Origin of the sequence: Pararhizobium sp., from assembly GCF_035497515.1 — a bacterium.
GTDB lineage: Bacteria > Pseudomonadota > Alphaproteobacteria > Rhizobiales > Rhizobiaceae > Pararhizobium.
This window is the reverse complement of sequence record NZ_DATJDJ010000057.1, coordinates 1-56356: the sequence shown is the minus strand read 5'-3', so window position 1 is coordinate 56356 and position 56356 is coordinate 1. Positions and strand designations below refer to the sequence as shown.

At 62.4% G+C, this 56356-nt stretch carries 56 protein-coding genes, 1 tRNA gene and 1 pseudogene (1 of these 58 cut by a window edge); 37 read left to right on the top strand and 21 right to left on the bottom strand.

The features are described from left to right. On the bottom strand, positions 1-117 hold the 5' portion of the coding sequence (locus VL202_RS06650) for a hypothetical protein (protein ID WP_325463344.1). 33 nt of this gene lie to the left of the window's left edge; 117 of the gene's 150 nt are visible here — the first part of the coding sequence; it begins with the start codon at positions 115-117; its stop codon lies off the left edge, out of view. Positions 118-282: 165 nt separating this feature from the next. Here VL202_RS06650 and VL202_RS06645 point away from each other — a divergent pair, with 165 nt between their 5' ends. The 25 genes and pseudogenes from VL202_RS06645 (at position 283) to VL202_RS06525 (ending at position 21615) form a co-directional block, all read left to right on the top strand. Next, complete coding sequence (locus VL202_RS06645) at positions 283-915, top strand: hypothetical protein (protein WP_325463343.1); 633 nt, start codon at positions 283-285, stop codon at positions 913-915. 209 nt (positions 916-1124) lie between these two features. Beyond that, positions 1125-2276 (top strand): phage portal protein, encoded by a 1152-nt coding sequence (locus VL202_RS06640; RefSeq protein ID WP_325463342.1) that lies wholly within the window; start codon positions 1125-1127, stop codon positions 2274-2276. Between the two features lie 245 nt (positions 2277-2521). Continuing rightward, entirely contained in the window at positions 2522-2791 is a 270-nt protein-coding gene (locus VL202_RS06635) for a DUF6107 family protein (protein WP_325463341.1), read from the top strand. Between the two features lie 125 nt (positions 2792-2916). Continuing rightward, positions 2917-3477: an HK97 family phage prohead protease gene (locus tag VL202_RS06630; RefSeq protein ID WP_325463340.1), complete on the top strand. Its 561-nt coding sequence runs from the start codon at positions 2917-2919 to the stop codon at positions 3475-3477. Between the two features lie 15 nt (positions 3478-3492). Continuing rightward, entirely contained in the window at positions 3493-4761 is a 1269-nt protein-coding gene (locus VL202_RS06625; protein ID WP_325463339.1) for a phage major capsid protein, read from the top strand. Between the two features lie 135 nt (positions 4762-4896). Next, positions 4897-5466: a head-tail connector protein gene (locus VL202_RS06620; RefSeq protein ID WP_325463338.1), complete on the top strand. Its 570-nt coding sequence runs from the start codon at positions 4897-4899 to the stop codon at positions 5464-5466. A gap of 2 nt (positions 5467-5468) precedes the next feature. Next, complete coding sequence (locus VL202_RS06615; protein ID WP_325463337.1) at positions 5469-5804, top strand: phage head closure protein; 336 nt, start codon at positions 5469-5471, stop codon at positions 5802-5804. Beyond that, a complete protein-coding gene (locus VL202_RS06610) occupies positions 5801-6199 on the top strand; it encodes a DUF3168 domain-containing protein (protein WP_325463336.1) in 399 nt (132 codons plus the stop codon). The genes VL202_RS06615 and VL202_RS06610 overlap by 4 nt, the downstream gene beginning before the upstream one ends. 71 nt (positions 6200-6270) lie before the next feature. Next, entirely contained in the window at positions 6271-6678 is a 408-nt protein-coding gene (locus tag VL202_RS06605; protein ID WP_325463335.1) for a phage major tail protein, TP901-1 family, read from the top strand. Positions 6679-6680: 2 nt separating this feature from the next. Next, the gene (locus VL202_RS06600; RefSeq protein ID WP_414692813.1) at positions 6681-7037 is read left to right on the top strand and encodes a gene transfer agent family protein; all 357 of its coding nucleotides are present in this window, start codon (positions 6681-6683) and stop codon (positions 7035-7037) included. Further along, entirely contained in the window at positions 7034-7255 is a 222-nt protein-coding gene (locus VL202_RS06595; RefSeq protein WP_325463334.1) for a rcc01693 family protein, read from the top strand. Before VL202_RS06600 ends, VL202_RS06595 begins: the two co-directional genes overlap by 4 nt. A 63-nt stretch (positions 7256-7318) precedes the next feature. Beyond that, positions 7319-7897, top strand: coding sequence for a phage tail tape measure protein (locus tag VL202_RS06590; protein ID WP_325463333.1), 579 nt, complete (start codon positions 7319-7321; stop codon positions 7895-7897). 81 nt (positions 7898-7978) lie between these two features. After that, on the top strand, positions 7979-8620 hold the full coding sequence (locus VL202_RS06585) for a DUF2460 domain-containing protein (protein WP_325463332.1): 642 nt from the start codon (positions 7979-7981) through the stop codon (positions 8618-8620). After that, the gene (locus tag VL202_RS06580; protein WP_325463331.1) at positions 8617-9510 is read left to right on the top strand and encodes a DUF2163 domain-containing protein; all 894 of its coding nucleotides are present in this window, start codon (positions 8617-8619) and stop codon (positions 9508-9510) included. The genes VL202_RS06585 and VL202_RS06580 overlap by 4 nt, the downstream gene beginning before the upstream one ends. Further along, positions 9503-9952 (top strand): NlpC/P60 family protein, encoded by a 450-nt coding sequence (locus VL202_RS06575; protein ID WP_325463330.1) that lies wholly within the window; start codon positions 9503-9505, stop codon positions 9950-9952. Before VL202_RS06580 ends, VL202_RS06575 begins: the two co-directional genes overlap by 8 nt. A 5-nt stretch (positions 9953-9957) precedes the next feature. Beyond that, positions 9958-13799 (top strand): annotated as a pseudogene (locus VL202_RS06570) (baseplate multidomain protein megatron). 31 nt (positions 13800-13830) lie between these two features. Beyond that, positions 13831-14037, top strand: a complete 207-nt coding sequence (locus VL202_RS06565; protein ID WP_325463329.1) for a hypothetical protein — start codon at positions 13831-13833, stop codon at positions 14035-14037. A 125-nt stretch (positions 14038-14162) separates the two neighbouring features. Then, entirely contained in the window at positions 14163-14414 is a 252-nt protein-coding gene (locus VL202_RS06560) for a hypothetical protein (RefSeq protein ID WP_060503652.1), read from the top strand. A 229-nt stretch (positions 14415-14643) separates the two neighbouring features. Continuing rightward, entirely contained in the window at positions 14644-15330 is a 687-nt protein-coding gene (feuP, locus tag VL202_RS06555; RefSeq protein ID WP_325463328.1) for a two-component system response regulator FeuP, read from the top strand. A 103-nt stretch (positions 15331-15433) separates the two neighbouring features. After that, a complete protein-coding gene (locus VL202_RS06550; RefSeq protein WP_325463378.1) occupies positions 15434-16822 on the top strand; it encodes an ATP-binding protein in 1389 nt (462 codons plus the stop codon). Between the two features lie 190 nt (positions 16823-17012). Further along, positions 17013-17462: a hypothetical protein gene (locus VL202_RS06545; protein ID WP_325463327.1), complete on the top strand. Its 450-nt coding sequence runs from the start codon at positions 17013-17015 to the stop codon at positions 17460-17462. A 91-nt stretch (positions 17463-17553) separates the two neighbouring features. After that, entirely contained in the window at positions 17554-18708 is a 1155-nt protein-coding gene (gene ccmI / locus VL202_RS06540; RefSeq protein WP_325463326.1) for a c-type cytochrome biogenesis protein CcmI, read from the top strand. Beyond that, a complete protein-coding gene (gene ccmE / locus VL202_RS06535; protein WP_325463325.1) occupies positions 18705-19157 on the top strand; it encodes a cytochrome c maturation protein CcmE in 453 nt (150 codons plus the stop codon). Before ccmI ends, ccmE begins: the two co-directional genes overlap by 4 nt. Then, positions 19154-21142 (top strand): heme lyase CcmF/NrfE family subunit, encoded by a 1989-nt coding sequence (locus VL202_RS06530; protein ID WP_325463324.1) that lies wholly within the window; start codon positions 19154-19156, stop codon positions 21140-21142. Before ccmE ends, VL202_RS06530 begins: the two co-directional genes overlap by 4 nt. Continuing rightward, a complete protein-coding gene (locus VL202_RS06525; RefSeq protein WP_325463323.1) occupies positions 21139-21615 on the top strand; it encodes a cytochrome c-type biogenesis protein in 477 nt (158 codons plus the stop codon). The genes VL202_RS06530 and VL202_RS06525 overlap by 4 nt, the downstream gene beginning before the upstream one ends. A gap of 158 nt (positions 21616-21773) precedes the next feature. Here the strand turns inward: VL202_RS06525 and VL202_RS06520 are convergent, their stop codons facing one another. Beyond that, entirely contained in the window at positions 21774-21917 is a 144-nt protein-coding gene (locus VL202_RS06520; RefSeq protein ID WP_325463322.1) for a type II toxin-antitoxin system VapB family antitoxin, read from the bottom strand. A gap of 176 nt (positions 21918-22093) precedes the next feature. Between VL202_RS06520 and VL202_RS06515 the strand changes: the two genes are divergently transcribed. The 4 genes from VL202_RS06515 to VL202_RS06500 all read left to right on the top strand — a co-directional run bounded on the left by VL202_RS06515 (position 22094) and on the right by VL202_RS06500 (position 28951). After that, a complete protein-coding gene (locus tag VL202_RS06515; protein WP_325463321.1) occupies positions 22094-23665 on the top strand; it encodes a Do family serine endopeptidase in 1572 nt (523 codons plus the stop codon). Positions 23666-23831: 166 nt separating this feature from the next. Beyond that, on the top strand, positions 23832-24548 hold the full coding sequence (locus VL202_RS06510; protein ID WP_325463320.1) for a response regulator transcription factor: 717 nt from the start codon (positions 23832-23834) through the stop codon (positions 24546-24548). Continuing rightward, positions 24545-25954, top strand: coding sequence for a sensor histidine kinase (locus VL202_RS06505; protein ID WP_325463319.1), 1410 nt, complete (start codon positions 24545-24547; stop codon positions 25952-25954). The genes VL202_RS06510 and VL202_RS06505 overlap by 4 nt, the downstream gene beginning before the upstream one ends. A gap of 42 nt (positions 25955-25996) precedes the next feature. Next, positions 25997-28951, top strand: coding sequence for a bifunctional [glutamine synthetase] adenylyltransferase/[glutamine synthetase]-adenylyl-L-tyrosine phosphorylase (locus tag VL202_RS06500; RefSeq protein WP_325463318.1), 2955 nt, complete (start codon positions 25997-25999; stop codon positions 28949-28951). A 13-nt stretch (positions 28952-28964) separates the two neighbouring features. Here VL202_RS06500 and VL202_RS06495 read toward each other — a convergent pair whose 3' ends face one another. Together VL202_RS06495 and pepN are read right to left on the bottom strand one after the other, a co-directional pair. Continuing rightward, a complete protein-coding gene (locus tag VL202_RS06495; RefSeq protein WP_325463317.1) occupies positions 28965-31337 on the bottom strand; it encodes a PAS domain-containing sensor histidine kinase in 2373 nt (790 codons plus the stop codon). Between the two features lie 207 nt (positions 31338-31544). Beyond that, positions 31545-34193 carry an aminopeptidase N gene (pepN, locus tag VL202_RS06490; protein WP_325463316.1) on the bottom strand — a complete coding sequence of 883 codons (2649 nt, stop codon included), beginning with the start codon at positions 34191-34193 and terminating at the stop codon, positions 31545-31547. Between the two features lie 472 nt (positions 34194-34665). Here pepN and VL202_RS06485 point away from each other — a divergent pair, with 472 nt between their 5' ends. Continuing rightward, positions 34666-35604: a DMT family transporter gene (locus VL202_RS06485; protein WP_325463315.1), complete on the top strand. Its 939-nt coding sequence runs from the start codon at positions 34666-34668 to the stop codon at positions 35602-35604. Between the two features lie 10 nt (positions 35605-35614). Here VL202_RS06485 and VL202_RS06480 read toward each other — a convergent pair whose 3' ends face one another. The 5 genes from VL202_RS06480 to VL202_RS06460 all read right to left on the bottom strand — a co-directional run bounded on the left by VL202_RS06480 (position 35615) and on the right by VL202_RS06460 (position 39923). Then, on the bottom strand, positions 35615-36895 hold the full coding sequence (locus tag VL202_RS06480) for an MFS transporter (protein ID WP_325463314.1): 1281 nt from the start codon (positions 36893-36895) through the stop codon (positions 35615-35617). Positions 36896-37110: 215 nt separating this feature from the next. Further along, positions 37111-37257 carry a hypothetical protein gene (locus tag VL202_RS06475; protein ID WP_325463313.1) on the bottom strand — a complete coding sequence of 49 codons (147 nt, stop codon included), beginning with the start codon at positions 37255-37257 and terminating at the stop codon, positions 37111-37113. Between the two features lie 63 nt (positions 37258-37320). Beyond that, on the bottom strand, positions 37321-37497 hold the full coding sequence (locus tag VL202_RS06470) for a hypothetical protein (protein WP_112405756.1): 177 nt from the start codon (positions 37495-37497) through the stop codon (positions 37321-37323). A gap of 152 nt (positions 37498-37649) precedes the next feature. Then, positions 37650-38546, bottom strand: a complete 897-nt coding sequence (locus VL202_RS06465) for a uracil-DNA glycosylase (RefSeq protein ID WP_325463312.1) — start codon at positions 38544-38546, stop codon at positions 37650-37652. A gap of 78 nt (positions 38547-38624) precedes the next feature. Then, the gene (locus VL202_RS06460; protein ID WP_325463311.1) at positions 38625-39923 is read right to left on the bottom strand and encodes an Hsp70 family protein; all 1299 of its coding nucleotides are present in this window, start codon (positions 39921-39923) and stop codon (positions 38625-38627) included. A gap of 409 nt (positions 39924-40332) precedes the next feature. On the opposite strand from VL202_RS06460, the gene VL202_RS06455 reads away from it, so the two are divergent. Then, positions 40333-41997, top strand: coding sequence for an electron transfer flavoprotein-ubiquinone oxidoreductase (locus VL202_RS06455; RefSeq protein WP_325463310.1), 1665 nt, complete (start codon positions 40333-40335; stop codon positions 41995-41997). A gap of 102 nt (positions 41998-42099) precedes the next feature. Next, positions 42100-42717: a L,D-transpeptidase gene (locus tag VL202_RS06450; protein WP_325463309.1), complete on the top strand. Its 618-nt coding sequence runs from the start codon at positions 42100-42102 to the stop codon at positions 42715-42717. 15 nt (positions 42718-42732) lie between these two features. Here the strand turns inward: VL202_RS06450 and VL202_RS06445 are convergent, their stop codons facing one another. Then, on the bottom strand, positions 42733-43638 hold the full coding sequence (locus VL202_RS06445; protein ID WP_325463308.1) for a DMT family transporter: 906 nt from the start codon (positions 43636-43638) through the stop codon (positions 42733-42735). A 136-nt stretch (positions 43639-43774) separates the two neighbouring features. Here VL202_RS06445 and VL202_RS06440 point away from each other — a divergent pair, with 136 nt between their 5' ends. After that, a complete protein-coding gene (locus VL202_RS06440; RefSeq protein ID WP_056332206.1) occupies positions 43775-44248 on the top strand; it encodes an Lrp/AsnC family transcriptional regulator in 474 nt (157 codons plus the stop codon). A 12-nt stretch (positions 44249-44260) separates the two neighbouring features. On the opposite strand, the gene VL202_RS06435 is transcribed toward VL202_RS06440, so the two are convergent. Continuing rightward, complete coding sequence (locus tag VL202_RS06435) at positions 44261-45763, bottom strand: glycosyltransferase family 39 protein (RefSeq protein ID WP_325463307.1); 1503 nt, start codon at positions 45761-45763, stop codon at positions 44261-44263. 238 nt (positions 45764-46001) lie between these two features. Between VL202_RS06435 and VL202_RS06430 the strand changes: the two genes are divergently transcribed. Then, complete coding sequence (locus VL202_RS06430; RefSeq protein WP_325463377.1) at positions 46002-46925, top strand: diacylglycerol kinase family protein; 924 nt, start codon at positions 46002-46004, stop codon at positions 46923-46925. On the opposite strand, the gene VL202_RS06425 is transcribed toward VL202_RS06430, so the two are convergent. Next, positions 46926-47945: a glycosyltransferase family 2 protein gene (locus VL202_RS06425; RefSeq protein ID WP_325463306.1), complete on the bottom strand. Its 1020-nt coding sequence runs from the start codon at positions 47943-47945 to the stop codon at positions 46926-46928. A gap of 93 nt (positions 47946-48038) precedes the next feature. On the opposite strand from VL202_RS06425, the gene VL202_RS06420 reads away from it, so the two are divergent. Further along, positions 48039-48995, top strand: a complete 957-nt coding sequence (locus VL202_RS06420; RefSeq protein WP_325463305.1) for a lysylphosphatidylglycerol synthase domain-containing protein — start codon at positions 48039-48041, stop codon at positions 48993-48995. Positions 48996-48998: 3 nt separating this feature from the next. Here the strand turns inward: VL202_RS06420 and VL202_RS06415 are convergent, their stop codons facing one another. From VL202_RS06415 to VL202_RS06395, 5 genes are all read right to left on the bottom strand, one after another. Beyond that, positions 48999-50501, bottom strand: coding sequence for an AMP nucleosidase (locus tag VL202_RS06415; protein WP_325463304.1), 1503 nt, complete (start codon positions 50499-50501; stop codon positions 48999-49001). 75 nt (positions 50502-50576) lie between these two features. Then, the gene (locus VL202_RS06410; protein ID WP_325463376.1) at positions 50577-50897 is read right to left on the bottom strand and encodes a YnfA family protein; all 321 of its coding nucleotides are present in this window, start codon (positions 50895-50897) and stop codon (positions 50577-50579) included. Between the two features lie 91 nt (positions 50898-50988). Then, entirely contained in the window at positions 50989-51162 is a 174-nt protein-coding gene (locus VL202_RS06405; RefSeq protein WP_200952153.1) for a hypothetical protein, read from the bottom strand. Between the two features lie 10 nt (positions 51163-51172). Next, positions 51173-51343, bottom strand: coding sequence for a hypothetical protein (locus tag VL202_RS06400; protein WP_156392574.1), 171 nt, complete (start codon positions 51341-51343; stop codon positions 51173-51175). A 484-nt stretch (positions 51344-51827) separates the two neighbouring features. Next, positions 51828-52169: a DUF2147 domain-containing protein gene (locus VL202_RS06395; RefSeq protein ID WP_325463303.1), complete on the bottom strand. Its 342-nt coding sequence runs from the start codon at positions 52167-52169 to the stop codon at positions 51828-51830. A 541-nt stretch (positions 52170-52710) separates the two neighbouring features. Between VL202_RS06395 and VL202_RS06390 the strand changes: the two genes are divergently transcribed. Further along, positions 52711-52977 carry an SEL1-like repeat protein gene (locus VL202_RS06390; RefSeq protein WP_037107012.1) on the top strand — a complete coding sequence of 89 codons (267 nt, stop codon included), beginning with the start codon at positions 52711-52713 and terminating at the stop codon, positions 52975-52977. An 88-nt stretch (positions 52978-53065) separates the two neighbouring features. Here VL202_RS06390 and VL202_RS06385 read toward each other — a convergent pair whose 3' ends face one another. The 4 genes from VL202_RS06385 to VL202_RS06370 all read right to left on the bottom strand — a co-directional run bounded on the left by VL202_RS06385 (position 53066) and on the right by VL202_RS06370 (position 55650). Then, on the bottom strand, positions 53066-54190 hold the full coding sequence (locus VL202_RS06385; RefSeq protein WP_325463302.1) for a pyridoxal phosphate-dependent aminotransferase: 1125 nt from the start codon (positions 54188-54190) through the stop codon (positions 53066-53068). Between the two features lie 120 nt (positions 54191-54310). Then, positions 54311-54679 (bottom strand): hypothetical protein, encoded by a 369-nt coding sequence (locus tag VL202_RS06380; protein ID WP_056332192.1) that lies wholly within the window; start codon positions 54677-54679, stop codon positions 54311-54313. Between the two features lie 185 nt (positions 54680-54864). Then, the gene (locus tag VL202_RS06375; RefSeq protein ID WP_056332191.1) at positions 54865-55221 is read right to left on the bottom strand and encodes a PilZ domain-containing protein; all 357 of its coding nucleotides are present in this window, start codon (positions 55219-55221) and stop codon (positions 54865-54867) included. Positions 55222-55470: 249 nt separating this feature from the next. Continuing rightward, entirely contained in the window at positions 55471-55650 is a 180-nt protein-coding gene (locus VL202_RS06370; RefSeq protein ID WP_056332189.1) for a hypothetical protein, read from the bottom strand. A gap of 308 nt (positions 55651-55958) precedes the next feature. Between VL202_RS06370 and VL202_RS06365 the strand changes: the two genes are divergently transcribed. Next, a tRNA-Ser gene (locus VL202_RS06365) sits at positions 55959-56048 on the top strand. Positions 56049-56356: the final 308 nt, after the last annotated feature.

Genomic DNA, 56356 nt, shown 5'->3' with positions numbered 1-56356 from the left:
GGGAGCGGCGGCGGCGCTGGAGCGCATCTGGTGCCATTCGCTCTCGAAACGATCGAGGATGTGCTGGGGGATGGTCGAGCGGGTGGCTTCGGACGGGTTCTTGCTATCGACGTTCATGCGATCCTCCTCGATCTCAGGCAATATCATAGTGCCGGAATTTCGATCTCACATCCCAAACATAAAGTAAATCAGGCAATTAAACTGTTTAAACGATTTAAATTCGTTAAATCGATTTAGATTGACAGGTTTTTTTGAAGCGTGATTGACAAAAGAGGATGAGCGATGGCGATCCGGCGTCCGGCTTTCTTTCAAGCGGTACGTACATCACTGTTCGACGGGCGTTTGAGCCAGTCGCAGGTCGATGGGCTGACGGTTATACTTGACCATTGGGAGGGCGAACCGACTGGCGCGGACGACCGCTTTCTCGCCTATATGCTGGCAACCGCGCATCACGAGACGGGCCGTGCGATGCAGCCTGTGCGCGAAACGCTGGCTGCAAGCGACGAGCGGGCGATCTCGCTGCTGGACGCTGCCTGGCGGCGCGGTAAGCTGCCCTCCGTCTCCGTGCCCTACTGGCGGCGGGACGAGGAAGGGCGCAGCTGGCTGGGGCGCGGGCTGGTGCAACTGACGCATCGCGCCAACTATGAACGCATGAGCCGGATGACCGGGATCGATCTCGTCGCCCATCCCGAACGGGCGATGGAGCCGCAGATCGCCGTCGACATCCTGTTTCGGGGGATGGAGACCGGCGCCTTTACCGGCCGCAAGCTCGGAGACTATTTCTCGGCCGTCCGGCAGGACTGGACCGGCGCGCGGCGGATCATCAATGGCCGCGACCGGGCGGCCCTGGTGGCGGGGTATGGGCGGCAGTATTGGGCGGCGATCCGGGCGGGTTTGGGCGGGTCGAGGCATTGAGCTACTGCATAATTCCTCAAATCGGAATCTATTAAGGAGAAAATGCAGCATATTCAAAATGTTACACCGACATTTGCACGTCGTATTCGACGCGCGGCGCTGTCGTGGCCTTCGGCCCCCCTCATCCGGCGCTTTGCGCCACCTTCTCCCCGGCGGGGAAAAGAGGAAGGGCGGCGCTCGTTTAATATGAAATCAAGGAAACCGATCTGATGAAAAATCCATTTCGCCTGCCGTGGCGTCGCCCGGTGGAGAGCGAGCCCCTGCGTGAAACCAAGTCCGCCTCCGGCTTCATCGCGATCGCGCAGGAGGGGCGGGCGCATTGGACCGGGCGCTCCTACGCGGCGCTGGCGCGCGAAGGCTTCATGCGCAATCCGGTGGCGCATCGCGCCGTGCGGTTGATCTCGGAGACGGCAGCCAGCGTGCCGCTGCTACTCTACGAGGGCGTGGAGGAGAGAACCGAACACCCGCTGCTGGCGCTGATCGCGCGGCCGAACGGGCGAATGGCGGGCGTCGATTTCCTCGAGACGCTCTATGGCCATCTGCTGCTCTCCGGTAACGCGTATGTCGACAGCGCCGAAATCGGCGGGGAAGTGCGGGAACTGCATCTGCTGCGGCCGGACCGGGTGCGCATTCTGGAAGGCCGGGACGGCTGGCCGGAGGCCTATGAATATCGGGTCGGGACTATGGTGCGGCGGATTTCGGCCGACGGGGACGGATTGCTGCACCTGCGCCTGTTTCATCCGCTCGACGACCATCTGGGCTTTCCGCCGCTGGCAGCCGCGCAGATGGCGCTCGATCTTTCCAATGCGGCGGCGACCTGGAACAAGGCGTTGCTCGACAATTCGGCCCGGCCGTCAGGCGCGCTGGTCTACCAGCCGAAGGAGGGTGGCAATCTCTCGGCCGACCAGTATGACCGGCTGAAGAGCGAACTCGACGAGGGTTATTCCGGTCCGATACGGGCGGGGCGGCCGCTGCTGCTGGAGGGCGGGCTCGACTGGAAGGCGATGGGGCTTTCGCCGAAGGACATGGATTTCGTCGAGGCGAAGAATGGGGCCGCGCGCGACATTGCCCTTGCATTCGGCGTGCCGCCCATGCTGCTCGGCATTCCCGGCGACAACACCTATGCGAACTACCAGGAGGCCAACCGCGCCTTCTATCGTCTGACCGTATTGCCGCTGATCTTTCGCAGCCTCGGGGCGCTTTCGGGCTGGCTTGCGGGGCGGTTCGGCGAGGGCCTGAAGCTGATGCCGGATCTCGACCAGGTGACCGGGCTGACCGGGGAACGCAGCGAGGTCTGGGCGCGAATGAAGGATGCGGACTTCCTGAGCGACGAGGAGAAGCGGCAGGCTGTCGGGTTTTGAGTCGAGCCGCCGGCTTCCGGTTTGAAAACAGGTCTTATGCCAATGAATAGATTCACTTTCAGCGTCGGCTGAATCGATATCTCAATGGCTTGAATCAATTTCTCCGCGTTGAAGCTCAACCGATTCAAAAGACTCGGAAATTTGCCCTTCCTGACGTTGCGTCAAGCGGAGCCTTTCGTTGCGGCAGGAGACTGCCGTTCCGTTATACATCGTCAATTCTCATAATAGCATCAAGGACTTAACAAGTGGCTGATTTTGGCAATGACCCGGGTCTCTGGGCGGCCAAGGGCATTGGCTCGGTTGCCGGTGCCGCGGTATCGCTCGTCTACATGCTGCCCAAGGGCCGACGCGAAGCGGGGTCGCGGTTTTTCACCGGGCTGATCTGCGGGCTGATCTTCGGCGGGCCAGTCGGGCTTTGGCTGGTTTCGAGGCTCGGGATAGCCGCCAGCCTTTCGGCCTGGTGGGTGCTGGGAGCGGTGGCGCGGCTCGCGGATCGGTACGGACGGGGGAAATAGCGAATAATGAGGACTGAGCGGGTGGATCCGGGCGTAGCAGCGGCGCACTGGTGATCGCTCCTGTTGCTCGCCACTCCCTGTTCGCTACTCGCCCTGACACAATTCATCAAACTCTGGAGAGACCCATGACGACCGACAGGATGCCTGTCTGGCGAACGCAGAAGTTTGCCAATCTGACACTTTCCGGCGTGACCGGGGAGGGACGGTTTTCCGGCTATGCCAGCATCTTTGGCGAGGTCGATCTCGGCAAGGATGCGATCGAGCCGGGTGCCTTTGCACAGTCGCTGGCGCGGCGTGGGGCGGCTGGCGTGCGCATGCTGTTCCAGCATGATCCCGGTGAACCCCTGGGGGCCTGGAAGACGATCCGCGAGGATGCGCGCGGGCTTTATGTCGAGGGCATGCTGTCGCCCGGCGTCGCCCGCGCAAAGGAGGTCCACATGCTGATGAAGGCGGGTGCGCTCGATGGGCTGTCGATCGGCTTCCAGACCGTGAAGGCGAGGACCGACGGCAAGACCGGGGTGCGCCGCATCCTTGAAGCCGATCTCTGGGAAATCTCGATCGTGACCTTTCCGATGCTGCCCTCGGCGCGTGTGTCGAACGTCAAGAATGCGCGGTTCTTCCGCGACAAGGAAACGGAGCTCGTGCGCACCATGCGGCGGGCGGCCCGGATGATGATGAAGCTCTGACAGGAAGGAAAGCTGATGAGCGATTTGAGCAGCGTGGCGCCCGATATGACGGTGGCGCCGGAGATCAAGACGGCGCCGGAGACGATGACCGCCGCTTTCGAGGATTTCATGGGGGCTTTTGAAGCCTTCAAGGAAACCAATGACCGCCGGCTGGGCGAGCTGGAAAGCAAGCTGACGGCCGACGTCGTCACCCGCGACAAGATGGACCGCATCTCGCGCACCATGGACGAGCAGAAGCGGCTGATCGACCAGATGGTGCTGAAGAAGGCGCGCCCGGCGCTCGGCCGTAGCGGCGAGGCAAGCCTGGAGGCGACGGAGCACAAGGCGGCGTTCGAAAGCTATATCCGCAAGGGCGACGAGCAGGCGCTGCGCGAGCTGGAGGCCAAGGCGTTTTCGATCGGCTCTTCCAGCGACGGCGGTTATCTGGTGCCGAACGAGACGGATACGGAAATCGGCCGCCGGCTGTCGGTGGTCTCGCCGATCCGGGCACTGGCGACAGTACGCCAGGTGTCCGGCGCGGTGCTGAAGAAGCCGTTTGCGCTCGCCGGCATGGCGACCGGCTGGGTGGCGGAGACGGCGGCACGGCCGCAGACGACGACACCGCAACTGGCCGAGCTGTCGTTTCCGACGATGGAGCTCTATGCGATGCCGGCGGCGACGGCGGCGCTGCTCGACGATGCCGCGGTCGATATCGAGAACTGGATCGCCTCCGAGGTCGACATCGCCTTTGGCGAGCAGGAAGGCACGGCCTTCGTCTCCGGCGACGGCACCAACAAGCCGAAGGGGTTCCTGAGCTATACCAATGTTGCCGAGGCGAGCTGGAGCTGGGGCAATATCGGCTATATCGCGACGGGTGCCGCCGGCGCCTTCAAGGCGAGCGGTCCTTCCGACACGCTGATCGACACGATCTATGCGCTGAAGGCCGGCCACCGGCAGAATGCCTCCTTCGTGATGAACCGAAAGGCGCAGGCCGAAATCCGCAAGTTCAAGGATGCCGACGGCAACTATTTGTGGCGTCCGCCGGCTGTTGCCGGGCAGCAGGCCTCGCTGATGGGCTTTCCGATCGCGGAAGCCGAGGACATGCCTGATATTGCCGCGGGCAGCACGTCGATCGCCTTCGGCAATTTCGCCGCCGGCTACCTCGTCGTCGATCGCACCGGGGTTCGGGTGCTGCGCGATCCCTATTCCGCCAAGCCCTATGTGCTGTTCTACACCACCAAGCGGGTCGGCGGCGGTGTGCAAAATTTCGAGGCTATCAAGCTTATTAAATTCGCGGCATCTTGACTAAACGTAAGGTTGCCCTTTCTCAAGGGTAACGACCATTCGCGCCGGCGGTCTTCCCTGCCGCATGTGCGCGAGGGTGGACGCAGCTCCCCTCCCGCTGCGTCCACCCATTTCATCCCCATGACGGAGATTTCCATGACCATCACCGAACTGGCGCCGCCGGTCGGCGAGCCGCTGACGCTTGCCGAGACGAAGGCGCATCTGCGTGTCGATTTGAGCGCAGACGATGCGCTGATCACCGGGCTGATCCGCACCGTGCGCGAGCATCTGGAACGGGCGACCGGGCTCGCTCTGCTGATCCGCACATTCCGGATATATCTCGACACCTGGCCTTCGTCCGGTGTGATTCAGATTGGCAGGGGGCCGATACAAACGATTGAGAACGTTACGGTTTACGATGCAGCCGGGCTGCCGCAGGAGATCGATGCATCCGGCTTCTTGCTTGATGGGCAGGCGCGGCCGGCGCGGCTGGTGCTGCCGAAACAGCCGGCACCGGGGCAGGCGATCAATGGCATCGAGATCGATTTTTCCGCCGGATTTGGTGCGACGGGGACGGATGTTCCCGACACGCTGAAACGGGCGATGCTGCTGCATGCGGCCCTGCTTTACGAGTTTCGCGGCGCGGTTTCCCCGGACCGGCAGCCGGTCGCCATACCCGCTGGTTACGACCGGCTGATCGCGCCTTTCCGGCGCCGGGGGCTTTGACCATGGGAGCGATGACGCTGGATCCGGGGCAATTGTCGGTCCGGCTGGACCTGGAGATGGGCGACGACACGAGCGACGGGCAAGGTGGTATCCAGACGGACTATACGACGATCGGGGCGCTGTGGGCGCGGATCGAGCCGGTTGCCGTGCGCGCCGAGGAGCGGGCGGACGAGGCGGTCTTTAGCGTGACGCATCGCATCTGGCTCCGCTTTCGTGAGGACATCGCGGCGGGTATGCGGTTTCGAAAAGGCGGTCGTGTTTTCACCATTCGCGCTTTTTCCGATCCGGACGAGACGCGGTGCTATCTCGTCTGTCGCTGCACGGAGGAGGGGCGATGAGCGCGGCGGCAGCCTTGCAGAAGGCGATCTTCCTGGCGCTTTCGAATGACGCCGTGCTGACCGGGCTGATCGGCAGCGATGGCGTGCGGGACCATCTGCAGGCGCGGATGGATCGGCCCTGTGTCTTCATCGCGACGATCGAAAGCCGCGACGCCTCGACGGCGAGCGAGCCGGGCGAGGAACATCTGGTGATGCTCGAGGTGCGGACAGGCGAAGGCGGCAATCTCGCGGTCCAGGCGATCGCGGCGCGGGTGCGCGCGTTGCTCGACGACGCCGATCTCGACCTGGACGGGTTTGTACTGGTCAGCCTGTTTCACCGGCGCACGCGCACGGGGCGGGAGGCCAGGGCGAAGGGGCATGTGGCGGCGATGGTGTTTCGTGCCGTGACCGAATGACGTTTCACAAGTTCTACAATGATTTTACAGGCGTCCCTCACGGGCGCCTTTGTTTCTGAAAGGATCAGGACATGGTGGCCCAGAAGGGGAAGGATCTTCTGTTGAAGATCGACAACGGCGGCAGTTACGTGACCGTGGCGGGGCTGCGTTCCAAGCGGCTGGCCTTCAACGCCGAGACGGTCGATGCGACCGACGCGGAATCGACCGGGCGATGGCGCGAACTGCTCGGCGGGGCAGGCGTGCAGCGGGCCTCGGTTTCCGGCTCCGGCATTTTCAAGGACCAGAGCTCGGACGGGCTGGTGCGCGCCGCCTTCTTCAACGGATCGATCCTCAACTGGCAAATCGTCATCCCCGATTTCGGCACTCTCACCGGCGCCTTTCAACTGACGGCGCTGGAATATTCCGGGCAGCACAATGGCGAGATCCTGTTCGAGGCGGCGCTGGAATCGGCAGGCGCCCTGACCTTTACGGCGCTGTGACGATGATGCGGCCCATTGTGACTACAGTCCGCGCCAACCGGCATCGGGGCGAAGTGGAGGCGGTGATCGACGGCGAACGGCGGATCCTCTGCCTGACGCTCGGCAGTCTGGCCGAATTGGAAACCGCCTTCGCGTCGGACAACCTGATGGCGCTGGCGGCGCGGTTTTCCTCCGGGCGGCTGAAGGCGGAGGACATGATCCGCATCCTCGGCGCCGGTCTACGCGGCGGTGGCAATCTCGTCTCGGACGAGGATGTCGCCGGTATGGGCGTCGAGGGCGGCATAGCCGGTCTGGCGCGGCTGACCGGCGACTTGCTGGTGGCGACCTTCGGGAATGCGGAGGCACCGCCGGACCCTTGAGCGCCGCAACGGGCGCCGGCTCGCCGCCGGCCTTTCCCTGGGGACCGGTGATGCATGCCGGGCTCTGCCTGTTGCGGTTGCCGGCAAGGGATTTCTGGATGATGACACCGCGTGAGATGCAGGCGGCCATGGGCGGCTTGCGGCCGCGTGCAGCGGGACCGGGACGGCGAGGGCTGGAGGCGCTGATGCGGGCGTTTCCGGATGGGGAGAGGCGGTAGGCAGCAGGTGATGCTGTTCCCCCGGCTGTGGCTGCTTGGTGGATTGGACACAAGGAGACGGGCGTGACGGATGATCAATTGGATTTCGCCGGGGCGACGGATGATGCGGTTGCCTTGCGGGATGTGCTCGACGACCTGGAACATCGGTCGCGATCCTTCGGTTCGGCGCTGACCGGCGCGCTGGCATCAGCGGCGCGGGGCGGCAAGGGGCTGGAGGATGTGCTGCGGGGAGCAGGCCTGAGGCTGACGGAGATCGCGCTTTCGGCGGGATTGAAGCCACTGGAGGGGGCGATCGGATCGCTATTTGCCGGGCTGACCGGGGGCTTGGGCAATGTGACCGCCTTTGCCGACGGTGGTGTGCCGGGGCGAGTGACGCCGTTTGCCGCCGGGGGCGTCGTTTCCGCTCCGACCTATTTTCCGATGGACGGGCAGACCGGGCTGATGGGCGAGGCGGGCTCGGAGGCGATCCTGCCGCTGAAGCGCGGCGCCGACGGCGCGCTCGGCGTGGCCTCGACCGGCGGCGGGGCGATGAACGTCGTCTTCAACGTGACGGCCCCCGACGTCCAGAGCTTTCGCAAGTCCGAGGGCCAGATCGCGGCCATGCTGACGCGAACGGTCGGACGCGGGCGGCGAGGGCTTTGAGGGGCCGAACGAGAGCGGGCGGAGAATGAGGCCTGGCTTGTCGCGTTTCCAATCACACAACTCCACACACGGAACATCACCATGTCGGCAGGCTTCCATGAAGTCCGGTTTCCACTGCGTCTTGCCTTGGGCACGAGTGGCGGGCCGGTCAGGCGGACGGATATTGTCAGTCTGTCCAACGGTCGCGAAAATCGCAACCGGCGCTGGCGCGATGCGCGGCGGCACTATGATGCGGGGTCGGGCATCAAGTCGATCGATGATCTCTACGCGGTGCTCGCGTTCTTCGAGGCGCGGGCGGGGCAGGTTTACGGGTTTCGGTTTCGCGATCCGCTGGATTTCAAATCCTGCGCGCCGGGTGGCACGGTCGGTGCCGGAGACCAGGTGCTGGGAACGGGGGACGGGGCGACGGCCGTCTTCCAACTGGTCAAGACCTATGGCGATGCCGGTGGGGCAAGCGTGCGCGCGATCGCCAAGCCGGTCGCAGGCACGCTTCTGGTGTCAGTCGGCGGTGTTGTGGCTGCGCCGGCGGATTTCAGCCTTGATGCTGCGAGCGGACGGGTGACCTTCGTGCCGGGGAAAATTCCGGCAAGTGACGCTGTGGTGCGGGCGGGCTATGAATTCGACGTGCCGGTGCGGTTCGACACGGACCGGATCGACGTCGATCTGGCGCAATTCCAGGCGGGGCGGATTCCGTCGATACCGCTGGTGGAGATCAAGCCATGAGAACACTTCCGACCGCGCTCTCCGACCACCTGGCCGGTGATGCCACGACGATATGCCATTGCTGGCGGGTGACGCGCCGGGACGGGATCGTGCTGGGATTTACCGAGCACGATCACGATCTTGCGTTCGACGGGATCGATTTCCTGGCCGCGAGCGGCTTCCGGGCCGCCGACAGCGAGGAGACAAACGGGCTTTCCGTCGAGGCCGGCGAGGTGAGCGGCGGGCTTTCCAGTGCCGCGATCAGCGAGGCGGATGTGATCGCGGGACGTTACGACGGTGCGAAGGTCGAGGTGTTCCAGGTGAACTGGCAGGCGCCGCAGGAGCAGCACGTTCTTCTGCGGGTGCAGGAGATCGGCGAGGTGGTGCGGGCGGACGGTGCCTTTCGCGCCGAGTTGCGGCGGCTGACGCATCGGCTCGATCAGGTGCAGGGGCGGATCTATGGGCGGCGCTGTGACGCGGTGCTGGGTGACGGGCGGTGCGGGGTCGATCTCACCAATCCGGTCTATCGGGGAAGCGGTGCCATTGTCGCTGTTCTCAGCGAGACTCATGCGCGGGTGTCAGGGCTCGATGCGGCGCTGGCCGGATTTTATCGTCAGGGAATGTGTCGATTTACCGGCGGCGCCAATGCCGGCCATGCCGGCGATATCGAGGATCACCGGGTTGACGGGGACGGGGTGACGCTGTCGCTGTGGTTGCCGCCGCCCTTGCCGTTGGCTATCGGCGACACGTTCACGCTGACGGCGGGATGCGATCAAAATTTTGCCGTCTGTGGCGCGAAGTTCTCCAACGTCCTGAACTTTCGGGGATTTCCGCATCTGCCGGGTTCGGATTTCGCGTTTGGCTATGCCGATGGCGATACCGTGCATGACGGGCGGCCGCTCTATGAGTGAGGACGATCTCGAATTTTCTCTGCGGGTTGTCATGCTCGCGGAGACCTGGATCGGGACGCCGTATCGGCATCAGGCGAGCCTCAAGGGCGTGGGCTGCGATTGCCTGGGACTGGTGCGCGGTGTCTGGCGCGAAATCTATGGCCAAGAACCGGAACTGCCGCCGGCCTACCAGCCGGACTGGGCGGAGCGCGGGGTCGAGGACCGGTTGTTTGACGCGGCGCGGCGGCATTTTGGCGAGCCGTTGCCGAGGACCGAGATGCGACCGGGCGATCTCCTGCTGTTTCGCTGGCGGCCGGACATGCCGGCCAAGCATGCCGGGATCGCCTGCGACGACGCTCGGTTCATCCATGCCTATGAACAGGCGGCGGTGATCCGGTCGCCGTTCGTTCCCTCCTGGCGCCGGCGGATCGCCGGTATTTTCCGTTTTCCCGAAAAGGTCTGATCTCCATGGCGACCATTCTTCTGCAGGCGGCCGGTGCGGCGCTCGGTGGCGTGTTCGGCCCGGTCGGGGCGATGCTGGGCCGTGCAGCGGGCGCCCTGGCGGGATCCGTCATCGACCGCTCGATCGTCAACGGCATGACGACGGTCTCCGGCGCCCGGCTTGGGAATGCGCGCATTCCGGGCGCGGACGAGGGCACGGCGATCACGCGGGCTTACGGAACGGTGCGGATCGGCGGCACGCTGATCTGGGCGACGCGCTTCGAGGAGGAGGTCCGCGTCGAGCGGCAGGGCGGCAAGGCGAGCGGCCCGAGGGTGGAGACGTTTCGCTACCACGCCAATTTCGCGCTCGGCATCTGTGAAGGCGAAATCGCCCATGTGCGGCGCGTCTGGGCGGACGGACGCGAACTGGATCTCGCCGGCATCGAGATGCGGATCCATCGCGGCACGCCGGACCAGTTACCCGATCCTCTGATCGAGGCCAAGCAGGGGGCGGGCAGGGCGCCGGCCTATCGCGGACTTGCCTACGCCGTGTTCGAGCGCTTTCCGCTCGATGGCTACGGCAACCGTATTCCAATGATCCAATTTGAAGTGTTGCGGCCAGTGGGGAACCTCGAAAAGGCGATCCGCGCCGTGACGATCATTCCGGGATCGAGCGAGCATGGTTACGATCCGCGCGTGGTCAAGGAAAAGACCGGCGCGGGCGCGGGCCGGCTGATCAACCGCAATGTCTTCCATGCCGGTTCGGACTGGCAGGCCTCTCTCGACGAACTGCAGGCGCTTTGCCCCAATCTCGAGCGGGTGGCGCTGGTGGTCTCCTGGTTCGGGACCGATCTTCGGGCCGGGCATTGCCGGATCGTTCCGGGCGTCGAGACGGCCGTTCGCGAGGACGAAAGCCGGGCCTGGTCGGTTTCAGGGATTGGTCGCGGCGGTGCGTCCGTGGTCAGCCAAAATGGTGGCGGACCGGCCTATGGCGGCACGCCGAGCGATGTCAGTGTCGCGGCCGCGATCACCGACCTCAAAGCGCGGGGGCTGAAGGTCTATCTCTATCCCTTCGTGATGATAGATATTCCGGCCGAAAACACGTTGCCCAATCCCTATGGGGGCACGGGGCAGCCGGCCTATCCCTGGCGCGGGCGCATCACCGCGCATCCGGCGCCGGGAGTTATTGGAAGCGCGGACAAGACAGGCGCCGCGCGCAGCCAGATCGAGGCCTTCTGCGGAACCGCGACCGTGACGGATTTCGATGTTTCCGGCACCTCGGTTGTCACGACAGGAACCGACGAGGGATACCGCCGACTCATCCTGCACTACGCGCTGCTGTCGCAGGCTGCGGGCGGGGTCGACGGGTTCATCATCGGCTCGGAACTGCGCGGGCTGACGCAATTGCGCGACGGCACGGGCGCGTTTCCGTTTGTCGAGCAACTGGTAACGATCGGTGCCGATGTCCGGGCGGTGCTGGGACCGGCGACAAAGCTGACCTATGGCGCCGACTGGAGCGAGTATTTCGGCTATCACCCGGCGGATGGATCCGGGGAGGTGCATTACAATCTCGATCCACTCTGGGCCTCGCCGGCGATCGATGCCGTGGGGATCGACAACTACATGCCGCTTGCCGACTGGCGCGACGGCGATCTGACCGAGGGCAATCCGGATGGTTTCCGGGTGGCGGACGATGCGTCTGCGATGCGGGCGATGGTGGCGTCGGGCGAGGGTTTCGACTGGTATTATGCAGGCGAGGCTGATCGGCGCGAGCGGGTGCGGACGCCGATCAGCGACGGGCTTGCGGGGAAGCATTGGGTCTATCGGTACAAGGATATCGCCAGCTGGTGGGGGCAGGCGCATCACGCCCGGATTGGCGGCGTCGAGCAGGCGCTGCCGACGGCCTGGGTTCCCAGCAGCAAGCCGGTCTGGTTCACGGAACTGGGTTGCCCCGCGATCGACAAGGGGGCGAACCAGCCGAATGTCTTCACCGACCCGAAATCCTCGGAGACGGCGGTGCCGTATTTTTCCAATGGTGCACGCCGGGATGCGATGCAACGCCGGTTCCTGGAGGCGCAATATGACTTCTGGGCCGGAGTAGATGCACCGGAATGCATCGACCGGATCATATCTTCGTCTGGACCTGGGATGCGCGGCCATTGCCGGCCTTCCCGGAAAACACGAAGCTCTGGTCGGATGGCGCCAACTGGCAGACCGGACATTGGCTGAACGGTCGGCTCGGCGCGTCAACTGCGGCCGATGTAATCGCCGCCGTGCTTGCCGAACATGGTTTCGAGCATGGAAATACCGATCTGGTGAGTGGCGATCTCGGCGGTTACGTGCAATCGGAACAGGCGTCGGCGCGCGATGTGCTGGAACCGCTGATGGCGGCGGTGCAGATCGATGCCGTCGAGGCGGGAGGGGTTCTGCAGTTCCGCTCGCGGATGAAACAGGCGGCCGTGCCGGCCATTGTTTCCGTGCTGGCGGATCTGGACGATCAGCCGCTTTACGAGGAAGCGCGCGGCCACGACAGCGATTTCGGCAGCGAGGCCATTCTCGATCATTTCGATCCCGCCAATGCCTATGGGCAGACCACGGCGCGGTCGCGGCGGGTGTCTCCGGCCAATGACCGGGTGTTGCGGCTGTCGATGCCGGGCACCCTGCATGAGGGAGCGGCGGCCTCGGCGGTCGAGGATGCGCTCCGGGATCATCAGGTGTCGCGGCGCAGTGTCCGGTTTTCCCTGTCACCGGCGGCCATCGAACTCGAGCCGGGCGATGTCATCGCTTTCGACGACGGACCGGCAGGGAATTTTATCGTCGGGCGGATCGAGGACGGGGCGGTGCGGGCAGTCGAGGCGCGGGCCTATGTGCCGTCGAGCGGCGGCGGGCAGAGTGTGCCGCCACGTCATGCCGGCCAGCCGCGCACGCCGTCCGACGGATTTTCGCCGATCGTGCATTTGATCGACCTGCCGCAATACGAGGCCGGGGAGACGGCGAGCTTTGCACGCGGGGCGGTGTTTGCGCGTCCCTGGCATTCGGTGATGCTATCCTCGTCGGCGACGACGGAAGGATACAGGGCGCGGGTGCGGCTGGATCAGCCGGCGCAGACGGGCGTGCTCACCGAAGCGCTCGGCGGCGGCGTGCTCGGGCGGTTCGACAGCGCACGGAGCTTGACGCTCGATCTTCATTTCGGCGGCCTGTCATCGGCTGGCAGGGCTGCGGTGTTGAACGGGCAGAACCGGATTGCGGTGCTTGCCGCCAACTGCGTCTGGGAGATCATCGGGTTTCGGGCAGCGGCGGAAATCGCCGCCAACCGCTGGCGGCTTTCGGGCCTGCTGCGCGGACTGCATGGCACCACGGACGCGATGCTCGCCGGAGCAGTGGCCGGCACGTCCGTCATCGTGCTGAACGGTGCGGTCAGGCCACTCGGCCTGAGCGCCGACGAGGCAGGGCGGACTATGAACTGGATCGCCGAGGCCGGTGGACAGGCCGTCGCAGCCGAAGGGCCGTTTGCCTTTGCCGGAGGATTGAGGGCGGAGACGCCGATCGCGCCGGTGCATCTGCGGGCGCGGCGGCTGGAAACGGGTGCGATCCGCATCCACTGGACCCGCTGCGCCCGGCGGGATGCCGACCACTGGCTCGACGGCGATATCGCGCTCGACGAGCCGCAGGAGCGCTACCGCGTCGAAATCCTCGATGGCGGGGCGGTCAAGCGCCGGGTCGACGTGTTGGAGCCGGTCTTCGACTATGCCGACGCTTTAGAGCTTGCAGATTTCGGAACGGTGCAGACGAACCTTTCGGTCCGGGTGCGCCAACGGGGCGAGAAGGTTGCGCTCGGCGTGCTGGCGCAAGCGGTGCTGGCGCTGTGAAATTCACCAATATTTTTCAAAGGAGCGTCAAATGAACGAATTGAAAAACTGGTATCTGTCGAAAACCGTATGGGGCGGCCTTGTCGCCATCCTTGCGTCCTGCGGCAATCTGTTCGGACTGGACATCGCGCCGGAAGATCAAAGCGGGGTTGTGGACGGGCTGACCACGCTTGCCGCCGCTGTTGGTGGCCTGGTTGCGATCTGGGGCCGGATTTCGGCGCGGACGCGATTGCGATAACGCGATCCATATGGATCAAAACAGGGCGTTATCCGCACATTCATTTGCCATTCAGACTGTATCGTTTATTGAATTTACAGTGATGCTTCTCAAATCGCCCATGTTTTCGAGCCGAAAGTGCGTTCATGTCTTCACCTTTGATCATAGCAACGCTTGCAGCGGGTCTTTCCGGATTCGCACCGCCGGCGATTGATGTGCCATCGATGGTTGTCGCGGTGGACGGCGATTGTGGCCAGGCGGCGGCGGAAGTCGTGGCCAAAACCGGGGGCGAGCTTTTGTCCGCCCAGCCCACCGGCGACGGCAAATGCGTGGTCACCGTGCTGATCCCCGGCAATGGCGGACGCCCCAAGAAAGTGACGATGCGCGTTCCCATGTAAGGGAAGATCTCCCCGGCCTGCTTCGCAATATTTTCGGACAGTTGAGAATGAGGTATGCAGTGAGTCTGATGTTACGGCGCGCGGCCTGTCCGGATCGACCGCGCTACTGCATAATTCCTTAAATCGGAATCGATCTAAGGATAAAATCATGCGGCATATTTAAAGTGTTACAGCGACCTTTGCGCGTCATATTTGACGCGCGGCGCTGTAGAGGGAAGAAAGTCAGTTCATGCGCATTCTCGTGGTCGAAGACGACGTCAATCTCAATCGCCAGCTGACGGATACGCTGAAAGAAGCGGGATATGTCGTCGATCAGGCGTTCGACGGCGAGGAAGGCCACTATCTCGGCGACGGCGAACCCTATGACGCCGTCATCCTCGATATCGGCCTGCCGGAAATGGACGGCATCACCGTTCTGGAAAAATGGCGCGGCGCCGGCAAGACGATGCCGGTCCTCATTCTCACCGCACGCGACCGCTGGAGCGACAAGGTGGCCGGCATCGACGCAGGCGCCGACGACTATGTGACCAAGCCGTTCCATGTCGAGGAGGTGCTGGCACGCATCCGCGCCCTGATCCGCCGCGCGGCGGGGCATGCGAGTTCCGAAATCGTCTGCGGGCCGGTGCGGCTCGATACCAAGGGCTCCAAGGCGCTGGTCAACGGCGTGACGCTGAAGCTGACCTCGCACGAATTCCGGCTTCTCTCCTACCTGATGCATCATATGGGCCAGGTGGTATCGCGCACCGAACTGGTCGAGCACATGTACGATCAGGATTTCGATCGTGATTCCAATACGATCGAGGTTTTCGTCGGCCGGTTGCGCAAGAAGATCGGCAACGACCTGATCGAGACCGTGCGTGGGCTCGGCTACCGGATGCAGGCGCCGGGCCTCGTCAACAAGGACGCCAAGACCTGAGCGCGGAGGCGGACATGATCTCTTCCGCAATCCAGTCGATGTCGGCCGCTGGTCGCGGGCTTGTCGCGCGTCCGTTTCTCCTCTCCTTGCGGTGCTGCTGATGTTGCGGCCGCAATCCCTGACCGCACGCGTGCTTCTGGTGTCCACCATCTGGGCGGTGGCGGCGCTGGTGGTGATCGGCGTGGTGATCTCGGCTCTCTATCGTCAGGGGTCCGAGCGCGGCTTCCAGGACCTGTTGCGCGCGCAGCTCTACAACGTCATCAACTCGATCGTCGTCAACGACAAGCAGGTGCTGGCCGGAAGCCCGCAACTGGGTGACCTCAGGTTCTCGCAGCCGCAGACCGGCTGGTACTGGATCGTCGAGCCGATCGGCGAGTTCGCGACGCCACCGCTGATCTCGACATCGCTCGGTTCCGGCAAACTGCCGATCGCCAGCATCGACGAGGTTCCGTTCGATATTCGCTACGAGCGCTTCTATACGACCGTCGATTCCTTCAACAACGACGTCGAAGTGGCGGAGACGGAAGTCGTGCTCGACATCCAGGGGCACACCGCCCGGTTTCGGGTGGCCGGCAACCGCGATGTGCTGGAAGCCGATATCGACGATTTCAATCGCAATCTCTATCTGGCGCTGGCGATCTTCGGTTTCGGCGGGCTTGGCATGAACGCGCTGGCGATCCTGTTCGGCCTGCGGCCGCTCGACCAGGCGCGGCGCTCGCTCGAAAAAATCCGGGCGGGCGAGAGCGAACGGCTGGACGGCGAATTTCCCCGTGAAATCCAGCCCTTGGCGAGTGAGGTCAATGCGCTGATCGACAGCAATCGCCGCATCATCGAGCGCGCCCGCATGCAGGTCGGCAATCTCGCCCATTCGCTGAAGACACCGCTGGCCGTGCTGATCAACGAGGCGCGGGTGCTGGAAGCGCCACATGGCGAACTCGTCAAGGCGCAGGCCGACGCCATGCAGATGCAGGTGCAATCCTATCTCAACCGCGCCCGGATCGCCGCGCAGCGCGAATCCGTTTTGGCGCGCACGGAGGTCGAGCCCGTGCTCGAACGGCTGGTGCGGGTGATGCGGCGACTGCATCCGGAAAAGATCTTCCTGCTGACGGTCTCGCCGCCCGGGCTGATCCTGGCGATGGAGCAGCAGGACGTCGAGGAAACCGTCGGGAACCTTCTGGACAATGCGGCGCGCTACGCCACCGACCAGGTCCGCGTCACCGCGCAGATCGCACCGGAAGGCGTGCAGGGCAAGGATCCCGGGCGACGAAACTGGATCACCGTCGAGGTGGACGATGACGGGCCGGGCCTGGAGCCGGACCAGATCGCGGTTGCGGTCAAGCGCGGCAAGCGTCTGGACGAAACCAAGCCGGGCACGGGGCTGGGGCTTTCAATCGTCAGCGAGATCGCCGGCGAATATCAGGGCACGCTCTCGCTGTCGCGCGGCGAGCGTGGGGGCCTGAGCGCGGTGCTCGTGCTGCCGGCTGTGTCATAAAGAGGCGGATTTCGGTTCGCCGTGACTTTTTTGACGGAATGGCAGGCAAAATGTCCAGATTGCGCGGCTTTCTGCACTGCGATATTGCCTGCCCAAGCGGGGAATGTAACAAGATACTCAGCCATGGAATCGGTTGAATCGCCGTCCATGACCTGCCGATGCAACGGAATCGCGAAAGCTGCCCCGCACGATGAAAAACCTGGCCTGTTTTCCGACCATCTTTTCAGCGCCGCCGGCCGCGTGCCTGATCGCCTCTTCGCTGCTTCTGAGCGGCTGTGGCACGACCTCGGCGAACGGCGCCAAGGCCGGCACCCTGACGACATCCAGTATGTCGGCATCCTACATTGCTGCCCTAGACGGTGGTATCATCGGCCGCGAAGCTGATCTTTCGATCAGCAAGGCCAACCGCCAGCGGGCGCTCGAAGCCGAATATCGGGCGCTCGAAGCCGCACGCGGCGGACAGCCGGTGGTCTGGCAGGGGGCCGGCATCAGCGGCTCGGTCGTGGCGGCGGCGCCCTATCAGGTCGGATCGCAGAATTGCCGGCAATACAGCCACACGGTAACCGTCAGGGGACAGGACAGCGTGGCTCGCGGCGCCGCCTGCCGCAATGCGAATGGAACCTGGACGCCCCTGACCTGACGCACCCACCCTTGCGGCGAAACGCCTCAAATTTCCGCCATTTACGGTTTAATGGTTGGAATGGCGCCGTCCGCATAGTAATTGAGCGGACATGCTGTTCTGGATTCTCGTTGCCACCCTGACGGCGGCCGTCGCTGCCGTTCTGCTGCTTCCTCTGCTGCGCGCTGGCGCTCGCGTTGAAGCCCCCCAATCGCATGACGTCGAGGTCTATCGGGACCAGATGAAAGAGCTGGAGCGCGATCAGGCCGGCGGACTGATTTCCGGCGAGAACGCGGAGCTTGCGCGCGCCGAGGTTGCCCGCCGCCTGCTGGCTGCATCCGATGCCGTCAAGGCGGCGGGAGCCGTGACACCGCCGCGCCGGAGCAACCGGCTGGCGCAGCTTGCCATCGTCCTCGTCCTGCCGGCCGTCGGTCTCTGTCTTTACTTGCGGACCGGACATCCGGACCTGCCGGATGCGCCGCTCGCCGCCCGGCTTGCCAATCCCGGCAACGACATGAACATCCTGATTGCGCGGGCCGAACGCCAGCTGGTGGTCAATCCGGAGGACGGTGCCGGCTGGGATGTTCTGGCGCCGATCTATTATCGCACTGGCCGGATCGAGGATGCGGCGAACGCGTTTCGCAATGCGCTGCGAGTTCTCGGGTCGACGCCGGCGCGGCTTGGCGGCTACGCCGAAAGCCTGATCGCCCTGTCGGGCGGGCTGGTGACGAGCGAGGCGCAGGAAGCGTTGGAGAAGTCGCTGGCGATCCAGCCGGACGATCCACGCGCGAAATTCTACCTGGCGCTGGCGCTGAAGCAGGAAGGCAAGTCGGCCGATGCGCTGACCGCCTTCCAAAAGATCGTCGCATCGTCGCCGGCGGATGCGCCCTGGTTGCCGCTGGTCAACGATCACATCGCAAGCCTTCAAGGTGGTGGCCAGCCGGCACAGAGCGCCGGGGCCGGCTCCAAGCCTGGCAACCCGACGGCGGACGATATCGCCGCGACGCAGGACATGAGTACCGGCGACCGGACCGCGATGATCGAAGGCATGGTCGGCAGCCTTGCGGAGAAGCTGAAGGCCGATCCGAAGAATTTCGAAGGATGGATGCGGATCATCCGCTCCTATGCCGTGCTCGGCCAGAAGGACAAGGCGGTCGATGCCCTGAAACAGGGGATGGCCGTCTTTCCGGCCGATGGCAGCGAGGGTAAACAATTGCTGGCGTTGGCCAGCGAGCTTGGTCTTAAAGCTGACGGAGGCGCGCAATGACCCGCAAGCAGAAGCGCCTGACGATCATTGGCGGCGGCGTCAGTTTCATCGTCGCCGCCGTGCTCTTGGTCATGTTCGCCTTCAGCCAGTCGGTCGCGTATTTCTACGTTCCCGGCGATCTCGCCAAGGCGAACCTGGCGCCAGGCACCCGTATCCGGCTGGGCGGACTGGTCGAGACCGGTTCGGTGAAGCGCGGCGAGGGAGCGACGATCACCTTCAGCGTCACCGATACATTGGGCAACGTCCCGGTCAGCTATACCGGCATTCTCCCGGATCTTTTCCGCGAGGGGCAGGGCGTCGTCGCAGAAGGCAGTTTCAAGGACGGCAACCGGCTTTTCGTTGCCGATACCGTGCTTGCCAAGCATGATGAGACGTATATGCCGAAGGATGTCGCGGACCGGCTGAAGGCACAGGGTGTCTCGCTCGGGGGCAAGGAGAATATCCAATGATCATCGAGCTTGGCCATTACGCGCTGGTGCTGGCGCTGGCGACATCGCTCATCCAGGCGGTGCTGCCGATTATCGGCGCGCTGCGCAACGATGGTCCGCTGATGGAGATCGGCACGGTCGCGGCCAAGGCGACCTTCCTGTTGGTGGCGCTGTCATTCTGCGTTTTGACCTATGCCCATGTCACGTCGGACTTCTCCGTCCAGAACGTCTGGGAGAACTCGCATTCGCAGATCCCGCTGATCTACAAATTCTCCGGCGTCTGGGGCAATCACGAAGGCTCGATGCTGCTGTGGATGCTGATCCTGGCCTTCTTCTCCGCGCTGGTTGCCGTTTTCGGCAACAACCTGCCCGATACGCTGAAGGCCAATGTGCTGGCGGTTCAAGCGACGATCTGCACCGCTTTCACGCTGTTCATTCTGCTGACCTCCAATCCCTTCAACAGGCTGCTCGAGGCGCCGGGCGAGGGCCGAGATCTGAACCCGGTGCTACAGGATGTCGGCCTCGCCATCCATCCGCCGCTGCTTTATCTCGGTTATGTCGGCTTCTCCGTCTGCTTTTCCTTTGCCGTAGCGGCGCTGATCGAGGGCCGTATCGATGCGGCCTGGGCGCGCTGGGTTCGGCCCTGGACACTGGCCGCATGGATTTGCCTGACCGCCGGCATCGCCATGGGCTCCTATTGGGCCTATTACGAACTCGGCTGGGGCGGCTGGTGGTTCTGGGACCCGGTCGAGAACGCCTCCTTCATTCCCTGGCTTGCCGGTACGGCGCTGCTTCATTCGGCACTGGTCATGGAGAAGCGCGAGGCGCTGAAAATCTGGACGGTGCTCCTGGCGCTGATGACCTTTTCGATGTCGCTGCTGGGGACATTTCTCGTCCGCTCCGGCGTACTCACCTCCGTTCACGCCTTTGCCACCGATCCGACGCGCGGCGTCTTCATCCTGTTCATTCTCATCCTGTTCATCGGCGGTTCGCTGTCGCTGTTTGCCTTCCGTGCCTCGCGGCTGAAGGCCGGGGGGCTGTTCGCGCCGATTTCGCGCGAGGGCGCGCTGGTGTTCAACAATCTGATCCTGACCACCGCAGCCGCTACGGTTCTGACCGGTACGCTCTATCCGCTGGTGTTGGAGGCGCTGACCGGTTCGAAGATTTCCGTCGGGCCGCCCTTCTTCAACATGACATTCGGCCTGCTGATGCTGCCGCTCTTGCTGGCGGTTCCCTTCGGGCCGCTGCTGGCCTGGAAACGCGGTGATCTCCTGGGTGCCGGCCAGCGGCTGTTTGCGGCGGTTGCGGTCGGTCTGGTCGCGGGTAGCGCCATCTACTATGCGCAGAACGGGGGACCGATCATGGCCCTGTTCGGCCTTGCACTCGGGGCCTACCTGATCGTCGGTTCGCTGACGGAGGTTTATCTCCGTTCCGGCTTCGGCAAGGTTGCCGGCCCGGTCGCCGTGCGACGGCTGATCGGCCTGCCACGGTCCGTGTTCGGCGCGGCGCTGGCGCATGTCGGGCTTGGCGTGACGTTGATCGGCATCGTCGCGGTCACGGCTTTCGCGACCGAACATATCGCCGAAATGAAGCCGGGCATGACGACGGAAGCGGGTGGTTATACGCTGCGCTTTGACGGTTTGCGCAACGGTAACGGCCCGAACTACAGCGAGGAAAGCGGGCATTTCAGCATCAGTCGCGCGGGTGCGTCGCTGGGAGACGTCTGGTCTTCCAAGCGGTTCTACACGGCACGGCAGATGCCGACCACGGAGGCTGGCATCCGCACATTCGGCGTCAGCCAGCTCTATGTATCGCTGGGCGACGACATGGCCGATGGCGGGATCGTGGTGCGGGTCTGGTGGAAGCCGATGATCCTGTGCATCTGGGGCGGCGCGCTGTTCATGATGGCCGGCGGTGCGGTGTCGCTGAGTGACCGGCGCCTGCGCGTCGGCGCTCCGTCACTGGCGAAAAAACAGAAGAAGCAGGTTCTGGAGCCGGCGCGATGATCCGTCGGCTGGTCTTCGTCCTGTTCCTGATGATCTCCGCCTGGCCGGCCTTTGCCGTCAATCCGGACGAGGTGCTGGCCGATCCTGCACTGGAGGCGCGTGCGCGAGCGCTGTCGGCGCAATTGCGCTGCATGGTCTGCCAGAACCAGTCGATCGACGATTCCAACGCGGAACTGGCCAAGGACTTGCGGCTTTTGGTGCGCGAGCGGATTACCGACGGCGACAGCGACGCGGCCGTGATCGACTACGTGGTGTCACGCTACGGCGAGTTCGTCCTGCTCAAGCCTCGCTTCGAGACGAAGACTTTCATCCTCTGGGGCGCGCCCATTATCCTGCTGCTGGCGGGAGCCGCCGCGATGCTGACTGCTGTTCGGCGACGGTCCGGAGGGGCCACGGGGACGCCTCTGACGGAGGAGGAAAAGGTGAGGCTGGCGGCAACCCTCTCCGAAACGGAGCAGGATTCCAGCCGCTAAAGGGTTTGCAGGCCAAGAATTCTCGTCAGGGGTTCGAAGTCGCGATCATCGTGCAGAAGACGATGTCCCCTCCCGATACAAAATGTTCCGATGATCATGTCGATCGTTTTGCGCGGCGTGTGCCCGACTTCTCTCAAAACCATCTCCATCCCACCCGCTCATTTCATTGATGGCTTGCGTTGCAAATCACGGCGGAGAAGAAGCTTGAGTGCGTGTTCAACTGTGGCTTTCTTCGTCGGAAGGCCGGTTGCCGCCATGGCTTGGGACAGGAGGGCATCGTCGAGATCGATATTGGCGCGCACAGCTAATTCCGTGTGTATGGCGTGGAATGATTGTACGCATTGGGTCTCTTGGCAAGACATTCAACATTACCAAAAATTCACGTCTCGGACACGCGCCAGTAAGGTGCATTCGACTATTCCTTTCTCATCGGCTGTTCCTCCAGTCAGCCAGACTTTGAAGAGAAAAGGCAAATCGGATGTTCAAGAACCAATCACTGCGTCCTTCCCTCAAGACTGTTTTGAAAACCTCGACCGTCGCGGGTCTCGCGGCTGTCATGTTGTCGACCGGCATTCCTGCCGCCGTTACCCATTCCTTTGCCGCCGCCGTCAAGATCGAGGCGCCGCAGGTTCCGAGTTTCGCGAATGTGGTTGATGCCGTTTCGCCGGCCGTCGTTTCCGTCCGTGTCCAGTCACGCGCCAACCCGGTTTCCGATGACGCCAGCAACGGCTTCAGCTTCGATTTCGGCGGTCGCGGCTTTGACGACCTTCCCGACGATCACCCGCTGAAGCGCTTCTTCAAGGAATTCGGTGGCCCGAACGGCGGCCAAGACAATGACAAGCGCGCCGACCGAGGCCATGGCCCGCGTGACGGCAAGCCGGGCCGCCTGCGCCCGACGTCACAGGGTTCCGGCTTCTTCATCTCCGAGGACGGCTATCTCGTCACCAACAACCATGTTGTTTCCGATGGCTCGGCTTTCACGGTCATTCTCAATGACGGCACCGAACTCGACGCCAAACTGATCGGCAAGGACAGCCGGACCGATCTCGCGGTCCTGAAGGTCGATGACAAGCGCAAGTTTGCCTATGTCGGCTTTGCCGACGACGGCAAGGTCCGTGTCGGCGACTGGGTGGTGGCTGTCGGCAACCCGTTCGGCCTCGGTGGTACGGTGACTGCCGGTATTATTTCGGCCCGTGGCCGGGATATCGGCTCCGGCCCGTATGACGATTACCTGCAGGTCGATGCGGCGGTGAACCGCGGCAATTCGGGCGGCCCGACCTTCAACCTCAGTGGCGAAGTCGTCGGCATCAACACCGCGATCTTCTCGCCCTCCGGCGGCAATGTCGGCATCGCCTTCGCCATCCCGGCTTCCGTCGCCAAGGACGTCGTCAACGACCTGATGAAGGATGGTGAAGTCTCCCGCGGATGGCTGGGCGTGCAGATCCAGCCTGTCGACAAGGATGTGGCTGAATCGCTGGGTCTTGCCGAAGCGGGCGGCGCGCTTGTCGTCGAGCCGCAGGCCGGTTCCCCCGGTGAAAAGGCTGGTATCAAGAAGGGCGACGTGATCACCGCCGTCGACGGCGACACGATCAAGGGACCGCGTGAACTGGCCCGCAAGATCGGCGCGATGCGTCCGGGCACCAGCGTTGATGTCACGCTGTGGCGTGATGGCAAGGCCGAAAGCGTCAAGCTGGAAGTCGGAACGCTGCCGGCAGACAAGGAAGCTTCCGCCGGTGCCGAACAGCAGCCGCAGCAGGATGAGCAGCCTTCGAGCGAGAAGGCCTTGGCCGATCTCGGCGTTACCGTGCTGCCGGCGGATGATGGCAACGGCGTGACGATCTCCTCGGTCGATCCGGATTCCGATGCCAGCGAGCGCGGACTGAAGGAAGGCCAGAAGATCGTTTCGGTCAACAACCAGGAGGTCAAGTCGGCCGACGACATCCTCAAGGTGATCGAATCCGCCAAGAAGGACGGTCGTACCAAGGCGCTGTTCCAGATCGAGGCGGACAATGCCAGCCGCTTCGTGGCTCTGCCGATCAACCAGGGTTGATGCGGCTCCACTGAACAACCGGGCGCCGCGAACTCTCCCAAGAGTTTCGCGGCGCCCGACGTTTCAGGGGTATGGGCGTTTCAGGGGCAAGTCTTGCCGCGCAGCCGGGCGGAAGGACGGGATTTCCCAAGGTCAAACCGGTTGTGGAAGAGACAGGTCCGGGATTATGGTCACGCGCATGAAGATTCTGATTATCGAAGATGACCTGGAGGCGGCTGCCTATCTGGCCAAGGCCTTTCGCGAGGCCGGTATTGTTTCCGATCATGCCAGCGATGGTGAAAGCGGCCTGTTCATGGCCAGCGAGAATACCTATGACGTGCTCGTCATCGACCGCATGCTGCCGCGCCGCGACGGGCTCTCGGTGATCAGCGAATTGCGCCGCAAGGCTATTCATACCCCGGTGCTGATCCTGTCCGCGCTTGGACAGGTCGATGATCGCGTGACGGGCTTGCGGGCCGGCGGCGATGATTACCTGCCCAAGCCCTATGCCTTCAACGAATTGCTTGCTCGCGTCGAGGTGCTTGGCCGCCGCAAGGGCGCGCCCGAGCAGGACATGGTCTACCGTGTCGGCGATCTCGAACTGGACCGGCTGTCGCACACCGTCCGGCGGCAGGGCCGCGAACTGCTGCTGCAGCCGCGTGAATTCCGGCTTCTGGAATACCTGATGAAGAATGCCGGGCAGGTGGTGACCCGCACCATGCTGCTCGAAAACGTCTGGGATTATCATTTCGATCCGCAGACCAATGTCATCGACGTGCATGTGTCGCGGCTGCGTTCGAAGATCGAGAAGGACTTCGATCTGCCGCTGCTGCGCACCGTGCGCGGCTCGGGCTACATGATCAAGGATGAAACGGCCAAGGGTGACGGACGCCCCGATCCATGAGCAGGCTGCGCGTTCTCCTTCGCACCACCGCCCTTCGTCTTTCGGCGCTCTATCTGGTGCTCTTCGCGCTTTGCGCTGCCTTTCTCGTCTTCTATGTGACCGCGATGTCCGAGCGGCTGCTGGAACAGCAGACGCGCGACGCGGTGACGGCCGAAGTGTCGCAGATCGAGAACATCTACAGCCGTGGCGGTGTCAACGGCCTCCTGCGCGCGCTGGAACGCCGCGCCCGCCAGCCCGGCGCCAATCTCTATGTCATCGCCGGTCCGACGGGCGAAATCCTGGCCGGCAATGTCGCCTCCCTGCAGCCGGGGCTGCTCGACCGGGAGGGGTGGACGGGCGAGGCCTTCCGCTATCAGCGCTATACCGACGAAAGCCGCAAGGAAAGCCATGTGGCGCTGGCCCATGTGCTGGTGCTCGAAAACGGGTTGCGCATTCTGGTTGGCCGCGACCTGCAGGAGCCTGAGAAGTTTCGCGTGCTGGTGCGCCAGGCGCTGGTGGTGGCGCTCGGCGTCATGGGCGTCGGCGCATTGATCATCTGGTTCGCCGTCGGCCGCAACGCCTTGAAGCGGATCGACCGCATGTCGGATGCGAGCACCCGGATCATGGCGGGCGATCTTTCGCAGCGCCTGCCGATGAGCGGTTCCGGCGACGAGTTCGACCGCTTGTCGGAATCGCTCAACGCCATGCTCGAACGGATCGAAAAATTGAACGAGGGCTTGCGGCAGGTTTCCGATAACATCGCCCACGACCTCAAAACGCCGTTGACGCGACTGCGCAACAAGGCGGAGGCGGCGCTGGCGCACAAGGCGACCAATGCTGGCTATCGCGCTTCGCTCGAGGAGATCATCGGCGAATCCGACCAGTTGATCCGCACCTTCAATGCGCTTCTGATGATTTCACGGGTGGAGGCGGGCGCTGCCGCGGCAGAGATGAGCGATATCGACCTGTCACGCAGCGTCGCCGATTGCGTCGAACTCTACGAGCCGGTGGCGGATGATCAGGCATTGAAGCTGGAGGCGGACGTGCCGCCCGGCATTCATGTCTCGGGCAATCGCGAATTGATCGGGCAGGCGCTTGGCAACCTCATCGACAATGCCATCAAATATTCCGAGGGCGGTGCCATTCCGCTGATCCGGGTGACTCTTGCCCGGCGTGACGACATGATCGTCCTGTCCGTTGCCGATCATGGTCCCGGCATTCCCGAAGACAAGCGTGAGGATGTGGTCGAGCGTTTCGTGCGGCTGGACGAGAGCCGCAGCAAGCCGGGAACCGGTCTTGGCCTTTCGCTGGTAGAGGCGGTGATGGAGATGCACCAGGGTGCCCTCGAACTTCGCGACACCGTGCCCGGCGCTGAAAACAATCGTGGTTTGACCGCCAGCATGGTTTTCCCGCCGCGATCGGCCTGATAGGCATGGTGCGTCGAAATCGGGAACATGGGAGAGGTCACGATGCGGAAGGACGAACGGTGTCTCGCCGAGATCAGTGATTTTGCCATTCGGCCGATGAGCCAGACGGACGCGAAGTCCGTTCAGTCCAGCCTGAAAGACATGGCGAAATCGCATCCGGAGATCGGTGATCTACTGGCATCACGGGCATCGCTCAAGGATTTTCTGACCGCTGCCTTCTCGCTCTCTCCCTATTTGCGAGACACGGCGAGCGCCCATCCGGCCGTTCTCGCCAGGTCGCTTGCCGGCCCAATCCTTCCTTATCTTGAAGCCTGTATCGAGACGGCACGTTCGGCCTGGAAGGGCGTGGAGCCCGGCAAGCCGCTGTCCGATGCCGAGATCATGACCCGGCTCAGGCAGGCAAAGCGCGATATCGCCTTTGCCGTGGCGCTTGCTGACCTTTCCAGGCTTTTCGATGCGCGCGAGACCACACGTTGGCTGAGCGACTTCGCCAGTGCCGCTGTGTCGGCAGCGATCGATCACCTGCTTCTCGGTGCGCACGATACCGGCAAATTCTTCGTCGCCGACAAGGAGCATCCGAGCAAGGATTCGGGGGTCGTCGTACTCGGCATGGGCAAGCTCGGCGCGTTCGAGCTGAATTATTCCTCCGATATCGACCTTGTCGTGTTCTACGAGCCGCAGGCGGCGTTGATCACCGATCGGGATGAAGCGCCGGAAGTGTTTGCGCGGCTGCTGCGCCGGCTGATCCGTATTCTGCAAGAACGCAGCGGCGACGGTTATGTGTTCCGCACCGACCTGCGGTTGCGTCCGGATCCAGGCGCGACGCCGCTTGCCATCCCCGTCGAAGCGGCGATGCTTTACTATGAGAGCCGGGGGCAGAACTGGGAGCGCGCGGCCTTCATCAAGGCACGTCCGGTTGCCGGCGATCTGAAGGCCGGCGACGCTTTTCTGCGCGAACTGACGCCCTTCATGTTTCGTAAATATCTGGATTATGCGGCGATTGCCGATATCCACTCCATCAAGCGGCAGATCCATGCGCACAAGGGGCATGGCGAGATCGCGGTAAAGGGGCACAATGTCAAGCTCGGGCGCGGCGGCATCCGGGAAATAGAGTTCTTCGTCCAGACACAGCAACTGATCGCGGGCGGGCGGATGCCTGAACTCAGATTGCGTGCGACGGAGCCGATGCTCAACGGGCTCGTGAAGGCGAACTGGATCGACGCCACCACGGCGGATGAGCTCGTCACCGCCTACTGGTTCCTGCGCGATGTCGAGCACCGGATCCAGATGGTGCGCGACGAGCAGACGCATGTGCTGCCGACGACGGACGGCGAGATGAAGCGCATCGCTTATATGATGGGTTTCGCCGAAGTGCCGACCTTTTCCGCAGCCTTGTCGAAAACACTGAAAACGGTGGAACGGCGTTATGCCCAGCTCTTCGAGCAGGAGGCGAAACTATCGACCGAGACCGGAAACCTCGTCTTCACTGGCCAAAAGGATGACCCGGACACGCTCGAGACCCTGAAGAACCTTGGCTATGAACGGCCGCAGGACATTTCCCGGACGATCCGCACCTGGCATTACGGCCGCTATCGCGCGACGCAATCGGTGGAAGCGCGCGAACGGCTGACGGAACTGACGCCGGAGCTTCTGCGGGTGTTCGGCCAGAACAAGAGGGCGGACGAAGCACTATTGCGCTTCGATCACTTCATCGCAGGACTTCCGGCCGGCATCCAGCTTTTCTCCCTGCTCGGCAACAATCCGGGCCTTTTGTCACTGATCGTCAACATCATGTCGGCAGCGCCGCGACTGGCCGATATCATCGCCAGCAAGCCGCATGTGTTTGACGGTATGCTCGATCCGAGGCTTCTCGTCGAGTTGCCGACGCGGGACTACCTGGCCGACCGGATCATGGGATTTCTGACCGGTGCGCGGCATTACGAGGATATTCTTGACCGCCTGCGGATCACGGCATCCGAACAGCGCTTCCTGATCGGCATCCGGCTGCTGACCGGGGTCATTGCCGGTACGCAGGCTGGACATGCCTTCACGGACTTGGCCGACCTGATCATCACCGCCGCGCTGGATGCCGTGTTGCGGGAAGTCGAAGCCGCGCATGGGACGTTTCCCGGTGGACGCGTGGCGGTCGTGGGCATGGGCAAACTCGGCAGCCACGAACTGACGGCCGGTTCCGATATCGATATCATCCTTCTCTATGACTATGACGAAGCGGCGTCGGAATCGGATGGGCCGAAACCGCTGGATTCCATACGTTACTTCACCCGCATAACCCAGCGGCTGATCGCGGCTCTTTCGGCGCCGACGGCGGAAGGTGTGTTGTACGAGGTCGACATGCGCCTGCGTCCCTCCGGCAACAAGGGGCCGGTGGCGACGCGTATCAATGCGTTCGAGAAGTATCAGCGGGTGGAGGCCTGGACCTGGGAGCACATGGCGCTCACCAGAGCCCGCGTCCTGTGCGGTGATGAGAGCCTGATCAAGCAGGCAAACGCGATTGTCGGCGATATTCTCGGTCAGAGGCGGGACACCAAGAAAGTCACGGCCGATGTTGCCGAGATGCGCGATCTGATCGACAAGGAGAAGCCGCCGGCGGATGTCTGGGATTTCAAGCTTATTCCTGGCGGCCTCGTCGATATCGAGTTCATCGCCCAGTACCTGATCCTGATCGCGCCGGCGAAGGGCTTCCCCGTGCCGGCGAACGGAACGTCGACCGCCGATGTGCTACGCGCCCTCGGGCCTGACCTGTTGACGACGAACGATCTCGATACGGTGCTGGAGGCGCTGGCGCTGTTTACGGATCTGTCGCAGATGGTGCGGCTCTGCATCGACGGCGATCTGGAACTCAAGGATGCGCCAGCCGGCCTGATCGACCTCTTGTGCCGCGCCGGCGACGCCCCGGATATCAAGGTGCTGGAAGCGGACATTCGCCGCCTTTCCAAGGCCGTCCGCCGGATATTCCAGACGATCGTGAAATCCTGAATTCGGGTTCGCTTCAGGCGTAAGCCGGACCTGTGGTCTGGTTCTCCACTTCCGGGCGAGGGGATGCATCGGGGATGCGCAGCATGATGATCGTGCCGACGTTTTCCGTCGAGTGGATCTTCATCGTGCCGCCGTGCAGAAGCGTTAGCGAACGGGAGATGGCGAGCCCGAGGCCAGAACCGCCCTTGCTCTTGGCATATTGGCTCTGCACCTGTTCGAACGGCTGGCCGATCTTCTGCAGCGCACTGCGCGGGATGCCGATGCCGGTATCGGCGATCGTCAGCGTTACGGCGCCGCAGACCTTGCGGGCGCGCAGCGAGATATTGCCGCCTTCATTGGTGAATTTGACGGCGTTCGACAGGAGATTGAGCAGGACCTGTTTCATCGCACGCCGGTCGGCGGTGATGGTCAGGCCGGAGGAAATCTGCTGATCGACACAGATGTTCTTCTGTTGCGCCGGGATGGTGGTGAAGCGCAGCGTTTCCTCGATCAGCGGCGCCAGATCGATCGTTTCGCGATTGATCTTCATTTGGCCCGCCTCGATCTTCGACATGTCGAGAATGTCGTTGATGACGTTCAGCAGGTGTTTGCCGCTGTCATGGATGTCGTGGGAATATTCGTCGTATTTCTCCGAGCCGAGCGGGCCGAACATCTGGTTCTGCAGAATTTCCGAGAAGCCGAGGATGGCGTTCAGCGGCGTGCGCAACTCGTGCGACATGTTGGCGAGAAATTCCGACTTGGCGCGGTTGGCGGCTTCCGCGCGTTCCTTTTCCGCTTGGTAATTGGCGTTGGCGACAGACAGTTCGGCCTTCTGCCGCTCCAGCGTGATGCGCGAAGTCGAGAGGTCGCCGATGGTAGCCATCAGGCGGCGTTCGGATTCGCGCAGGCGGACCTGATGGCGCTTCAAAAGCGTGATGTCCGTACCGACCGACACCATGCCGCCGTCGCGGGTGCGCCGGTCGTTGATCTGCAGCCAGCGCTGGTCGGAGAGCTGGACTTCCGATGTCTGAGAATGGTTGGAGCGGTCCGGATCCGCGATCCGGCGCTCGATGATCGGACGGGCCGCAGCCGCCGTCACGACGGAACGCTCGGTGCCGGGCACGAGGACGCGGTCGGGCAGCTTGTAGGCCTGCTGGTAGTGGGCATTGCACATGACCAGGCGGTCGTTCTTGTCCCACAGCACGAAGGCTTCCGAGGTGCATTCGATGGCATCCGCCAGGCGCTGGTCGGCTTCGGCATAGCGCTGCGCAAGCCGGTGCTGTTCGGTGACGTCCATGGCGATGCCGATCAGGTGCACGCGGCCGGATGTCGTGCGGATCACCTGGGCGCGAGCGCGCAGCCAGACGTAATGGCCTTCCGCATGGCGCATGCGAAAAATCTGATCGATCTGGCGGGCATCGCCCTTGGCGATGGTGCGCGCCACCTTGTAGATGCTGCCGTCATCCGGATGCATCAGGCGGGCGGCATCGCCGAACGACAGGACATTGCTCTTCGGCGGCATGCCGAGCATTTCATACATGGAGCGCGACCAGAACAGGCGGCGGTTCGGCATGTCGAAATCCCACAGGCCGCAGCGGCCGCGCGACAGCGCCGTCTCGACCCTCAGGTTGGATTCCGCGAAGATCTGGTCGGCGTCGCGGGCACGCTTGGCCTGGATGTAATAGGCGTAGAGAATGACCAGCAGAATGGCGGAAATGCCGGCGAAAAGCGTGACATTGAGCGAGACCTCGTCGCGCCACAGCTTGTCGATCCGGGCCAGCGGCGTCGCGACCATCAGGGTGCCGGCGCCGTCCGGTACCTGCATCAGAGCAACGATATACTCGCCGCCGCCGATGAAGGTCTTCATCACGGTCGACTGTTCGCCGAAATACTGAAAGGCGGCCACTTCCGGCGCCACGTTGGGAAGCGTGTGGCCGGTATAGGGCGAGCCGCCCGGCAAGCTTGCAAAGATCCGGCCGTCATTGCGAACCGTCAGGATGAAGGCGCCGGGCTCGAGCAGGTTGGGCGGAAGGGCTCGGTTGAGGCGCTGCTCGACATCCCACTTCTGCGCCTTGTCGAAGAGTTCGACGCCCTTGTCCTGCAGGGCGGCGCTGGCGGTTGCGGCGGCAAGCATCGTCGCCTGGCGCGAGCTTGCTTCCATGCGGGCATATTCGACCATGATGCCGCTCATCCGCGAAATCGCGACGACGAGAAGAAATGCAGTGATCAGGATCGGGATCGAGCGCTTCAGAAGCGGCTCGGCACGGGCCAGGCGCAAAGCCGCCGGCTCGGTGAAAATCCGTGCGTGCTGGATCACGTCCTTTTCCAGGCTCGAAAAGCCGGGAAATCGTGGACGCAGCCGCTCGCCGGCTGCGCGTCCCCGCTGCGCTTCCGCCATCTTGGTCAAATCTGTAAGCCCTCGTGTGATTCGATGCGCCGCTCGCTCGAACCTGCCCCAATGAATCAACTGTGATTCGGGTTGTCCAGAGAAAACGTAAAACTTTGTTAACCAATTCTCGTCATTGGAAAATCGTATCGAGGCCTGCATGATGCCTCCAGAAACGAAAAAACCCTGCAATTGCAGGGTTTGTCCGAGCATTCCTCTTGATATTTCCTAACCTTTCAGCATGCGCTCGACGATGTCGCTGACATCCGGCGATAGCCTGGCGCCAGCTGCGACATCGCGCAGCGCATCGCGCGCGTGGTTTGCGCGAATTTCTTCCAGCGAACGCCAGGACCGCATCGACGTCAGGATGCGTGCCGCGAGCTGCGGATTGCGCGGATCGATATCGAGGATCTGGCGGGCGAGGAAACGATACCCTTCGCCATCGGCACGGTTGAAGCCGGTCGGATTTGAAAAGGCGAAAGTGCCGATCAGCGAACGCACGCGGTTGGGGTTGGAGCCGTTGAACAGTGGATCGTCCATCAGCGCCTTGACGCGTTCGAGTGCTTCCGGGCCGGGAATGGTCGCCTGGATGGTGAACCACTTGTCGATAACGAGCGCGTTGTCAGCGAAACGTGCCTTGAACGTGGCAAGCGCCTCCTGGGCTTGCGCGGAGGCGGGGAAGCGATGCGCCAGGATCGTCAGCGCCTGGCTGAGGTCCGTCATGTTGTTGGCGGCCTTGAAGGCCGCCGTAGCGCGGTCTGGCACGTTTTCGGCATAGACGAGATAGGAGAGGGCGGTGTTGCGCAGCGCCCGACGGCCGGCGCTGGCGGCATCCGGGCTGAATGGACCGATATCGGCCAGTTCGTCGGCGAGCTTGGTGAAGATTTCCCGGCCGGCCTGAGCGATCGCCGTCATGATCTGTTGACGCCCGGTATGGATGGCGTTCGGATCGTTGTTGCTGCCGATTTCGCGGGCGATGTCGGCTTCGCTTGGAAGGGCGAGCGCCTGTGCCCGGAAGGCTGGCTCCAGCGTGCCGTCGGCTGCCGCCGCGAGCAGTGCCTCGGTCAGGGCCGCGTCGCATTGCGCGGGCTTGCCGGCCCTTGCGCTGGCAGCTGCCTCGACGAGATTGGGCAGCGCGAGATCGTTGAGCGCTTGCCAGCGGGCGAAGAGGTCGCTTTCATGCTTGGCGATATGGGCACGATCGGCTGGCGTTTGTTCGAAATGCAGGTTGACCGGTGCGGAGAAACCGCGGTTGAGCGACAGGACCGGGCGCGAGGGAATGCCATTGAACACCACGGTCTGGCTGCGCTCGACGAGGTGCAGCACGTCATCGGTGATCTCGGCGCCGGTGGCCGAGGAGACGGGCGCTTCCGAGCCGTCTTCCAACAGCAGACCGAACCGCAGCGGAATGTGCATCGGGTCCTTGGCGCTCTGGCCGGGCGTCGGCGGCACCATCTGTTCCAGCGACAGGGTGAAGGTCTGCTTGGTGGCGTCGTAGGCGGTCGATGCGCTGACGAGCGGCGTTCCGGCCTGATGGTACCACAGCGAGAATTGCGTCAGGTCACGCTTGCTGACCTCTGCAAAGCAGGCGACGAAATCCTCGATCGTGACGGCCTGTCCGTCGTGCCGATCGAAATAGAGGTCCATGCCCGCCTTGAACAGATCGGCGCCCAGCAGCGTCGCGATCATGCGGGTAACCTCGCTGCCTTTCTCATAGACGGTCGTCGTGTAGAAGTTGTTGATTTCGCGATATTTTGTCGGGCGCACAGGATGGGCAAGGGGACCTGCATCTTCGGGGAACTGCTCGGCCTTGAGGTGGCGGACTTCGGCGATGCGCTTGACCGTGCGGGAACGCTGATCGGCCGAGAATTCGTGGTCGCGATAGACCGTCAGGCCTTCCTTGAGGCAGAGCTGGAACCAGTCGCGGCAGGTGATCCGGTTGCCGGTCCAGTTGTGGAAATATTCATGCGCGATGATCGCCTCGATATTGGCGTAGTCGGCATCGGTCGCGGTTTCCGGGTCGGCCAGAACATACTTGTCGTTGAAGACGTTCAGGCCCTTGTTCTCCATGGCGCCCATGTTGAAGTCGGAGACGGCGACGATCATGAAGATGTCGAGATCATATTCGCGACCGAACCGCTCCTCGTCCCATTTCATCGAACGCTTCAAGGCATCCATGGCATAGGCGGCGCGTGGCTCTTTGCCGTGTTCGACATAGATTTTCAGCGTGACATCCCGGCCCGACATCGTGGTGAAGGTGTCCTCGACGACGCCGAGATCGCCGGCCACCAGCGCGAACAGGTAGCTCGGCTTCGGATGCGGATCGAACCAGGCCGCGAAATGCCGGCCGTCGCCCATGCCGGCGCCACCGAGATAATTGCCGTTCGACAGCAGCAGTGGAGCGGTTTCCTTGTCGGCGATGATGTTGACCGTGTAGACCGCGAGCACATCCGGGCGATCAGGAAAATAGGTAATGCGGCGGAAGCCTTCCGCCTCGCACTGGGTGCAATAGATATTGCTGGTGCGGTAGAGGCCCATCAGCTTGGTGTTGGCCTCTGGGTTGATTTCGGTGGTGATCGTCACCTCGAACGGCGCCGATGCCGGCAGGTTGCCGATGGTCAGCGTGCGTTCGGCGGCCTCATAATTAGCGGCCGGAATTTCCTCCTGGTCGAGCAGCAGGCCGGTCATCTTCAACTCGTCGCCATCGAGAACCAGCGGTCGGTCCTCGCCGACGCCTTCTCGACGATGAAAGATCAGGCGCGCTTCAACCTTGGTTTCGGTCGGGTCCAGTTCGAAGGTGAGATCCACTCTTTCAAGGACGAAATCCGTCGGCCGGTAGTCTTCCAGATGAATGATTTCGCCCGTATCTGTCCGCATTGTGTGTCCCGCTTTTTTTCCGTCGCGTCATGCCGCCGGAAAGACCTGGTCATTGTGATGAGGCTCAGCGGCACACGCGGAGCTTCGGGGTGGCTGAGATCGGGTGGTTCGATTACGCAGCATTTCACCGCGCCAATCCATCCCTCTCCCTTTCCTTGCGTCAGAGACTTACGAAATTCGCCCTAACAATATTTAAACCGGTTGTGCATTTTTGGCACAAGCGACGCAAATTTTCAAAGAAATTACCGGTGCTTGCGCGAACACGGTCGAGTGTATCGATAAGAGCAGGCGATGGTATCGATGAACGTGCATCAAATATTTCCGGCTCGCATCACGAAAATTGATCCCTCGTGCAGCCGAGGCGCGCTAGAGTGTTTGTGTTCCAGCGATGGATTCTCTGTCGCCTCTCCCGCAGCCCGTCGTTTCGCAAAGACTTTCGGCCCGCTGCGGCCTGTCTGACGAGCCCGATTGCATGGATGCCGAATTTCCCCACCCGATGAAGGGCATCACGCTCAAGGTCATTTCCGTACTCGTTTTCGTCTGCATGTCGACCCTGATCAAGGCGGCGGGAACGGAGATCGCCACCGGGCAGATCACCTTCTATCGCTCCGCCTTCGCCATGGTGCCGATTCTCGGCTACCTTGCCTTCAAGGGGCACTTGCGCACGGCATTCCACACCAGGGATATTCTCGGTCACCTCGCCCGCGGCTTCATCGGCATCCTGGCGATGAGCTTCGGTTTCTACGGATTGGTGCATCTGCCGCTGCCGGAAGCGATCGCGATCGGCTATGCGATGCCGCTGCTCGCCGTCGTCTTCGCGGCCTTCTTTCTCAAGGAAACGGTGCGGGTCTATCGCTGGTCGGCGGTTCTGATCGGGCTTGTCGGCGTGACGATCATCACCTGGCCGCGTCTGACCCTGCTGCGTGAAGGCGGTTTCGGCTCGGGCGAGGCACTGGGCGCGTTGGCCGTGCTCCTGTCGGCAGCGCTCGGCGCCGTCGCGATGGTGCTGGTGCGCAAGCTAATCGCGAAAGAGCGCACCCACACGATCGTGCTCTATTTCTCCCTGTCAGCCTCCTGCTTCTCGCTGCTGACGCTGCCCTTCGGCTGGGACCCGCTGCCGTGGAATTCCTTTTTTCTACTGATGGCGGCGGGCTTTTGCGGTGGCGTCGCGCAGATCCTGCTGACCCAGAGCTACCGCTATGCCGACATGTCGACCATTGCGCCGTTCGAATATACGTCGATCATCCTCGGCCTGCTGATCGGCTATTTCCTGTTCGACGAGGTGCCGACCGGCGTCATGCTGATCGGCACGGCGATCGTCGTGGCGGCCGGCATCTTCATCATTTTCCGTGAGCACCAGCTTGGCCTCGAGCGCAAGGGCGCCCGTAAGCACGTCACGCCGCAGGGATAGCGCTGAATATTCAGGATGTCCGCGGAGGGGCCGTGTCGTCGTCGATCAGTTCGCTCGGCCGCACCGCCTGGTTCATGGCGTTGACCGCCTCGGTTCCCGGTGTGGGCACGGTGTTCGCCTGAAAATCCGTCTTGGCGACGAGGCCGTCATGCTGGCTGCGCTGGGCGATGCGCCAGGCCGCATAGGCGGCGTAGAATGCAAAATAGATCGCCAGCACCAGGAAGAGCGAGGCCGGGCCGAAGCGGTCCATGACGGGCCCAACCATCAGCGGCCCGGAAATCGTGCCCACGCCGTAGGTGATCATCATGCCGGAGGAGACCTCGACATATTCGTTCGGCCGGGCAAGGTCGTTGGCATGGGCGACGTTCAGCGCATAGATCGGGAAGAGGACCGAGCCGACAAAGGCGGAGATGAGGTAGAGCGCCAGCGGGCCTGAACCGACAAAGGCCACCATGGCAAGGCACGAGATCACGCCGACAATGCCGCAACCGACCATGACGATGCGCCGGTCCATCCTGTCGGATGTGCGGCCGATCGGAATCTGGGAAACCGCACTTCCCGCCAGCAATGCCGCCAGAAGCGTGGCACCTTCTGCCGTCGACAGGCCGATCTTCTGCGTGAACACGCCGCCGAGGTTGAGCCAGGCGCCAGCCATGGCCCCGGCCAGAAACGCGCCGATGACCGCGACCGGGGAGCGGCGGTAAAGCCCCGGCACATCGAACTTGGCCTGGGCGGGCGGTGCCGGCATGGCGGAGGAGGAAAGCGCCGTCGGCAGTAGCGCGAGGGAAAACAGCACGCCGCAGAGGATGAACAGCGACGAATTGGTGGGATCACCGAGCGGCACCAGATACTGGCCGCCGATCGTGCCGAGCATGGTGGTGATCAGGTAGAGCGAAAACAGCATGCCGCGGTTTTCATTGGTCACCCTCTCGTTCAGCCAGCTTTCGATGACGAGATAGCTGCCCGCGATCGCAAAGCCCGAAATGGCGCGGAAGAAGATCCAGGCCCGCCAGTCGACCACCAGCCCACACATCAGGATGGCGATGCTGAGCAGGGTGATCAGCGCGGCGAAGACCCGGACATGGCCGACGCGAGCCACGAATTTCGGTGTGATGATGCAGGAGATCGTGAAGCCCAGCGTGTAGCCGGTGGCGATCCACGAGATGACCAGCGTCGACCATCCCTCTGCCACCGACCGCACCGGCAGGACATAACTCGCCAGTCCGAAGCCCACCATCATCAGCACTGTCGACAGCATCAGGCTGAACACGGATCTGAGGCTGGCCAGCATGAACGCTCCGGTAAGAATCGCACCCGGCACGCGATGGCAATCAAGCCGCGGGCTCTGCACGAGAACGAGTTTGGAGCGGATAGCGCGATCGGAAACGGAATTGCCGAGCGTACCGCTCCTGGAATCAGGAAACGAGTGTCGCTCTATCCAACTTCCCTGACGCTGTCGATTGCGACAGGCTTTGGCGCAAAGGCTGAATGAACGATAGAAAGTATTTATCTCGGCAGGAACCCGCTGGCCACAGTCCGCTCGGCAGTCGCCGCCGGGCATTCCCGGCTCAAGCGGGTATATTCCCGCGAAGCGCGCACGGCGGTGCCGATATCGGCAATGAGGAACCGCAGCGAGCGAATGGATGCTGACATGATCGGATTCCTTTTAAGACGTCGAAGCGACGGCGCGCATCTCTGCGCGTGGTTCCTATCAGCCTAGCGCTGGATGAATTCCGCGAAAATCTGGTTCGGACGCGTCTTGTGGCCATAGCCTGCCGCCGTCATCTGTTCGTTCGCAGCCGAGCCGAAGCTGTTGAAAGGCGTGCGCAGGGCCGAGCCGGCGTGGCGGAGCGTCTCAAAACTTGAATGCAGGGGGCGAAAACGGGTCGTCATGGTTCAATTCCTTATTCCATTCCTCCCGTGGTTTTATATTGCACCGCAACATCAATTCCGCAACGGACAGCCGCGCGTTGCTGGTATGCGCAATCCGCATGGCTTTCTTCATGGTTCGTTCACAAATCGGACAGGCCTTTGGAAACGAGCTCTTAACCACGAATCCGGGCGCGAAACCTGAGCAGATCCTGCCAGGCAAGGCGTTTGCTGCCGGGAGCCGACATCAGGTCCTGCGGGTGCAGCGTGGCTATGGCAGGGATGGTCGTGCGGCCGAAAGTGACGTCACGCCATTCGCCGCGCATGTGATGGATCGTGTCGTTGCCGCCGAAAAAGAAGCGGCATGCAAAATTGCCGAGAACGAGCAGGTGGCGAGGCTCGGCAAGCGCGATCTGTCGCTCGATGAAGGGTCGGCAGATATCGGTCTCGCGCACCGACGGCGGTCTGTTTCCCGGCGGCCGCCAGGGAATGACATTGGTGAGCAGCGCGGATGTCCGGTCGAGCCCGATCGCCGCCAGCATGCGTTCCAGCATCTGGCCCGGCTTGCCGGAAAAAGGAATGCCGTCGCGGTCGTCGTCTCCGTTCGGTACCGGGCCGATCACCATGATGCCAGCCGCTGCATTGCCATCGGCAAAGACCATGTTGCGCGCGCTGTTCTTGAGGTTGCAGCCGGAAAAGGCTTCCATCGCGCTCTTCAGTTCCGAAAGCGAGCGAGCCGATTCGGCGGCGAAGCGCGCCTCTGCAATCGCCTGTTCGTGGGGAATGGCGACCTGCGGGGTCGTGGCGGTCGGCGCTGGTGCCTTGGCGGCTGTGCGATTGCCGTTTTCACGGGCAGCCGGCGCTTGCGGCGCATCGTTGCGCTCGAAGCTCTGCCCTCTTTGCGCGGCTTGCGTCGCTGCAAAGGGGGCGGGGCCGCGTGCGGCTTTGGCCTGCTCGAATTCGGCGAAGCGATCGACGGGATCATCTTCCAGCAGCCATTCGACGCCCGCTTCCGCATGGAAATGCAGAAGGGCGGCAAGTTCGGCCGGGCTCATCCTGTCGGTGGAGATCATGCCTCACCTTCTACAGAAGGCCGGGCGGCCGGGGAAGAGGAAACTGCCTTCATCCCCCGGTGCCAGTCGTTCGGCCTTTCAGGCGGCCATCGCCGTCCAGCGCTCGATATCGTCACGCTCGCCGATCAGCGCCAGTCCGTGGGCGATTGACAGGAGTTCGCCGCCGCTTTCGATGCGGTCGGCGGCAAAGCGGTTTTCGAAGATGCGGCGGATGGCCGGCACGAAGGATGTGCCGCCGGTGAGGAATACCTTGTCTATGCCTCCGGGCAATGTGTTCGTCGTGACCAGCACTTCGTCCAGCGCCTCTTCGATGCGGGCGAGATCCGGTGCGATCCAGCTTTCGAAATCGCTGCGCCGCACCGTCTGCCGGCTTTTCTCGCCCAGCGGCGCGAAGTAGAATTCCGTCTCCTCCGCCTGCGATAGCCGCATCTTGGCGGCAGAAATCGCCTGATAGAGCGGATAGCCTTCGTCGTGATCGACCAGGTCAACGAAGGCTTCGAGCTTTTCCGGCTCGACGGCCGAGCGGACGAGTTGCTTCAGGTCAGTGAAATCCTTCAGCGTCTTGAAGATCGACAACTGGTTCCAGCGGCCGAAATTGGCGTAATAGCTGGAGGGCACGTCGAGCAGCTTGTCGAAGCTCTTGAACTGGCTGCCCTTGCCGATCAGCGGCGAAACCACCGTGTCGATGATGCGGAAATCGAAATGATCGCCGGCGACGCCGACGCCGGAATGGCCGACGGGAACCGCCGTCAGCTTGCCGGCATGGCTTTCGAAGCGGATGATCGAATAGTCGGTGGTGCCGCCGCCAAAATCGGCGACCAGCACCGTCGCATCCTTCTTCAGGTTCTGGGCGAAATAAAAGGCGGCCGCGACCGGCTCGTAAACATAATGAATCTCGGGAAAGTCGAAGGACGACAGCGCCCGCTCGTAACGTTCCAGCGCCAGGTTTTCGTCCGGGCTGGTGCCGGCAAAGCGGACGGGCCGGCCGACGACGATGCGCTTGTAATCCCGTTGCCAGCCATCGCCGGCATAATCCGCGAGCCGGGTGAGGAACGACCGCATCAGGTCCTCGAAGCTGTTGCGCCGGGCAAAGATCAGCGTGCCCTGGAAGAGGGGGCTCGCAGCAAAGGTCTTGATCGATTGCAGGAAGCGCGCCTCGCCGGGATTGTCGATGAACTGCTGGATCGCCGCCTGACCGGCCTCGATCTTCACGGCCGCCGCTCCCAGTTGCGCATGCTTCATGAAGGACAGCGCCGTGCGCATCGAATCGGTCGTTCCGGCCGCACTGGTGAAATTCATCGATTGCGTGGTGTCGCCGTGCGATGCGGCCAGAACCGAGTTGGTCGTGCCGAAATCGAAGCCGAGTGCCTTGGCCATGGATATCTCCGTCTTTGGTCCCGCAATGGCGCGTCAAGGCATCCACGGTGTCGCGGAACCTCTGCATCGCTTCTCAAGGCGGGAATTTGGCAGTCACGTAGGACCGCGACTGCAACAACGCATTTTTTGAAGGGCGCCTCCTCGCATGGGCAGACGGCAAAAGCAAGGCAGGTTTGCCTGTCGAGGCGGCGACCAACGGTTTTGTGGCGACACGATCCAAATCGCCGTGGAAAATATCACGTTTACGTTCACGTCATATATTTGTATCCTTCGGCATCATGTCATGCGCAAATGCGGTTGGCTGCCGTCGCAGACTGGCTCGACAAGTCCGGCCGCATTTGCCATGACGGAAGGCAGGAATTGGGAACTAAACCGCGCGGAACTGCCGGGTGTGACTGGAGACGATGAGATGAGCGACGGACAAGAGCTTCCCGAGCGCGAGAGCATGGAATTCGACGTTGTGATCGTCGGTGCCGGGCCGGCCGGTCTGTCGGCGGCGATCCGGCTGAAACAGGTTAATCCGGAGCTGTCGATCGTCGTTCTGGAAAAGGGTGCCGAGGTCGGTGCGCATATCCTGTCCGGCGCCGTCGTCGATCCGATCGGTATCGACCGGCTGCTGCCCGGCTGGCGCGAGGAGGAGGGGCATCCGTTCAAGACAGAAGTGACGGACGACCAGTTCCTGCTGCTCGGCCCCGCCGGCTCGATCCGCCTGCCGAACTTCGCCATGCCGCCATTGATGAACAATCACGGCAATTACATCGTCTCGCTCGGGCTGGTCTGTCGCTGGCTGGCCGAAAAGGCCGAAGCGCTGGGCGTCGAGATCTATCCCGGCTTTGCCGCAACGGAAGTGCTCTATAACGACGAAGGCGCGGTGATCGGCGTCGCCACCGGCGACATGGGCATCGAGAAGACCGGCGAACCCGGCCCGAACTTCGCCCGTGGCATGGAACTGCTCGGCAAGTACACGCTGATCGGTGAAGGCGTGCGCGGCTCGATCGCCAAGCAGCTGATCGCGAAATTCGATCTCCAGAAGGATCGCGAGCCCCAGAAATTCGGCATCGGCATCAAGGAACTCTGGCAGGTCAAGCCGGAAAACCACAAACGGGGTCTCGTCCAGCATTCCTTCGGCTGGCCGCTCGGCATGAAGACCGGTGGCGGCTCGTTCCTCTATCATCTCGAGGACAATCTGGTCGCCGTCGGCTTCGTCGTGCACCTCAACTACAAGAATCCCTATCTCTATCCGTTCGAGGAATTCCAGCGTTTCAAGACGCATCCGGCGATCCGCGGCACGTTCGAGGGTGGCAAGCGCATTTCCTACGGCGCCCGCGCCATCACCGAGGGCGGCTATCAGTCTGTGCCGAAGCTTTCCTTCCCGGGCGGCGCGCTGATCGGCTGCTCGGCCGGCTTCGTCAACGTGCCGCGCATCAAGGGCAGCCACAATGCCGTGCTTTCGGGCATGCTGGCGGCGGACCGGATCGCCGAGGCGCTGGCCGCCGGCCGTGGTCATGATGAAGTGGTCGAGATCGAAAACGAATGGCGCGGCACCGCGATCGGCAAGGACCTGAAGCGGGTGCGCAACGTCAAGCCGCTCTGGTCGAAGTTCGGCACAGCGCTTGGCGTTGGCCTCGGCGGCCTCGACATGTGGACGAATACGCTGTTCGGCTTTTCCTTCTTCGGCACGCTGAAACACGGCAAGACGGACGCGCAGAGCCTCGAACCGGCCTCGATGCACAAGAAGATCGACTATCCCAAGCCCGACGGCGTGCTCACCTTCGACCGCCTCTCATCAGTGTTCCTGTCCAATACCAACCACGAGGAAGACCAGCCGGTCCATCTCCAGGTCAGGGACATGGCCCTGCAGAAGGCATCCGAGCACGATGTCTATGCCGGCCCCTCGACCCGCTACTGTCCGGCCGGCGTCTATGAATGGGTGGAGAAGGACGGCGAGGAGGTCTACGTCATCAACGCCCAGAACTGCGTCCACTGCAAGACCTGCGACATCAAGGATCCCAACCAGAACATCAATTGGGTGCCGCCCCAGGGCGGCGAGGGGCCGGTCTATCCCAACATGTGAGTGAGGAAGCGATTTTTACCATTCGTTTCCGGCGCTTAACCAGCCGTTAACCATGTTTTCCTTAATTTCGGTTGTATCAGCCGATATTAAGGAACCCTACATATGTCGCTCTCCCGCCGTGGCCTGCTTCTTGGCATCTCCGCCCTTCTGGCCGGTTGCGCCACCAATGGTCCCAACCATGCGGCCAATTACGCCTCGCTGCCCGCGGAGAAATTTCCGCTGCCGGCCATGCCGCTGGAAAAGATCAAGCCGGAACTTCGGCGCCAGGAAGTGGCCTATCCCGGGCAATACGAGACCGGCACGATCGTCGTCGATACGCCGGCGCGGCGGCTCTATTATATTCTGGGCGACGGCCGCGCCATGCGCTACGGCATCGGCGTCGGGCGCAACGGCTATGCGCTGGCCGGCACGGCCTATATCGGCCGCAAGGCGGAATGGCCGACCTGGACGCCTACGGATAACATGATGCGCCGCGATCCGGCCAAGAACCGCAAATATGCCGGCGGCGTGCCCGGCGGGCTCAACAATCCGCTTGGCGCCCGCGCCATCTATCTCTACCGCGGCGGCAACGACACCATGTTCCGTATCCACGGCACCAACCAGCCGCAGTCGATTGGTCTTGCCATGTCGAGCGGATGCGTCCGCATGCTCAATCACGATGTCATCGATCTCTACGAGCGCGTCACGCCCGGCAGCCGCGTCGTCGTGCTGCAGGCGTAGAGGGCAAGGCTCGGCTCAGCGTCGTTTTGAAAACAGCCCCGTCGACAGGGCGACGCCGATCCCGGTGAGGGCAGCGGCGCTGATTTCCACCAGGCCGACCGTCTCGCCAAGCAACAACCCGCCTCCGAGCGTCACCAGAACCGGCGTGATCGCGGTGAACGCGGCCGCTTGCGTACCGCCCAATGCTCGCACGGCGATGCCATAGGCAAGCACGGCCATCAGCCCGGACAGAATGCCCTGGCTCATCACCTGCAGGGCAATCTCTCCGGCGGAGGCAAGGCCAAGTGCTGTGCCGTAGACCAAGGCCAGACCGATATGGATGAGGAACGACCAGAGCGCGATCACCGCTCCGGCCTCGACGGCGGTGAGGCCGGAGCGCTTGAAGGCATGCGTATAGCTTGCCCAGAGGAGCGCCGATAGCGGCAGCAGGAGGAAGCTCGTCCAGGGGATTCCACGGTTTGAAAGGCTGCCGGCCAGAAGGATGCCGGCGCCCGCGAGGATGGCGGCAAGGCCGATCCAGCGGCTCATATCCAGCCGTTCCCTGAAGACCGTCACGCCGATCACTGCCGCCGCAAGCGGCATGGAGCCGCCGAGCAGGATACCGGCCGAGGCGGCCGGCGTCGCATGGATGGCAAAGGTGGTAAGTTGGAAAAACAAGGCCCCTGAGCCGGCGACCATCAGGGCGAGTAGGTGCAGCGGAACGCCCTTCGGCAGCAAGCCGACCCGCCACCAGACCGGCGACAACGCCAGCACCGGAACGCCGTAGCGAATGAGACCGATATCGATCGTCCCGAGCGGCGTCGCGGCGCTGTGGCGGGTCGCAAGGACCCAGCCCGCCCAGATAAGGACGGTTACGGTGCCGCCGATATAGCCGACGGCGGCCGATGGATGGCTGGAACGGGCAAAAGCGGATGTGTTCATGGTCCTGTCCTTCCGGGTGGGTCACTCTCCGACAAAAAGATAGTCCCGGTAGGCAAGGCATGTCCTTGCTATTCATGCCTCCATTTTTATGATGCGAGCAATTATCCGTCCCAATTTCCGTCTAGGAAGTAAGAATATGCCAAATCTGGATAAATTCGATATCGCGATCCTGCGCATCCTGCAGGAGGATGCGCGCGCCACGAATGTGGAGATCGCAGAGCGGGTAAACCTCTCACCCTCGCCATGCCTCAGGCGAATCCGCAACCTGGAAAAATCCGGCATCCTACGTGGCTATCGCGCCGATATCGATCGCAAGCAGGTCGGTCTCGGACTGACCGTGTTCGTCGAGATTAAGGTCGGTCACCACAGTCGCGATAACGCCCTCCTGCAACAGGAGGCGCTGCTGTCCATCCCGGAAGTCACGTCCTGCTTCCTGATTTCCGGCGGCGCCGATTTCCTGGCTGAAGTGGTCGTGGCCGATCTTGCCGCTTACGAAACGCTTCTGACCGAAAAGCTCTTGGCGCTGCCGGGCGTCGCCGACATTCGCTCGAATTTCGCTATCCGGACGATCAAGACAGGCGGGGCTCTGAAGCTGCCGGAGCCGAACTGACGCAAGCCGGCGCTATGGCTTGCGAACCCAGGCATAGTTGAAGCGGATACCGTCTCCGTCATCGCCATAGAGATAGGGCAGGACGATCACCTGCGGCTCCAAGGGCGGAACACTGCCGATGCGTTGCTCAAGCCGGCTGAGAAGTCCTGGCGGTATGGGCCCTGTCTCCTCGTTCGCTCGCCAGACCATGAGGATCGGGTTTTGCGCTGACCAGGAAAAGGCCGGGCTATGGAGCGGATAGGACTGCGTGTCCACGGCAATGCCGGGCATCTGCATGCGCAGATTGCCGGCCATCAGGGCATCCCCAGCAATCACCAGGGCCGGGTCGATTTCCGGCTTCCTGACGATCTCCTCGACGAAGCCCTGGTAGGGCACGGTCAGTTTCGGATGGGTGCCCATCGGGCCGGCCGCGACGATCCGCACCACCAGGGAAGCGGGTATCAGAACCATCAGCACAAGAATGACCGGCAATAGGCGCCTGAGAAAACGGCGACCATCGATGCCAGCCGCCTCGATCTTCAGGCAGAGGTAGAGCGGCAATATGAACAGCACCGGCGACACCCAGCGGACTTTCAGTTGCGCCGTTCCGGCAAACAGCACCATGCATAAAAGAAGCACGACGAGGACGGCGAACATGGTCTCGATCAGCCGCGTCTTGCTGTTTCCGGCGCGTGGCAGGGACCGGAGCGGCCCGTCCAGAACCGCGGCATAAACGACGAGCGTCAAGGCGCAGTAGCTGGCGATGGTGACGACAAGCTCGGCAAGGCCGGCTCCGATCTGGGAAGACGTGCCTTTCTGCGCATCCGCCGCCAGCTTGGCGGCCGTGTCCTGGAAGGCGATGTCGAAATTCTGCGCGAGCCATAGACCATGCGGCAGGATGATTACCAGTGCGACGGTCGCGGTAATCAGGATGCGCCGATCAAAAATCCGCTGACGATAGAGCGGGTCGATGACGACGGCGAGACAGGCGCAGAAGCACAGGATCGAGAAATTATACTTCGACATCAGCCCGATGCCGATGCCGATGCCGATCACCAGATAGCTTGCCATTGAGGGCCGTTGCAGGGTGCGCGACAGGCCGTAGAGAAACAGGCAGGCGGCGAGGAGCGAGGCATTGGAATGGGTGAGATCGCGCTGCGCCAGCCAGCCGATTTCCGGGATGGTCAGGAGCCCCAGCGCCGCCGCCGCTGCAAGGCTCCGGCTCGCCAGCAATTGCCGGGCGGCCAGGTAATAGAGGACATAGCTCAGGAACAGGAAGAGGTTCTTGACCAGGCTGAGCGCAAACAGCGATTGCCCGATACCGTCGATGACAAGATGCTGCACCCAGTTGTAGAAGGGCGGCTGGCTGTCATAGCCTAGAGCATACCATTGGCTCATCAGGATTTGCGCCGCTTCGTCTATCTCCAGCGCGTTCGGCAGGGACAGGCGGGTGAGGAGATTGACGACGAAATAGACCCCGATCAGGAGGATGAAAGCGAGCGCCCGCGCCTCGAGCTTTTCGGCAAGGAAATTCATGCCTTCGCCTCATCGCCATCGGTGCAAAAATGCGCGCAGGCGTCCATCGCGACTTTCCTCATTTTCATACTGGCAAGGCCTTCCTGTGGAGATGGCGCGGTTCTATCATAAGGCGGCGCGCTGGCAACAGAGGCAGTGGTGTTCGCCGAAATCGTCAGGATCGTCACTGCCGGGCCTGAATATTTGACATCTTCATCCCATATGAAGTCTGTCTGCAGGGTGCAGCCGAAGGACGATGATGAAGATCAAGGCCATTTTCAATCGCGACGGCGGAACATTCCGCACCACGGACATGGAGGCCTATGGCCGCAAGGTGGAGGAAGTTTTTCGGTCCGCCGGCCATGATATCGAGATTGCCGTCGTTTCCGGCAAGGAGATGGCTGCAACGCTCGAGAAGGCGGCCGGCCGCGACGATCTCGATGCGATGCTGGCGGGCGGCGGGGATGGAACCATCTCGGCCGCCGCCGCCGTCGCCTGGAAACACGGCATGCCCCTCGGCGTCGTTCCTGCCGGAACGATGAACCTGTTTGCCCGCACGCTGAAACTGCCGCTCGATATCTGGAAGGTGCTCGACGTGCTTGCCGAGGGCGAGGTCATCGAGGCCGATATCGGCAGCGCCAACGGCCGGGCCTTCGTGCATCAGTTTTCTTCCGGCCTGCATGCGCGGATGATCCGCTACCGGGAATCCTACAGCTTCGCCTCGCGCCTCGGAAAAATCTCGGCGAGCACGCGGGCTGCCATCGGCGTCATCTTCAACCCGCCGGAATTTGATGTCGACATCACGATCGACGGAGTGGAGGAGCGCCGCAGGATTTCGGCGCTTTCGGTGTCGAACAACCATTTCGGTCGCGACACGATGATGTATGCCGACGACCTCACTGGCGGGCACCTTGGCTTCTATACGGCACAGCCCCTGAAGCCGCTCGGGGTCGCCAAGCTCGCTTTCGATATCGTCAGGGGAAAATTCCGTGACAGCACGGCCATCACCGAGATGAGCGGCGAGGCCGTGGACCTGCATTTCCCCCACAGCCGTGGCCGCAGCAATTGCGTCATCGACGGCGAACTGACGCCGCTTGGCAGCGATGTCGCGTTGCGCATTCACCCCGGCGAGTTGAAACTGCTGGTCGGCAGGCGGGAGCAATTGGCCGTGCCGCAGGGCTGATCACGCCGATATGTCGTTCCCGTCAAAGACCTGGCGCACGATATAGGGTGGCGTTTCGTTCTCGCCCGAATAGATCCGCGCCATCATCTCGGCCAGGATGCCGGTGGTGATCAGCTGGACCGAGGAGAGGAACAGCATGACGCCGACGATCAGCATCGGTCTCGTGCCGATATCATTGCCGAACAGGAACTTGTCGACGAACAGATAGACGAGGATGAGGGCGCTGATGGCACCGGCCGCAAGTCCGATCGAGCCGAAGAAATGGCCCGGCCGCGCCTTGTAGCGCATGAAGAACAGCACGGACAGCAGGTCGAGGATGACCCGGAAGGTCCGCGAAATGCCGTATTTCGACGTTCCGTGCTGGCGAGCATGGTGCGTCACCGGCATTTCGCCGATCCGGCTGCTCGGCACGACGCCGGCCACCCAGGCCGGAATGAAGCGGTGCATCTCGCCCATCAGCTTGACCTGCTTGATGATTGACGCCTGGTAGATCTTCAGGCTGCAGCCGTAGTCGTGCAGCTTGACGCCCGTGATCTTGCCGATCAGGTAGTTGGCGCACCAGGATGGGATCTTGCGCAGGAAAAGCCCGTCCTGCCGGTTCTTGCGCCAGCCGACGAGAAGATCGAGTTCGCGTTCCTCTATGGCCTTGACCATGGCCGGGATATCGCCCGGATCATTTTGCAGGTCGCCGTCCAGCGTCGCGATCAGCCGGCCGACGGCGGCATCGATGCCTGCCTGCATGGCCGCCGTCTGGCCGAAATTGCGCTGCAGCTCGACGATCTTCAGCCGCTGCCCGCCCTGCGAAAGCGCCTTGCGCGCGTTGGCGAGCGTGGCGTCGGTGCTGCCGTCATCAACCAGAATCAGTTCCCAGGGACGTTCGAAAACCGCCATCGCGGCGCGGATGCGCGCGACCAGCGGCCCGACACTGTCTTCCTCGTTATAGATCGGCACGACAAGGGACAGCTCGATCGGGGCGGCACTTGCGGCTTCCGCCAGTTTTTCTTCCAGGATAGGGTCCAATATCAAAGCCTCTCAACGCCGCAGTTCTCTCGTCCGGCTTATCGTGATAACCAGCCGTGATCCCTTAGCACCGGACGGGAAAGTAGCAAATATATGAATGTAGAAAGGGAGGCCAGCCGGGGTTCGTGGCTTGCGCGCAACCGGATGGGCATCGTCTCGCTTGCCACGGTGGGCGCCTATGCGGCCTTCGTGCAATGGGCCTGGGGCTGGCCGGTTCTTTTCCGGCAATGGGCCGAAATCGGTCTTGCACCGGTATTGATGGCGCTGGCGCTCCTGGTTTCCACCTATTTCATTCGCTGCTACCGGATTTATGATTATTTCCCGGGGGAAACCCGCGGCCGCTTCCTGCCGCTCCTGCGCGTCACCCAGGTTCACAATCTCCTCAATATCATGCTGCCGTTCCGCGCCGGGGAGACCAGCTTTCCCATTCTCATGCGCTCCGAATTCGCTATTCCGCTGACGCGCAGCACCTCGGCATTGCTGCTGATGCGGCTGCTCGACCTGCATGCGCTGTTTGCGGCGGCCGGGATCGGGCTCGTCATCGGCCGCGACGATGCCGTTTTCGCCTGGCTGCTCTGGACGCTGTTTCTTCTATCGCCGCTGGCGTTTTTTCTCTTGAAGGGCGGCATTCTTGCTCCGCTGCGCCGGCGGCTGCCGGAAAAATTCGGCCGGCTGCTTGCCGAAGCGGAGGCGGGACTGCCGGCCACTTCGCCGGCCTTCCTCCGGGCCTGGCTGATGACGCTGGTCAACTGGTCGACGAAGGTCGCGGTCCTGGCATGGGTGCTTGCGGTCATGGGCGTCGCGCCGCTTGCCGCCTGTTTCGGCGGCGCGCTCGGCGGCGAATTGTCGTCGGTACTCCCCGTCCATGCACCTGCCGGCGTCGGAACCTATCCGGCGGGCATCACCGCCGGCGCGCTGTCCTTCGGCGCGGCGAGGGGCGGCAATAGCCTCGACCTGCTCGCAACAGCCAGCGTCAACGCCCATCTGTTGGTCGTCGTCTCGGCCGTCGCCGGCACGATCCTGTCCATGCTTCTTTCGCCCCGGCGTTAATCCCTACTGGAACGAGGTTTCGAAGAAACTGCGCAGCTTGCGCGAATGCAGCTTTTCCGGCGGCATAGCGGCCAGCTTCTGCAATGCCAGGATGCCGATCTGCAGATGCTGGCTGACCTGGGTCTTGTAGAAGGCCGTCGCCATGCCCGGCAGTTTCAATTCCCCATGCAGCGGTTTGTCCGATACACAGAGCAGCGTGCCATAGGGCACGCGGAACCGGAAACCGTTGGCCGCGACGGTGGCCGATTCCATGTCGAGCGCAATGGCGCGTGATTGCGACAGGCGCTTGACCGGGCCGCGCTGGTCGCGCAGTTCCCAATTGCGATTGTCGATAGTGGCAACCGTTCCGGTTCGCATGATCCGCTTCAGGTCGTAGCCCTCGTAACCGGTGACTTCGGCCACCGCATCCTGCAAGGCCACCTGAACCTCGGCCAGTGCGGGGATCGGTACCCAGACCGGCAGGTCGTCGTCAAGCACATGGTCCTCGCGCACATAGGCATGGGCAAGCACATAGTCTCCCAGCCTTTGGCTGTTGCGCAGGCCGGCGCAATGACCGAGCATCAGCCAGGCATGTGGCCGGAGCACGGCGATATGGTCGGTGATCGTCTTGGCATTGGAAGGACCGACACCGATATTGACGGCGGTAATGCCGCCATGGCCCTTCTTCTTCAGGTGATAGGCCGGCATCTGCGGCAGGCGGGCCAATGTCAGGTCCGATTCCGGCTTGTCGGATCCGGCCAGCGTCTCGATGTTTCCCGGCTCGATGAAGGAGGCGTAGCCATTGCCGCCTTCGGCCATCTGCTGGCGGGCCCAGGCGCAGAACTCGTCGATATAGAACTGATAATTGGTAAACAGCACGAAGTTCTGGAAATGGTTGGCGTTCGTCGCCGTGTAATGGCTGAGACGGGCCAACGAATAATCGATCCGCTGTGCGGTGAACGGTGCAAGCGGCGAGGGCTCGCCCGGACCGGGCTCATAGGCGCCGTTGGCGATCTCGTCGTCGGTGGTGGTCAGGTCCGGCGTGTCGAACAGGTCGCGCAGCGGAATATCGATATTTTCCGCAAGCGACGCCTCGACATGGGCGCCTTCCTCGAAGGCGAAATGCAGCGGGATCGGCGTGGCCGATTCAGACACGGTGACGCCGACGCCATGGCTGCGGATCAGCAGTCCCAACTGTTCGCGCAGATAATGCCGGAAGAGCGTCGGCCGGGTGACCGTCGTGGTATAAACGCCCGGTCCACTGACATAGCCATAGGAGAGGCGCGAATCGACATGGCTGAAGCTGCTGGTCTCGATGCTGACCTGCGGATAGCAGGCACGAAACCGCGAGACCGGCGTTCCGGTCCGTCCCAGTTCGGTGAAGGCGTCGGAGAGGAATTTGGTATTGCGTTCATAGAGCGCAATCAGAGCCTCGACCGCCGCTGCCGCGTCATCGAACGTCTGCGGTTCGAAAGGTTCCGGCGTGGCGATGGAGAGGGCGGAAAGAGAGGAGATTCGTGTGTTCATGCGGCATTATAGATTGCCGTTTTTTACAAGCAAACGACAAGATGAGAATGCACAGGTTCGCTTGCGGTGCCGGCTTCAGCGCGGCCCGGCGAGAATGATGATCGTGCCGGCAAGGGCTAGTGTCACGCCGGTCACATCCCAGCGGTCTGGACGGACGCCTTCTACCAGCCAGAGCCAGGTGAGCGAAGCGGCGATGTAGATGCCGCCATAGGCAGCATAGGCGCGGCCGGCCGCAGCCGTATCGATGAATGTGAGCAGCCAGGCAAAAAGGGCGAGGCTTGCCATGCCCGGCAAGAGCCACCAGATCGGCTTTTCCAGCTTCAGCCAGCCCCAGAAGGCAAAGCAGCCGGCGATTTCGGCAAGCGCTGCAAGAGCATAGATGGCAAACGCGGAGATCGGCATGGTTTCCTTCCGAAGACGAGGCATAGGAAGGGAGCGGATCGAAATGCGCAAGTGCCGGAGATCGGAAGAGCTGGAAGATCTTGCCTCAGATCATCGCCTGGCGTTGCAGGGTGACGAACAGGACGAGACCGGCGCCCTGCTTGCCGATACCGAGGCCAGATGCCTTGCTGTAGGCAATTGCCCCCATCGGCGCCATCAGAATGGCCGCGAGCGTCAGCATGCGCAGAGCAGTCCTGAGTGAGCGGTTGAGGGACGACATCGCGGTTTCCTTAGAGCTTGGCCTGTTCGCAGAACTGGGCGGTGTGGGCGGTGCAGTCGGCAAGCGACCCGGCGAAGTTGCGGCGACGCTGGGTATCGGCGCTGACGGCGGCTGCAAGCATGAGTGCAAAGACGACCATGAGCATGCTGATGATGGTGAGGCGGCGGGCGAGAATGTCCATGGCTTTGTCCGTTTGGTCGGGTGTGTCGATCGGGGTTCAACTCGATGACGGAGTTTTCGCACAGCCAAACTGAATTGTGGCTGAGACCTCGGTTCATCTCCCGTTCATCTTCGCGGGGTTTCCACCTGCAATGGGGCAGGGGGCTTTTTGGTTTCCGGGTAATTTTCGGGAAATGGACGACGGCCGCGCCGTTCGAACCGGTGGACAAGGCCTATTCGCTGGAAGATGGCTGATGCTGAAGAACTGGGTGGCCGCTGGTCGGCCAAGCCGATTATCCCGCAGTTATGCGCTGGAAGGATTGAATGCGGGATCGCCCGCTATGCCACCGGGAGCAACCACCTCTTTCGACGATGGCCGGGAGTTCGATGATTTCTTTAGCCTGCAACGCTGTCACGCGACAAGGAAGCCTGGAAGACCTGCTCAACCATGCCTTTCGATGACGGAGAAGCGGCTCCGGCCACAAACCGCCGGAGCCGCGCGCAAATTACATGCGCGTCCAGGTCTGCGATTTGCACAGGACCTTGAGGACGCAGCCGCGCATTTTCAGCGCGCTGCCCTGGATCGAGGCGGACCCGCTATAGGTCCTGTCGTTTGCCGGGTCGGTAATTTCGCCGGAATAGCTGTCGCCGCCGCCGGAAAGATTGCCGATGCGCTTGCCGGCATGCTTACCCGTTTTCAGGGTAATGCAATAGCTGCCGCCGCAGGAACTGATGGCGGCGGTTTCCCCGCTCGCGGTCTTCCAGTTGCCGACGATCGGCTCGGCGCAGAAACCGGACGCGGCTGTTCCCAGCGTCAAGGCTGCTGCAACGACGAATGTACGGATCATATAGTCCTCCCTTGTTGTTGTCGGATTGTCGGCGGGCATGGTGTCCGGCCGAAAAATGCTTCTTGAGCGGCCTCCTCGCCGCTCAATGTGGAAAAGCTAGCTTACGCAGACGTAAACGTAAATACGGCCGGGAGCCTTTGCTCTGAAAAATCGCCGGCTTCCGCGGTCCCGGAACAAACGGATCAACCGTCGTCCCAACCGGCCAACCTTTCACGTGGTTAGCGATTGGTTGAAATCGGGACCTGAATTTTCCGTAAATATTGCCGCGAAAGCCAGGCTTTGAAGGTGGTGCGATGTTTAACGAAAAGCCAAGTTTACCAATCGTTTGAACTTTGTTCGTCTCAAATTAATCATGCATTTTAAGCGTGTATTGAAACCAATGGCGCATAGTCAAATCCATAAGACGAGCAGGGGAAATCACCCGGCCGAAAAAACTTCGAGGACCGAAAGCCGCAAAAGACGGCCGGCCGCGAAGGAGCCTGAAAAGGCGGAAAAACAGGGACTACGGACGTAACCAACCAGGCAAACAGGGACATAGAAAATGGCACGCTTTGACATTCAGAATGCTTCGGATGCCACGATGGGTGGCGAAAACCGCGCGGACGTCTTTTGCGAAATGGGATTGATGTATGCAACCGGGCGTGGTTGCGACGTGGATCTGGTCGCAGCCCATAAATGGCTCAACATCGCCGCGATCAAGGGTTCCGACCGCGCCGCAGCGCTGCGTGCGGATCTGGCGATGACGATGAACAAGACCGACCTCGCCACGGCCCTGCGCGCCGCCCGCGAATGGATGACGATGCATTGAAGGGGAGGAAGTAGGCAGTAGCCAATAGGCGGTAGGAAATAGGCAATAATCGGTAGACAAGAGCGGGCAGCCGGAACAGCCCTACTGCCTACTGCCTACTGCCTACTGCCTTGACGACCTCTGGCAAGGCTTCTTCCAGAAGCGCCATATCGGCTTCAGGGCCGGTGCTGATGCGGATGCATCGGTTGAGGGGCGCCACGCCCGGCATGCGGATGAAGATGCCGTGATCCTCCATCAGCCGATCGACGATCCCGCGCGCGAAGATGGCATCGCGGCCGCAATCGACCGTCACGAAATTGGTGGCCGAGGGCAGGGGCTTCAAGCCGCAGGCTTCGGCAATGCCGGCAATCCGCAGACGCGAGGCGGCGATCTTTTCCAGGACATCGGCCAGATAATCTTTCTCCGACAGCGCGGTGAGCGCCGCCGCCGTGCCGAGCCTGTTCATGCCGAAATGATTGCGGATCTTATCGAAGGCCTGCGCCGTTTCCGGCGTGCCGATGACATAGCCGACGCGGGCGCCCGCCAGGCCGTAGGCCTTGGAGAAGGTCCGGGTTCGCACCACGTTCGGCATGTCGATCAGCGACGAGATCGACGGAATGGTGCCGGCCGGCGCGGTCTCGCCATAGGCTTCGTCGAGCACGAGCAGGCAGGTTTCCGGCAGGGCGCGGGCAAACTCCACCACCTTTTCGGCATCCCACCAGCTTCCCATCGGATTGTCGGGATTGGCGAGATAGACGAGCGGCGCATCCTCGCGCCGGACCGCCGCCAGCAGGCCGGCGAGATCCTCGCGGTCGTCGGCATAGGGCACGGTCACCAGCCTGCCGCCATGGCCGGCGACGTGGAAATTGAAGGTCGGATAGCCGCCAAGCGAGGTGACGACGGGCAGGCCCGGCTCGATCACCAGCCGCACGATCTGGCCAAGCAGTCCGTCAATACCCTCGCCAATGGCAAGATTGGCCGGCGTGGTGCCGAGATGGCGCGCCAGCGCCTGCTTCAGCTCGAAATTTTCCGGGTCGTTATATTGCCATATACCGGCTGCCGCAGCACCGATGGACGCAAGCACCGCCGGTGCCGGCCCGAAGCCGCTTTCATTGGCGCCGATCCGGGCCGTGATCGCGCGGCCGCGCTGGCGTTCGATCGCCTCCGGGCCGACAAAGGGAATGGTTGAGGGAAGCGATGCGACGAGGGGGGTAAAGCGGGAAAATGCGGACATTGCTGCTGATCGAGCCTGATGTTGGATGAAATCGTCGCGAGACTAGCGATATTTGATCGCCATGGAAACCGGAACCGTCGCGGTTTTGCGATCATCCAAGGTCATTGAGCGCGCTGGCCGTCAGTGTTTTTTCGGTGCGCTTCCGGTGAAGAATTCGTGCCGCACGATCTCGTGCAGGAATTCCTCGTCGATCGGCTTGATGAAATGCACATGGAGACGATTGTCGCGGCGGTTGATTTCGGCACAGCCGATCCGTCGTTTCGTGCCGATGATGGTGAGATAATAATGCTGTGGCAGGCCGATCGTCGTATTGACGGAGAAACACGCTCCGCCCCGCGAAATCTCCAGCATCTTGCAGATGCGGGTCGAAACGCCGCCGAGCGCCGGGCGCACCGCCATCAGCGTGCCCGCCTGGCCGATGCTGAAACACTCGAAGCGCTCCTCGTAGAGCTTCGAGCGGACGACGGAATACATCGTCGAATTCTCCATTGACCCACCTCCGCTGCCGAATACCGGACAGATAAACCCAGGCGAATGCCGCCTTTGGCCTCTCTTCCCTGGAGGCTTCAGGCAGGGGGCACGATTGCATGCGGATATTGCAATCCGTTAAAGACATTTCCTAAACATTTAGGGGAGTGCGCAAGCGCGGCTGGCGACTGCCGGACCCCGGCCGGTCAGATCGCGCCGCTGGCGAAGTCCATCCTGATCAGCCGGCTGACGAAGCCGGTTTCCAGCGGCATGTTGAAGCGCAGGCCAAGCTCGGTGCCGCGCCGGTGGACCAGCGATGAGCCGATTTCCTCGCGAAACCCTTCGATCTCCAGGAAGAAGTGGTGCGGCAGCAGGATATTGGCACTGAAATCCAGCATCGCCCCGCCGATGGAGATGTGGCGCAGCAAGGCGCGATATTTCTTCTTCGTCTTCAGGTGCTGGCCGACAACGAGAATGCGGCAGGGGCGTTCGATATAGAAATGCTTGTAGAGAGTGGTCGGTTGACCAGGCTTTGCATCAGCAACATGCATCAGCATCGACATGGAGGGGCTCCGGTGGCTTGTCTTCGTAGGGTTGCGGCAATGCGGCGGCAAGCGAGTTTATCATGCCGCCCGATATGGCGTCGATCCTTGTCCTTGGCTTGCCGCCTGTCGATGACGTGTTTGACGTCGCAACCGGCAATGCCATCAACCGGCGATGAAAGGACCTGACGGCCGCAGCAAGGATAAAGACCGCGGTCGTCGCTCACAGCTCGCCTTCCTTATGTATGGCGCAAGAAGGCGGCGCCGTCGTCAACTCCGCTTCTGCAGCGCCTTCAAGGCCATCTGTCCGGCGACATGCGCCTGCAATTGGCTCGTAAACTGGCCGGAAGCGGGATAGACGACGCTGCCGCGCCGGATGACGAAGGCCCACCGGCCATTGCGGAGCTTTTCGACCACGACGTTCGTTTCGGGTTTGCTGTCTTTGTTCATGTAGGGCTCCAGATCGGTTTGGCTGCCCGACCGTTTATCGCGGGCGCTGTCTTGGCAAGACCTAGCCCGGACGCCGACGACGGGCAACTGGCAATAAAGGAGCAGCGATGTGCCTGAAGGTGTCGCGCCGACGCATGGCAGGAAGCGCGTGAGAGGGCTCATTGATAAAGGATGGTGGCAGGCGCTGCCGCGCAGCCGGCATTATATGGTCGGCCGTCTTCTCATCCACCGCGAAAAACCAAGTTTGTCGCCGCAAGGCGCAAAAACCCCTTGCAATGAAGGGCCGCTGACCTTAGTCAGGCGCTAACGGAGAGGTGGCCGAGTGGTCGAAGGCGCTCCCCTGCTAAGGGAGTATACCCGGAAGGGTATCGTGGGTTCGAATCCCATCTTCTCCGCCATCTTCCTTGTTTTTCCATTCTTCCTTTGCTGCGCGGCATCTCAAGCTGTTCTTTGCTTTAGGCGGAGCCTGTCGGGTTCGTGTCGGCGCCACATTTAAATCCGCCAGAATTGGCCGGAGCGCGGATACATGGATACGGCGATGCAGATCGGTTTACGGACTTGGTCGTCCTGTTTGCTGACGATGACCGGTAAATCGGCGCGACGTCGGATGGAACGTCGATCACTACGACGGTGAACCTCCCTTTCCGCAACCGCAATTCAACACCGCCTCGCACATGGGTATTTCAATGCATGTGTAGGGCGTGAC

Excerpts from the sequence above, each read along its gene's own strand:
- VL202_RS06645 (WP_325463343.1), top strand. The coding sequence starts at position 283 with ATGGCGATCCGGCGTCCGGCTTTCTTTCAAGCGGTACGTACATCACTG.
- VL202_RS06640 (WP_325463342.1), top strand. The coding sequence starts at position 1,125 with ATGAAAAATCCATTTCGCCTGCCGTGGCGTCGCCCGGTGGAGAGCGAG.
- VL202_RS06630 (WP_325463340.1), top strand. The coding sequence starts at position 2,917 with ATGACGACCGACAGGATGCCTGTCTGGCGAACGCAGAAGTTTGCCAAT.
- VL202_RS06625 (WP_325463339.1), top strand. The coding sequence starts at position 3,493 with ATGAGCGATTTGAGCAGCGTGGCGCCCGATATGACGGTGGCGCCGGAG.
- VL202_RS06620 (WP_325463338.1), top strand. The coding sequence starts at position 4,897 with ATGACCATCACCGAACTGGCGCCGCCGGTCGGCGAGCCGCTGACGCTT.
- VL202_RS06615 (WP_325463337.1), top strand. The coding sequence starts at position 5,469 with ATGGGAGCGATGACGCTGGATCCGGGGCAATTGTCGGTCCGGCTGGAC.
- VL202_RS06610 (WP_325463336.1), top strand. The coding sequence starts at position 5,801 with ATGAGCGCGGCGGCAGCCTTGCAGAAGGCGATCTTCCTGGCGCTTTCG.
- VL202_RS06605 (WP_325463335.1), top strand. The coding sequence starts at position 6,271 with ATGGTGGCCCAGAAGGGGAAGGATCTTCTGTTGAAGATCGACAACGGC.
- VL202_RS06600 (WP_414692813.1), top strand. The coding sequence starts at position 6,681 with ATGATGCGGCCCATTGTGACTACAGTCCGCGCCAACCGGCATCGGGGC.
- VL202_RS06585 (WP_325463332.1), top strand. The coding sequence starts at position 7,979 with ATGTCGGCAGGCTTCCATGAAGTCCGGTTTCCACTGCGTCTTGCCTTG.
- VL202_RS06580 (WP_325463331.1), top strand. The coding sequence starts at position 8,617 with ATGAGAACACTTCCGACCGCGCTCTCCGACCACCTGGCCGGTGATGCC.
- VL202_RS06575 (WP_325463330.1), top strand. The coding sequence starts at position 9,503 with ATGAGTGAGGACGATCTCGAATTTTCTCTGCGGGTTGTCATGCTCGCG.
- VL202_RS06565 (WP_325463329.1), top strand. The coding sequence starts at position 13,831 with ATGAACGAATTGAAAAACTGGTATCTGTCGAAAACCGTATGGGGCGGC.
- VL202_RS06560 (WP_060503652.1), top strand. The coding sequence starts at position 14,163 with ATGTCTTCACCTTTGATCATAGCAACGCTTGCAGCGGGTCTTTCCGGA.
- feuP (WP_325463328.1), top strand. The coding sequence starts at position 14,644 with ATGCGCATTCTCGTGGTCGAAGACGACGTCAATCTCAATCGCCAGCTG.
- VL202_RS06545 (WP_325463327.1), top strand. The coding sequence starts at position 17,013 with ATGAAAAACCTGGCCTGTTTTCCGACCATCTTTTCAGCGCCGCCGGCC.
- ccmI (WP_325463326.1), top strand. The coding sequence starts at position 17,554 with ATGCTGTTCTGGATTCTCGTTGCCACCCTGACGGCGGCCGTCGCTGCC.
- ccmE (WP_325463325.1), top strand. The coding sequence starts at position 18,705 with ATGACCCGCAAGCAGAAGCGCCTGACGATCATTGGCGGCGGCGTCAGT.
- VL202_RS06530 (WP_325463324.1), top strand. The coding sequence starts at position 19,154 with ATGATCATCGAGCTTGGCCATTACGCGCTGGTGCTGGCGCTGGCGACA.
- VL202_RS06525 (WP_325463323.1), top strand. The coding sequence starts at position 21,139 with ATGATCCGTCGGCTGGTCTTCGTCCTGTTCCTGATGATCTCCGCCTGG.
- VL202_RS06515 (WP_325463321.1), top strand. The coding sequence starts at position 22,094 with ATGTTCAAGAACCAATCACTGCGTCCTTCCCTCAAGACTGTTTTGAAA.
- VL202_RS06510 (WP_325463320.1), top strand. The coding sequence starts at position 23,832 with ATGGTCACGCGCATGAAGATTCTGATTATCGAAGATGACCTGGAGGCG.
- VL202_RS06505 (WP_325463319.1), top strand. The coding sequence starts at position 24,545 with ATGAGCAGGCTGCGCGTTCTCCTTCGCACCACCGCCCTTCGTCTTTCG.
- VL202_RS06500 (WP_325463318.1), top strand. The coding sequence starts at position 25,997 with ATGCGGAAGGACGAACGGTGTCTCGCCGAGATCAGTGATTTTGCCATT.
- pepN (WP_325463316.1), bottom strand. The coding sequence starts at position 34,193 with ATGCGGACAGATACGGGCGAAATCATTCATCTGGAAGACTACCGGCCG.
- VL202_RS06485 (WP_325463315.1), top strand. The coding sequence starts at position 34,666 with ATGGATGCCGAATTTCCCCACCCGATGAAGGGCATCACGCTCAAGGTC.
- VL202_RS06480 (WP_325463314.1), bottom strand. The coding sequence starts at position 36,895 with ATGCTGGCCAGCCTCAGATCCGTGTTCAGCCTGATGCTGTCGACAGTG.
- VL202_RS06475 (WP_325463313.1), bottom strand. The coding sequence starts at position 37,257 with ATGTCAGCATCCATTCGCTCGCTGCGGTTCCTCATTGCCGATATCGGC.
- VL202_RS06470 (WP_112405756.1), bottom strand. The coding sequence starts at position 37,497 with ATGACGACCCGTTTTCGCCCCCTGCATTCAAGTTTTGAGACGCTCCGC.
- VL202_RS06465 (WP_325463312.1), bottom strand. The coding sequence starts at position 38,546 with ATGATCTCCACCGACAGGATGAGCCCGGCCGAACTTGCCGCCCTTCTG.
- VL202_RS06460 (WP_325463311.1), bottom strand. The coding sequence starts at position 39,923 with ATGGCCAAGGCACTCGGCTTCGATTTCGGCACGACCAACTCGGTTCTG.
- VL202_RS06455 (WP_325463310.1), top strand. The coding sequence starts at position 40,333 with ATGAGCGACGGACAAGAGCTTCCCGAGCGCGAGAGCATGGAATTCGAC.
- VL202_RS06450 (WP_325463309.1), top strand. The coding sequence starts at position 42,100 with ATGTCGCTCTCCCGCCGTGGCCTGCTTCTTGGCATCTCCGCCCTTCTG.
- VL202_RS06445 (WP_325463308.1), bottom strand. The coding sequence starts at position 43,638 with ATGAACACATCCGCTTTTGCCCGTTCCAGCCATCCATCGGCCGCCGTC.
- VL202_RS06440 (WP_056332206.1), top strand. The coding sequence starts at position 43,775 with ATGCCAAATCTGGATAAATTCGATATCGCGATCCTGCGCATCCTGCAG.
- VL202_RS06435 (WP_325463307.1), bottom strand. The coding sequence starts at position 45,763 with ATGAATTTCCTTGCCGAAAAGCTCGAGGCGCGGGCGCTCGCTTTCATC.
- VL202_RS06430 (WP_325463377.1), top strand. The coding sequence starts at position 46,002 with ATGAAGATCAAGGCCATTTTCAATCGCGACGGCGGAACATTCCGCACC.
- VL202_RS06420 (WP_325463305.1), top strand. The coding sequence starts at position 48,039 with ATGAATGTAGAAAGGGAGGCCAGCCGGGGTTCGTGGCTTGCGCGCAAC.
- VL202_RS06415 (WP_325463304.1), bottom strand. The coding sequence starts at position 50,501 with ATGAACACACGAATCTCCTCTCTTTCCGCCCTCTCCATCGCCACGCCG.
- VL202_RS06405 (WP_200952153.1), bottom strand. The coding sequence starts at position 51,162 with ATGTCGTCCCTCAACCGCTCACTCAGGACTGCTCTGCGCATGCTGACG.
- VL202_RS06400 (WP_156392574.1), bottom strand. The coding sequence starts at position 51,343 with ATGGACATTCTCGCCCGCCGCCTCACCATCATCAGCATGCTCATGGTC.
- VL202_RS06395 (WP_325463303.1), bottom strand. The coding sequence starts at position 52,169 with ATGATCCGTACATTCGTCGTTGCAGCAGCCTTGACGCTGGGAACAGCC.
- VL202_RS06390 (WP_037107012.1), top strand. The coding sequence starts at position 52,711 with ATGGCACGCTTTGACATTCAGAATGCTTCGGATGCCACGATGGGTGGC.
- VL202_RS06385 (WP_325463302.1), bottom strand. The coding sequence starts at position 54,190 with ATGTCCGCATTTTCCCGCTTTACCCCCCTCGTCGCATCGCTTCCCTCA.
- VL202_RS06380 (WP_056332192.1), bottom strand. The coding sequence starts at position 54,679 with ATGGAGAATTCGACGATGTATTCCGTCGTCCGCTCGAAGCTCTACGAG.
- VL202_RS06375 (WP_056332191.1), bottom strand. The coding sequence starts at position 55,221 with ATGTCGATGCTGATGCATGTTGCTGATGCAAAGCCTGGTCAACCGACC.
- VL202_RS06370 (WP_056332189.1), bottom strand. The coding sequence starts at position 55,650 with ATGAACAAAGACAGCAAACCCGAAACGAACGTCGTGGTCGAAAAGCTC.